43 protein-coding genes and 2 pseudogenes (1 of these 45 cut by a window edge) are annotated in these 51,247 nt (G+C 72.6%); 24 read left to right on the plus strand and 21 right to left on the minus strand.

Features of this window, described 5'->3' with window-relative positions:
• Window positions 1-500 carry the end of a WD40 repeat domain-containing protein gene (locus AB0I73_RS06055; protein ID WP_363034212.1) on the plus strand. 532 nt of this gene lie to the left of the window's left edge, so the window shows 500 of its 1,032 coding nt (coding positions 533-1,032); its start codon lies off the left edge, out of view; it ends in the stop codon at window positions 498-500.
• Window positions 501-569: 69 nt separating this feature from the next.
• On the opposite strand, the gene AB0I73_RS06060 is transcribed toward AB0I73_RS06055, so the two are convergent.
• Entirely contained in the window at window positions 570-1,856 is a 1,287-nt protein-coding gene (locus AB0I73_RS06060) for a transposase (RefSeq protein ID WP_363034214.1), read from the minus strand.
• A 250-nt stretch (window positions 1,857-2,106) separates the two neighbouring features.
• Here AB0I73_RS06060 and AB0I73_RS06065 point away from each other — a divergent pair.
• Window positions 2,107-2,261 (plus strand): annotated as a pseudogene (locus AB0I73_RS06065) (cellulose binding domain-containing protein); the annotation flags it as partial.
• Window positions 2,262-2,745: 484 nt separating this feature from the next.
• Here AB0I73_RS06065 and AB0I73_RS06070 read toward each other — a convergent pair.
• The gene (locus AB0I73_RS06070) at window positions 2,746-3,393 is read right to left on the minus strand and encodes a hypothetical protein (RefSeq protein WP_363034216.1); all 648 of its coding nucleotides are present in this window, start codon (window positions 3,391-3,393) and stop codon (window positions 2,746-2,748) included.
• Between the two features lie 179 nt (window positions 3,394-3,572).
• Here AB0I73_RS06070 and AB0I73_RS06075 point away from each other — a divergent pair, with 179 nt between their 5' ends.
• The gene (locus AB0I73_RS06075; RefSeq protein ID WP_363034218.1) at window positions 3,573-4,199 is read left to right on the plus strand and encodes a TetR/AcrR family transcriptional regulator; all 627 of its coding nucleotides are present in this window, start codon (window positions 3,573-3,575) and stop codon (window positions 4,197-4,199) included.
• Window positions 4,200-4,517: 318 nt separating this feature from the next.
• Here the strand turns inward: AB0I73_RS06075 and serC are convergent, their stop codons facing one another.
• The 7 genes from serC to AB0I73_RS06110 form a co-directional block, all read right to left on the minus strand.
• Window positions 4,518-5,636: a phosphoserine transaminase gene (gene serC, locus AB0I73_RS06080; protein ID WP_363034220.1), complete on the minus strand. Its 1,119-nt coding sequence runs from the start codon at window positions 5,634-5,636 to the stop codon at window positions 4,518-4,520.
• A 172-nt stretch (window positions 5,637-5,808) separates the two neighbouring features.
• Window positions 5,809-7,065 carry a cytochrome P450 gene (locus tag AB0I73_RS06085; RefSeq protein ID WP_363034222.1) on the minus strand — a complete coding sequence of 419 codons (1,257 nt, stop codon included), beginning with the start codon at window positions 7,063-7,065 and terminating at the stop codon, window positions 5,809-5,811.
• Window positions 7,062-8,252: a cytochrome P450 gene (locus AB0I73_RS06090; RefSeq protein WP_363034296.1), complete on the minus strand. Its 1,191-nt coding sequence runs from the start codon at window positions 8,250-8,252 to the stop codon at window positions 7,062-7,064. Before AB0I73_RS06090 ends, AB0I73_RS06085 begins: the two co-directional genes overlap by 4 nt.
• Before the next feature lie 50 nt (window positions 8,253-8,302).
• Window positions 8,303-8,920, minus strand: a complete 618-nt coding sequence (locus tag AB0I73_RS06095; protein ID WP_258308419.1) for an ATP/GTP-binding protein — start codon at window positions 8,918-8,920, stop codon at window positions 8,303-8,305.
• Window positions 8,901-9,248 carry a DUF742 domain-containing protein gene (locus tag AB0I73_RS06100; protein ID WP_363034224.1) on the minus strand — a complete coding sequence of 116 codons (348 nt, stop codon included), beginning with the start codon at window positions 9,246-9,248 and terminating at the stop codon, window positions 8,901-8,903. The genes AB0I73_RS06095 and AB0I73_RS06100 overlap by 20 nt, the downstream gene beginning before the upstream one ends.
• On the minus strand, window positions 9,245-9,652 hold the full coding sequence (locus AB0I73_RS06105) for a roadblock/LC7 domain-containing protein (RefSeq protein WP_109379352.1): 408 nt from the start codon (window positions 9,650-9,652) through the stop codon (window positions 9,245-9,247). Before AB0I73_RS06105 ends, AB0I73_RS06100 begins: the two co-directional genes overlap by 4 nt.
• A complete protein-coding gene (locus AB0I73_RS06110; protein WP_363034226.1) occupies window positions 9,649-11,802 on the minus strand; it encodes an ATP-binding protein in 2,154 nt (717 codons plus the stop codon). Before AB0I73_RS06110 ends, AB0I73_RS06105 begins: the two co-directional genes overlap by 4 nt.
• Window positions 11,803-12,169: 367 nt before the next feature.
• Here AB0I73_RS06110 and AB0I73_RS06115 point away from each other — a divergent pair, with 367 nt between their 5' ends.
• Complete coding sequence (locus AB0I73_RS06115; protein WP_363034228.1) at window positions 12,170-15,052, plus strand: FAD-binding and (Fe-S)-binding domain-containing protein; 2,883 nt, start codon at window positions 12,170-12,172, stop codon at window positions 15,050-15,052.
• Window positions 15,053-15,056: 4 nt separating this feature from the next.
• Here AB0I73_RS06115 and AB0I73_RS06120 read toward each other — a convergent pair whose 3' ends face one another.
• Window positions 15,057-16,670, minus strand: a complete 1,614-nt coding sequence (locus tag AB0I73_RS06120) for a von Willebrand factor type A domain-containing protein (protein WP_363034230.1) — start codon at window positions 16,668-16,670, stop codon at window positions 15,057-15,059.
• Window positions 16,671-17,025: 355 nt separating this feature from the next.
• On the opposite strand from AB0I73_RS06120, the gene AB0I73_RS06125 reads away from it, so the two are divergent.
• On the plus strand, window positions 17,026-17,994 hold the full coding sequence (locus AB0I73_RS06125; RefSeq protein WP_363034232.1) for an EamA family transporter: 969 nt from the start codon (window positions 17,026-17,028) through the stop codon (window positions 17,992-17,994).
• A gap of 94 nt (window positions 17,995-18,088) precedes the next feature.
• On the opposite strand, the gene AB0I73_RS06130 is transcribed toward AB0I73_RS06125, so the two are convergent.
• Together AB0I73_RS06130 and AB0I73_RS06135 are read right to left on the minus strand one after the other, a co-directional pair.
• On the minus strand, window positions 18,089-18,379 hold the full coding sequence (locus AB0I73_RS06130; RefSeq protein ID WP_279335352.1) for a helix-turn-helix transcriptional regulator: 291 nt from the start codon (window positions 18,377-18,379) through the stop codon (window positions 18,089-18,091).
• 11 nt (window positions 18,380-18,390) lie between these two features.
• Window positions 18,391-18,789: a type II toxin-antitoxin system RelE/ParE family toxin gene (locus tag AB0I73_RS06135; RefSeq protein WP_363034234.1), complete on the minus strand. Its 399-nt coding sequence runs from the start codon at window positions 18,787-18,789 to the stop codon at window positions 18,391-18,393.
• Window positions 18,790-18,929: 140 nt separating this feature from the next.
• Between AB0I73_RS06135 and AB0I73_RS06140 the strand changes: the two genes are divergently transcribed.
• The 8 genes and pseudogenes from AB0I73_RS06140 (at window position 18,930) to AB0I73_RS06175 (ending at window position 27,777) form a co-directional block, all read left to right on the plus strand.
• Window positions 18,930-19,727 carry a TIGR03084 family metal-binding protein gene (locus AB0I73_RS06140; protein WP_363034236.1) on the plus strand — a complete coding sequence of 266 codons (798 nt, stop codon included), beginning with the start codon at window positions 18,930-18,932 and terminating at the stop codon, window positions 19,725-19,727.
• The gene (locus tag AB0I73_RS06145; protein ID WP_363034238.1) at window positions 19,724-21,415 is read left to right on the plus strand and encodes an acyclic terpene utilization AtuA family protein; all 1,692 of its coding nucleotides are present in this window, start codon (window positions 19,724-19,726) and stop codon (window positions 21,413-21,415) included. The genes AB0I73_RS06140 and AB0I73_RS06145 overlap by 4 nt, the downstream gene beginning before the upstream one ends.
• Entirely contained in the window at window positions 21,412-23,019 is a 1,608-nt protein-coding gene (locus AB0I73_RS06150) for a carboxyl transferase domain-containing protein (protein WP_363034240.1), read from the plus strand. Before AB0I73_RS06145 ends, AB0I73_RS06150 begins: the two co-directional genes overlap by 4 nt.
• Window positions 23,020-23,025: 6 nt before the next feature.
• The gene (locus AB0I73_RS06155) at window positions 23,026-24,882 is read left to right on the plus strand and encodes a biotin carboxylase N-terminal domain-containing protein (RefSeq protein ID WP_363034242.1); all 1,857 of its coding nucleotides are present in this window, start codon (window positions 23,026-23,028) and stop codon (window positions 24,880-24,882) included.
• A gap of 55 nt (window positions 24,883-24,937) precedes the next feature.
• The gene (locus AB0I73_RS06160) at window positions 24,938-26,122 is read left to right on the plus strand and encodes an acyl-CoA dehydrogenase (RefSeq protein ID WP_363034244.1); all 1,185 of its coding nucleotides are present in this window, start codon (window positions 24,938-24,940) and stop codon (window positions 26,120-26,122) included.
• A gap of 34 nt (window positions 26,123-26,156) precedes the next feature.
• Window positions 26,157-26,321 (plus strand): annotated as a pseudogene (locus AB0I73_RS06165) (4-coumarate--CoA ligase family protein); the annotation flags it as partial.
• Window positions 26,322-26,425: 104 nt separating this feature from the next.
• Window positions 26,426-27,160: an enoyl-CoA hydratase family protein gene (locus AB0I73_RS06170; RefSeq protein ID WP_363034246.1), complete on the plus strand. Its 735-nt coding sequence runs from the start codon at window positions 26,426-26,428 to the stop codon at window positions 27,158-27,160.
• Window positions 27,148-27,777, plus strand: coding sequence for a TetR/AcrR family transcriptional regulator (locus AB0I73_RS06175; protein WP_363034248.1), 630 nt, complete (start codon window positions 27,148-27,150; stop codon window positions 27,775-27,777). The genes AB0I73_RS06170 and AB0I73_RS06175 overlap by 13 nt, the downstream gene beginning before the upstream one ends.
• A 12-nt stretch (window positions 27,778-27,789) precedes the next feature.
• Here the strand turns inward: AB0I73_RS06175 and pdxH are convergent, their stop codons facing one another.
• Window positions 27,790-28,458 (minus strand): pyridoxamine 5'-phosphate oxidase, encoded by a 669-nt coding sequence (pdxH, locus tag AB0I73_RS06180; protein ID WP_363034250.1) that lies wholly within the window; start codon window positions 28,456-28,458, stop codon window positions 27,790-27,792.
• A gap of 332 nt (window positions 28,459-28,790) precedes the next feature.
• Between pdxH and AB0I73_RS06185 the strand changes: the two genes are divergently transcribed.
• Window positions 28,791-29,891, plus strand: coding sequence for a citrate synthase 2 (locus AB0I73_RS06185; RefSeq protein ID WP_363034252.1), 1,101 nt, complete (start codon window positions 28,791-28,793; stop codon window positions 29,889-29,891).
• A 388-nt stretch (window positions 29,892-30,279) separates the two neighbouring features.
• Here the strand turns inward: AB0I73_RS06185 and AB0I73_RS06190 are convergent, their stop codons facing one another.
• Window positions 30,280-31,722, minus strand: a complete 1,443-nt coding sequence (locus AB0I73_RS06190) for an NCS2 family permease (protein WP_363034254.1) — start codon at window positions 31,720-31,722, stop codon at window positions 30,280-30,282.
• A 368-nt stretch (window positions 31,723-32,090) separates the two neighbouring features.
• Here AB0I73_RS06190 and AB0I73_RS06195 point away from each other — a divergent pair, with 368 nt between their 5' ends.
• The gene (locus tag AB0I73_RS06195; RefSeq protein ID WP_363034256.1) at window positions 32,091-32,768 is read left to right on the plus strand and encodes a helix-turn-helix transcriptional regulator; all 678 of its coding nucleotides are present in this window, start codon (window positions 32,091-32,093) and stop codon (window positions 32,766-32,768) included.
• 230 nt (window positions 32,769-32,998) lie between these two features.
• Window positions 32,999-34,459: a PAS domain-containing protein gene (locus tag AB0I73_RS06200; RefSeq protein WP_363034258.1), complete on the plus strand. Its 1,461-nt coding sequence runs from the start codon at window positions 32,999-33,001 to the stop codon at window positions 34,457-34,459.
• A gap of 10 nt (window positions 34,460-34,469) precedes the next feature.
• Here AB0I73_RS06200 and AB0I73_RS06205 read toward each other — a convergent pair whose 3' ends face one another.
• Window positions 34,470-35,225 (minus strand): SIS domain-containing protein, encoded by a 756-nt coding sequence (locus AB0I73_RS06205; RefSeq protein WP_363034260.1) that lies wholly within the window; start codon window positions 35,223-35,225, stop codon window positions 34,470-34,472.
• A 250-nt stretch (window positions 35,226-35,475) separates the two neighbouring features.
• Between AB0I73_RS06205 and AB0I73_RS06210 the strand changes: the two genes are divergently transcribed.
• Both AB0I73_RS06210 and AB0I73_RS06215 read left to right on the plus strand, forming a co-directional pair.
• Window positions 35,476-36,168 (plus strand): metal-dependent transcriptional regulator, encoded by a 693-nt coding sequence (locus AB0I73_RS06210; RefSeq protein ID WP_363034262.1) that lies wholly within the window; start codon window positions 35,476-35,478, stop codon window positions 36,166-36,168.
• Between the two features lie 529 nt (window positions 36,169-36,697).
• Window positions 36,698-37,573 carry an alpha/beta hydrolase gene (locus AB0I73_RS06215; protein WP_363034264.1) on the plus strand — a complete coding sequence of 292 codons (876 nt, stop codon included), beginning with the start codon at window positions 36,698-36,700 and terminating at the stop codon, window positions 37,571-37,573.
• Window positions 37,574-37,604: 31 nt separating this feature from the next.
• Here AB0I73_RS06215 and AB0I73_RS06220 read toward each other — a convergent pair whose 3' ends face one another.
• The 3 genes from AB0I73_RS06220 to AB0I73_RS06230 form a co-directional block, all read right to left on the minus strand.
• The gene (locus AB0I73_RS06220; protein ID WP_363034266.1) at window positions 37,605-39,239 is read right to left on the minus strand and encodes a transporter; all 1,635 of its coding nucleotides are present in this window, start codon (window positions 39,237-39,239) and stop codon (window positions 37,605-37,607) included.
• Complete coding sequence (locus AB0I73_RS06225) at window positions 39,236-40,027, minus strand: ABC transporter ATP-binding protein (RefSeq protein WP_363034268.1); 792 nt, start codon at window positions 40,025-40,027, stop codon at window positions 39,236-39,238. The genes AB0I73_RS06220 and AB0I73_RS06225 overlap by 4 nt, the downstream gene beginning before the upstream one ends.
• Window positions 40,028-40,355: 328 nt before the next feature.
• Window positions 40,356-41,045 carry a bifunctional DNA primase/polymerase gene (locus tag AB0I73_RS06230; protein ID WP_363034298.1) on the minus strand — a complete coding sequence of 230 codons (690 nt, stop codon included), beginning with the start codon at window positions 41,043-41,045 and terminating at the stop codon, window positions 40,356-40,358.
• Window positions 41,046-41,426: 381 nt separating this feature from the next.
• Between AB0I73_RS06230 and AB0I73_RS06235 the strand changes: the two genes are divergently transcribed.
• Both AB0I73_RS06235 and AB0I73_RS06240 read left to right on the plus strand, forming a co-directional pair.
• A complete protein-coding gene (locus AB0I73_RS06235) occupies window positions 41,427-42,812 on the plus strand; it encodes a transcriptional regulator (RefSeq protein ID WP_363034270.1) in 1,386 nt (461 codons plus the stop codon).
• Between the two features lie 301 nt (window positions 42,813-43,113).
• The gene (locus AB0I73_RS06240) at window positions 43,114-44,691 is read left to right on the plus strand and encodes a hypothetical protein (RefSeq protein ID WP_363034272.1); all 1,578 of its coding nucleotides are present in this window, start codon (window positions 43,114-43,116) and stop codon (window positions 44,689-44,691) included.
• A 129-nt stretch (window positions 44,692-44,820) separates the two neighbouring features.
• Here the strand turns inward: AB0I73_RS06240 and AB0I73_RS06245 are convergent, their stop codons facing one another.
• Entirely contained in the window at window positions 44,821-46,122 is a 1,302-nt protein-coding gene (locus AB0I73_RS06245) for an ABC transporter substrate-binding protein (protein WP_363034274.1), read from the minus strand.
• A 117-nt stretch (window positions 46,123-46,239) separates the two neighbouring features.
• Here AB0I73_RS06245 and AB0I73_RS06250 point away from each other — a divergent pair, with 117 nt between their 5' ends.
• On the plus strand, window positions 46,240-46,740 hold the full coding sequence (locus tag AB0I73_RS06250; RefSeq protein WP_202282271.1) for a hypothetical protein: 501 nt from the start codon (window positions 46,240-46,242) through the stop codon (window positions 46,738-46,740).
• A 46-nt stretch (window positions 46,741-46,786) separates the two neighbouring features.
• Window positions 46,787-47,668, plus strand: a complete 882-nt coding sequence (gene purU / locus AB0I73_RS06255; RefSeq protein WP_363034276.1) for a formyltetrahydrofolate deformylase — start codon at window positions 46,787-46,789, stop codon at window positions 47,666-47,668.
• A 35-nt stretch (window positions 47,669-47,703) separates the two neighbouring features.
• On the opposite strand, the gene AB0I73_RS06260 is transcribed toward purU, so the two are convergent.
• On the minus strand, window positions 47,704-48,870 hold the full coding sequence (locus AB0I73_RS06260) for a maleylpyruvate isomerase N-terminal domain-containing protein (RefSeq protein ID WP_363034300.1): 1,167 nt from the start codon (window positions 48,868-48,870) through the stop codon (window positions 47,704-47,706).
• Window positions 48,871-48,974: 104 nt separating this feature from the next.
• Window positions 48,975-49,571 carry a sigma-70 family RNA polymerase sigma factor gene (locus AB0I73_RS06265; RefSeq protein WP_363034278.1) on the minus strand — a complete coding sequence of 199 codons (597 nt, stop codon included), beginning with the start codon at window positions 49,569-49,571 and terminating at the stop codon, window positions 48,975-48,977.
• 466 nt (window positions 49,572-50,037) lie between these two features.
• Between AB0I73_RS06265 and AB0I73_RS06270 the strand changes: the two genes are divergently transcribed.
• Window positions 50,038-50,418: an STAS domain-containing protein gene (locus tag AB0I73_RS06270; protein ID WP_109381350.1), complete on the plus strand. Its 381-nt coding sequence runs from the start codon at window positions 50,038-50,040 to the stop codon at window positions 50,416-50,418.
• A gap of 216 nt (window positions 50,419-50,634) precedes the next feature.
• Window positions 50,635-51,147 carry an EF-hand domain-containing protein gene (locus AB0I73_RS06275; RefSeq protein ID WP_363034280.1) on the plus strand — a complete coding sequence of 171 codons (513 nt, stop codon included), beginning with the start codon at window positions 50,635-50,637 and terminating at the stop codon, window positions 51,145-51,147.
• Window positions 51,148-51,247: the final 100 nt, after the last annotated feature.

Raw genomic sequence — 51,247 nt, forward strand, 5'->3', positions numbered from 1 at the left:
ACCTGTACGAGGGGCCGGCCGAACTCTCCGCCTCGGGCAGCAACGTCTTCGAGCCCGTCGCGCCCGTCGAGCTGTGGGCCACCGACGCCGCGTTCTCCCCGGACGGCCGGCAGCTCGCCGTGCGCGGGTACTTCGGCGGGATCCACTACGCGTGGGACGACGCCCGGGACGGGAAGCTCGAGCGCAAGGGGCGGCTCAGCGTGCCGCTCCAGGGGCAGGGCGAGTCCGTCAGCTACTCCGCCGACGGCTCCCGGCTGATGTACGGGAGCGAGGGCGCGCAGAGCCCGGTCGAGGCCCGGGAAGCGCCCGGCGGTGGCGGCTCCGGGCCGGCGTCCTCGTCGGGCGCCTCGGGTTCTTCGGGTGGGGGCTCGCAGGCGGGGGACGAGGGCTCGGGGGGCGGTGCCGGTTCCGGTGACGGCCTCACGATCGGTGCCGTGGCCGCCGTGGCCGTCGTCTGCGCGGTCCTGTTCGGGCTGGGACGCCGGCGCCGGAGGGACTGAACCGGCGGGCGGTCACGCGGCGCCGTCCGTGGGCGCCCTCCGTACCTCGTATTGACATCCTCCCCCTCCTCAAAGGAGGGGGATTCCAACCCGGGTGGGTCGAGGTTCACGGGCGCTCGAGCGGCCGGTGGCCGCTGTCACCCCTCCGGCACCGGCTGTGCGCCGGGGGCGGGGGATCCCGCCCTGTCCTGCCGCGACGTTGACTGCTGCGTTCTCGTCCGCGTTACAGCCGAACCCGCAGGAGACGCAGACGAACTCGGCTTGGCTCTTGCGCGAGTCCTTCGCGATCCAGCCGCAGGTACTGCACCGCAGCGAAGTGTAGGGGGCGGGGACGTCCTCCACCCGGCCCGGGGCCTTCTCCCCGGTCCGGCGGCGCAGCAGGCCCCAGCCCTGGGCGAGGATCGCCCGGTTCAGCCCGGCCTTCTGCCGCACCCGGGTGCCAGGCTGCTCGACGGTCCCCTTCGCCGAGCGGGTCATGGTGGTGATGTTCAGCTTCTCGAACCGGATCAGGCGGCAGGTGCGGGCGAGCATGGTGGAGGTCTTCTCGCACCAGTCCTTGCGCCGGTCCGCCTCCCTTGCCTTGATCCTGGCCACCTTCGCGTACTCGGCGGCCTTGGCCTCGCTGCCCCTGGGAGCGCGGGCCGCACGGCGCTGGTGCTTGCGGACCCGGGCCCGCTCCCTGACCGTGAGCTGCGGGCAGTTCAGCCTCCGCCCGTCGGACAGAGCAGCGGTGATCGTCACACCCCGGTCGATGCCGATGACCTCCCTCGTGCCGGGCGCATCGATGGGGTCGGGGACGACCGCGAAGGCGATGTGCCACTGCTGGTTGCGGAAGGTGACCCGGAAGGTCTTCGCCACCGGCAGCCCGGCGCGGGTAAGGCGGAAGCGGACCCAGCCGCAGCCCGGCACCTTCACCCGGGCCCACCGTCGGTTGAGTTTCTGCACCACCACCGAGCGGCCCATCACCTGCCTGCCCGTGGTGTTCAGCTTCGGCGAACCGTCCGGCTCGTACTCCGGGACCCGGTCGGTGCCGATCACCCGGAAGCCCTCATGCCGGTGCTTCCTGCGCCAGGTCGGCTCACCGAACCCGGAAGCGAACCGGGCGTTCTTGGCCCTGGCGAAGTCCTGCAGCGCCTGCTGCTGCACGTCCGCGTTCCCGGCCCGCAGCCAGGCACTCTCCCGCCGGGCCTCGGTGAGCTGACGGCACTGCTCGGCAAATCCAGGAGCGGACCTGCGCCCCGGCCGCCAGTGCGCGTGCTGCTCGACGGCCAGGTTCCACACGTACCGGGCGTGCGCACAGTGCAGCAGCATCCGCTCCGTCTGCGCGGCCGTGGGATACATCCGGAACCGTGACATGCCGCCCAACCTAGCCCCGCCGCCTGCCCATCTCTTCACATCCCACCAGGCTCACCCGAACGAGCGACCGACCCCACCACCCCGCTCCCAGCCACGCACCATCACACCCCTCCCATGACCAAGCCCTCCACCGTCCTCTTCCGGGACGCCACATCGCCCCGAAACCGATGCGGCTCCTCCTGCCCCGCTCCGCGGGAACGGGCATTCACCCCGGCCCTGAAGCACCGGGCACCCTGCCCGGCAAGAGAGGTGGAACGCCTCGCACACCCAGTCCGGCCCGACCGTCACCGCGACCAACGCCCCCACAACGGCACGGTCCCGGCAGGCGGTTCGACGAGCTTCGGCTTCGGCGGGGTCCCCGGCGGAGGGGGCGTACCGAGCGTGACCTGCACGGCGACGGCGTAAGCGACGCGCGTTCAGGGGCCCGGCGCAGTGTGGCTGTACGCAGCGTCGGGCCCCGGGCGGCTCGCTGTCCGGCTTGAGGGGTGCGACATTGGCTGGGCAAGGTCTTATGTGATCCGGGGAGGGCACCCAAAGGATCTTGCTCTCGTGGGTCCCCGGTATGCCGGGGGTTTCTGCGTTTTTGGACATCTCCCGCGCCGGGCCGACGATGCCCTCGGTTCCTCCCCGGCTATGCCAGGGGCACCGGAGTTCCAGGTGTCTGTGGCCCGGGAGGCAGGTCATCAGGCCCAGGGAAAGGAAGGGGGGACGTTCGAGGCGGAACCCCAGTGACACGTCCCCGCCCCATCCGATGCGCTGGGCGGCGGAGGCGACGAGGGCGGTGCGTGCCGGTTGTCGCGCTGCGTCTCGCGCGAGAACTGAGGGTCACACACGATGACAGCGGTGTCGGCCTCACCGAGGGGCACGGCCTCAACGGCCCCACCGCCCTTCATTCCACGGCCGGATCTGCCTTGTGGAAGGTCCTCCAGTGCTGACGTCGCTTCTCGTCCCGCACCACGACGCCGAGACGGGCCAGTTCCTCGCGGAGATCCCGAACGTCGTCGTCGGAGGAGCCCTTCTTCTCCAACGACTCCTGGCGGGCTTTGAGAATGGCGTTCGCGCCCTCCGGGAGTCCGGGAGCACCCGGGACCCAGCGGCGGAACTCGTCCTGGTGCGGATCGACGTCCGCCCACGCATAGCCGTGCTCGGTGAAGGCGTCGGCAACGCGACCGGTGTCCAGGTCGCACTCCTGCCGGGTGAGTTCGCCACCGTCCTGACCGAGCAGGACGAGTTGCTTGCCGTCCCGGAACACCGTGGCGACGGCGTCGCGCGGGAACTCCTGTTCCCGTCCCTTCCGGGTGAGCGCAACGCGCTCGTCCGACAGGCGAACCACCAACTGCTCGTACTGGGCGACCAGTCCGAGAACCAGCCCCGCCACCGCACCCGCGGCGGACAGCGCCGGAGCGGGGAGGGACGCGACCAGCTCGGCCGGTCCCTGCAGCGGCGCCCAGGGCAGTGTCACCAGCCAGTCGGCCAGGACGTCGACGAGCCATCCGACGCCCGCTCCCACCAGTACGAAGGCAACGTAAACGCACACGGTGCTCAAAGGTGACTGTCGGAGCACGGTGAGCCGACTCCCCTGCGACTCTCGCCCGGTTCCCTTGCGCATGTTCATGTCCCCCCTGGCCTTTCGCGTCGCGTCATAATAGACCGAGCGCTCGGTCTATTAATATCCGTCCGAGACCGGAGTCGAGAGTCGACCGAAAAGAGGCCCTGATGAGGACAGTCGACCCGGCCAGGCGCCAGGCGCGGCGCCGGCACATCATCAACGCCGCGGCCGAGCTCTTCGCCGCCAAAGGCTTCGAGCGCACCACCACGGCGGAGATCTGCAAGGCCACCGGCATGAGCGCGGGCAACCTGTTCCACTACTTCCCCAACAAGCGCGCGATCTTCCACGCCGTCTTCGAGGACGACGAGGACGACGGCGTCACCAAGGCCGAGCGTCTCGCCGCCGCCCGCACCGCCGACGACCCGTGGACCGCCCTCCTCGACACCGTGGACCTTCTCGCCGCCCCCGCCATGGAGCCGCTGGTCCCCGCCCTCGTCATGGAGGCGATGGTCCAGGCTTACCGCGACCCCGAGCTCGAAGCGCTGCTGAGCCGCGACAACGACGAGGAGCAGTCCACCGTCATCACCCTGCTGCGGAACGCGGCCGCGGCAGGCCAGATCGACCCCGCTCTGGACCCGGAGGGCACCGCGGCATGGGTCATGGCGCTCATCGCCGCCCTCTACACCAGCGCCGCCACCGACCCGTCCTTCAACCCGGCCGCCCAGCTCCCCACCCTGCGCCTGATCCTCCACCGCTTCCTACGGCCCGAGACCGCTCCGAAGCCGGAGCGTTGAACGGACGGCGTCAGAGGGCCCGACGCAACGGCAGGTGAGCAGGCACACATGGTGACCCCCCGCCCGCTCAGCGACGCATGCGCGACACCTCGACGCGCGCGCCCATCAGTCACGGCCGGAGTACGTACGGCCGTACCACGTCGTCGGTCTGCCAGGAAGGCGGACGGGAGCAACGACAAGCAGCATGGCGGCCCCCTGCTCACCGTCTCACGCGAGGGCCCGCAGGCTTTCCTCGACCAGTTCGCGTGGGCAGCGCGTACACGAAGGGCGCCCGGCGGTGGTCCGTCGGGCGCCCTTCGGCGTCGTGCGGGGGAGCGGTCAGAGCTGCTCGATGACGTAGTCGACGCACTTCGTCAGGGCCTCGACGTCCGCCGGGTCGATGGCCGGGAACATGGCGACGCGGAGCTGGTTGCGGCCGAGCTTGCGGTAGGGCTCGGTGTCGACGATGCCGTTGGCGCGCAGCACCTTGGCGACCGCGGCGGCGTCGACCTCGTCGGTGAAGTCGATGGTGCCGATGACCTGGGAGCGCTTGGCCGGGTCGGTGACGAACGGGTTCGCGAACTTCACGTCCTCCGCCCAGCCGTACAGCGTGCGGGCCGAGGTGGCGGTGCGGCGGACCGCCCAGTCCAGGCCGCCCTGGCCGTTGATCCACTTCAGCTGCTCGTTGAGGAGGAAGAGGGTGGACAGGGCCGGGGTGTTGTACGTCTGGTTCTTGCGGGAGTTGTCGATCGCCGTGGGCAGCGAGAAGAACTCCGGGATGTGGCGGCCGGACGCGTGGACGCGCTCGGCGCGCTCGATGGCGGCCGGGGAGAAGACGCCGATCCACAGGCCGCCCTCGGAGGCGAAGGACTTCTGCGGGGCGAAGTAGTAGACGTCCGTCTCGGCGATGTCGACGGGCAGGCCGCCGGCGCCGCTCGTCGCGTCCACGAGGACCAGGGAGCCCTCGTCGGCCCCGGACACCCGCTTGATGGGCATGGCGACACCGGTGGAGGTCTCGTTGTGGGTGAAGGCGTAGACGTCCACGCCCGCCGCGGCGACCGGCTCGGGGTGCGTGCCCGGGTCGGCGGAGACGACGTCCGGCTCGGCCAGCCAGGGGGCGAGCTTGGCCGCCTTGGCGAACTTGGAGCTGAACTCGCCGAAGGTGAGGTGCTGCGACCTGTTCTCGATCAGGCCGTGGGTCGCGATGTCCCAGAACGCGGTGGAGCCGCCGTTGCCGAGGACGACCTCGTAGCCCTCGGGGAGCTGGAACAGGTCACGGATGCCCTCGCGCACTTCGCCGACCAGGTTCTTCACCGGGGCCTGGCGGTGGGAGGTGCCCAGCAGGGACGTGCCGGTCGCGGCCAGCGCGTCCAGCGCTTCCGTCCGCACCTTGGAGGGGCCCGCGCCGAAACGACCGTCGGCGGGCTTGATGTCAGCAGGAATCCGGATCTCAGCCACGAAAGGAGCCTAGCGGCTCCGGGAAACCCGGGTGCAATCTCGTCCGTCGGCTGAGACACGAACCAGCCGGTGGGGGAGGGGAGGGCCGGGGCAGGGCGGTGGGGCGGCGGGACGGGGGGCGATTCCCCGTCCCGCCGCTCCGGAAGTCGCCCCGAAGGCCGGCGCGGAAAGGTCAGCCGCCGAGTGTCACCGGCAGTTCGTACAGGTCGTTCTGGGTGACGACCGGCTTGTTGCGGAGTTCGGTCGCCGGGACCGCCAGGTCCAGCTTCGGGAAGCGCGCGTACAGGGCCGGCAGGGCGACGCCCGCCTCCAGGCGGGAGAGGGCCGCACCGGGGCACACGTGCGGGCCGTGCCCGAAGGAGATGTGCCGGTTGGTGGTCTCACGGGTGATGTCGAAGGCGCCGGCGGTGGGGCCGTGCGCCTGCTCGTCCCGGCCGATCGCGGCGTACGACACGATCAGCGCCTCCCCGGCGGGCAGGACCTTGTCACCGACCGGTACGTCCTCGGTGGCGAACCGGATCAGGACGTGGGAGGTGGGCGTGGAGTACCGCAGGGTCTCCTCGATCACCGCCGACCAGTCCGCCTTGCCGGACAGCACCAGTTCGCGCTGCTCGGGGTGGAGGGAGAGGTTGACCACCGCGTTGACGATGAGCGAGATCGTCGTCTCGTGACCGGCCGCGATCATCAGCTGGAGCGTGGAGACGATCTCCTGGTCGGTGAGCCGGTTGCCGTCCTCGGACGCCTGGATGAGCGCGGACGTCAGGTCGTCGCCGGGGTTCTCCCGCTTGCTCGCGACCGTCTCGGCCATGATCCCGGCCAGTTCGGTCAGCGTCGCGATGACCTCCTGGGGCGGGGTCTGCGTCGAGAAGAACTTCTCGAACAGCTCCTTCAGCCGCGGCAGCCGCTCCTCGGCGAGCCCCATCAGGTCGGCGACCACGTACATCGGCAGCGGGTAGGCGAACAGGGCCTTCAGGTCGACCGTGTCACCCGGCTCCGCGGCCACCTGGTCCAGCAGGCCCTCGGTCAGTTCCGTGATCCGCTCCCGCATCCGCTCCACCCGGCGGGGCGTGAGCGCCTGCGCGACCAGCGTGCGCAGGCGGCGGTGGTCGGCGCCGTCCACGGTGAGCATGGAGCGGGGCGGGTTGGCGAGTCCGATCAGCGGCCAGTCGGGGGCGATCTCGCCGCGCTGCCAGGCGCCCCAGACGTTGATGTCCTTCACCACCCGGGGGTCGGTGAGCAGTTTCTTCGCCTCGGCGTGGTGCGTGACCGCCCACACCGGTACGTCGCCCGGCAGCACCACGCGTGCGAGGGGCCCGGCGGCCCGCAGTGCCGCGCTCTCCGACTTCAGGTCGGAGACGAACGGGTCGAGGTGGATGGGGGTCCGGCCGGTGTTCGTGGTGGTGGGAGAGTCCGTACCAGCAGCCGTCATCTGATTCTGCCTCCAAGGGCGGGAGTCGGGGTGAACGTGACCGGAAGTTCGGACAGCCCGCGCAGCCACGGCGACGGGCGGCGGGTCAGGGACGCGGCCGGCACCGCGAGGTCGATGTCCGGCAGCCGGTCCAGGACGACCTCGATGCCGGTCCGCGCGATCACCTCGGCGATCTCCTGCGCCGGGAACGGGCACCGGTGCTCCCCGTGGCCGAAGGAGAAGTGCGCGCCGTTCCCGCCGGTCAGGGCGGAGCCGTCGGTGCGCACCTGGGGATCGGAGTTGGCGCCCTGGAGGCCGAGGAGCAGCATGTCACCGGCGCGGATGCGGCGACCGCCCAGCTGGGTGTCGCGGGAGGCCCAGCGGCCGGCCACGTTCTGGGTGGGGGTGTCCTCCCACAGCACCTCGTTCATCGCCTCGGCGACGCTGTTGCGGCCGCCGAACAGGGACGCGGCGAACCGGTTGTCCGTCAGCATCAGGTGCAGGGAGTTGCCGATCCAGTCGGCGGTCGGCTGGTGCCCGGCCGCCATCATCACCATCAGGTCCTGGACGATCTCCTCGTCGGTGAACCCGGAGGTGTCGGCGAGCATCCGCGACGCCACGTCCTCGGCGGGCTCGTCCCTGCGGGCGGCCACCAGTTCGGTCATCGACGTGAACAGGTGGGCCTGGCCCGCCAGCGCCCGCTCCCGCCCGTCGATCATGTCGTTGAGGGCGGTGACCAGGGCCGGTCCCTGCTCGTCGGAGAAGCCGTAGAGCCGGGCCAGTACGCGTACCGGCAGCAGCATCGCGAACTCGCCGATGATGTCGGCGGTGCCCTCGGGGCAGATGCCGTCGATCAGCTCGTCGGCGAACTTCTCGGCGTAGCGGCGCAGTTCGAACGGGTCCACCGCCTCCAGCGCGTGGATCATCATCCCGGCCCGCTCGCGGTGCCGCTCGCCGACGGTGTAGAGGATGGAGGGCTGCTTGCGGCCGATCATCGGCAACAGAGGCCAGTCGTCGGGGATGTTCTCCCACTGGCTCCACAGGTCGGAGTCGCGGCTGAACAGCACCGGGTCGCCGGTGATCTGGTGCAGCTCGCGGTAGCCGAGCACCAGCCAGGCCGGTACGTCGCCGTCGAGCAGCACCGGGACCACACTGCCGTGGTCGCGCCGCATCTCCCGGTACACCCCGGCGGGGTCGTCCTGGAGCAGGGGCCCGCTGAGGGCGACGGGGGCGGCGGCCGGGGACGCGGGGGTGGGGCTCACACCAGCTCCTGACGGGGGGCTCGGGCCGGGTCGGCGTAGCGGGCCTGGATGTGCTCCACCAGTGTGATCAGCACCAGCTTGCTGGACTCCCGGGACCGCGCGTCGCAGGTGACCAGCGGGACGTGCGGATCGAGGTCGAGGGCCTCGCGGATCTGCTCCGGGGCGAAGGCGGGGCCGCCGAAGTCGTTGCAGGCCACGATGAACGGCGTGCCGTGCTTCTCCAGCCGGTCGATGGCGTACCAGGATTCGTCGATGCGCCGGGTGTCGACCAGGACGACCGCGCCCAGGGTGCCGGAGAACAGCCGGTCCCACAGGAACCAGAAGCGTTCCTGGCCGGGCGCCCCGAACAGGTACAGCACATTGCGCCGGTCCAGGGTGATGCGGCCGAAGTCGAAGGCGACGGTGGTCGCGGTCTTGCCGCTCACCCCGCTGGTGTCGTCGACGGCCTCCCCGGCCCGGGTCATCGTCTCCTCGGTGTTGAGGGGACGTATCTCGCTCACCGAGCGGACCATCGTCGTCTTGCCGGCGCCGAAGCCGCCCACGACCACGATCTTGAGGCCGTTGTCGGCCGACGCGCCCAGCGGCGTACGCGTCTCAGAGGTTGCGGAGTCCAACGAGCACCTGCTCCAGGATGTCGGGGTCGGGTACGGCGGCCTGGCGGGGGTGGCGGGCGCTGACGCGCCCCGCCGCCTGGAGGTCGGCGAGCAGGATGCGGGTGATGCTCACCGGCAGCTTCAGCTCGGCCGCGATCTCCACGACCGCCGTGGGCCGTTCGGTCAGCCGCAGGATCGCGGCGTGCTCGGACTGCATGCCCGGCACCGGATCGCATTCGGCGACGACCAGGGTCACCAGGTCGAAGGGGGTGTCGGCCCCGGACCGGCTGCGGCCGCCGGTGACGGTGTAGAGGCGGTCGGGGGCGTCGTCCCTGCCCGGCCTGCTCATGAGGTGCGCGGCGGCGCGGTCAGGTGCTCCCCGAGCTGCTCCACCAGCTCGCTCATGTTGTGCCCGATGAGCCCGGCGTCGGCGTCCTCATCGGTGATGACGGCCAGGTGCGCGCCCTGGCCGGCCTCCACGATGAACAGCACGCCGCCGTAGAACTCGGTCATCGCCGACCTGACGCCTCCGCTGCCGTCGCCGAACTCCACGGACGCGCCGTGCGACAGGGACTGGATGCCCGCGGCGATCGCGGCGAGCTGGTCGGCCTGGTCGGCGGAGAGCTCGGGGGTGCGGCACAGTTTCAGGCCGTCCCTGGACAGCACGAGCGCGTGCCGCGCGCCCGGCGTGCGCTCCAGCAGGCCTTCTATCAGCCAGGTGAGCTTCTCGTCGGCGGTCGTCGTGCCGGTCATGAGGTGGTGTCGCCTTCCGGGGTTACGGGGGTGGGGGTCGGGGTGGGTGTGTCGAGGGGGGCGGTGCTTGCGCCGGTGTCCGTGCTCGTACCTGTGCCTGTGCTTGTGCCTGTGCCTGTGTCCGTTTCTGTGCAGGGTGCTGCTTCCGTGCAGGGTTCCGCGTCGTCCGGGGCGGTGGCGCGGACGGCCTGGCGGAAGCTGCTGAAGCGGGCCGTGCGGGCCCTCGTCTCCTCGGCGGTGGGCGCCGCGGGGCGCGGGGTGGTGGCGCGGGTCCCGGCGCTTCGGGTGTGCTCGGCCTCGGCGAGGGTGCGGCCGCGGCGGCGGCGCGGGAGGCCGAGCGGGGGCGCGTCCGGTGCGGATGCGTCCGTGCCTGTGTTCGGGCTCGGGTCCGTGGGCCGGTCCGGGGACCCGTGGGTGGGCACCGGGTCGGGGTCGAGGTCGGCTCCGGCGCGGTGTGCCGCGTACGAGTGGCCGGCCGACGCGGTCGCCGACGTGGCCGCGGGGCCCGTTTCCGGCGGGGCCGTGGCGTCGGCGGGGTGGACGGCCGGTGCCTCGGCCGGGCGGGTGCCGGTGCGCTGGGGGAGGCCCGGCGCGGACGGCCCGGGCGCCGTGTCCGCCGGTGCCTTTGCCTCGGAGCGTGCGGGCCGCGCGGGCCGGGTGTGCGCTCCGGTGCGGGGGCCCGTCGGGGCGGGGGTGCCGGTGGGCGGGGTGTGGGGCGCGTCCGGCGATACGAGGATGTCCTGCGGTACGAGCATCAGCACGCCCGTGCCGCCGCGGGCCGAGGGCCGGTAGGAGACCCGGAGGCCGTAGCGCCGGGCCAGCCGGCCCACCACGGCGAGTCCGAGCCGGGTGCCGGTGAGGCCGCCGAGCCCGCTGGTCTCGCCGGAGACGGCACGCTCGGCACGCCGCAGCTGGGCCTCGCCCATGACGAGCCCGCTGTCCTCGACGGAGACGATGACGCCGGCCGGCACCTCCTCCACGTAGACGTGGACCTCAGCGGTCGGCGGCGAGAAGTTGGCCGCGTTGTCGAGGAGTTCGGCGAGCGCGTGCATCACGCCCTCGGCGGCGTGCCCGGCGACGGCGGTGTCGGCGGCGGAGTGGACGCGGACGCGCCGGTAGCCGCTGATCCTGCCCATGGCACCGCGCAGGATCGACTCCATGCGGATCGGCCGGGCCCAGCGGCGGCCGGAGCGGGCGCCGGTGAGGACGGCGACGGAGTCGGCGAGCCTGCCCGCCTGCGCGGTGCGGTGGTCGAGGTGGAGGAGGTCGGCGAGGACCTCCTCGTCGTGGTGCTTGTCCTCCATCGCGCGCAGGTCCGCGAGCATGCCGGTGGACAGGGCCTGCATCCGGCCGGCCGCGTTGGCCGTCGCGGACAGCGCGGCGGCGCGGGCGCCGTCGGCCTCGCGCAGCCGGACGGCCAGCCGCGCGTTCTCCCCGATGTGCCGGTCCCGGTCCTGTGACAGCCGCGCCCGCTCCTCGCCGAGCCGCTTGAGTTCCGCCTCGAGCCGGTCGCGCTCGTCGGTGTGCTGCCGGACCAGTTCGGCGGTGTGGGCGTCGTGTTCCCCGGCGCGCCGGCGCAGTTCCCCGGCGTGCCCGTCGGCGAGCCGGGAGAGTTCGGCGGCGTGGTCGTCCCTCAGCCGGGTGAGTTCGGTGGCGTGCTCCTCCGCGAGCCGCGCCCGCTCGGCGGTGTGCTCCTGCGTCAACCGGGCCGTGGCGGTGGCGTGTTGATCGCTGAGGCGCTCGCGCTCCGCGGCCACGGACTTCGCGAGGCGGGCCCGCTCCTGGTCCAGGTCGGCCGACAACCGGGCCCGCTCCCGGGTGAGTTCGCCGGTCAGCCGCTCGTGCTGGCGGCGGGCCTCCTCCGCCTGCCGGGCGCGCTCCTGGAGCAGCCGGCCGACGTCCTGGCCGACCTCCTCCAGCCGCCCGCGGAGCGCCCGCGCCGTCAGGGCGGCGTGGGTGGCCCAGGTGACGGCCGCGCACAGCAGCAGGGCGGCGATCACTCCGGCCGCCGTGAGGGCGCCGCGCGCGGAGGCCGGTCCCAGGAGCACCGCGACGACGACCCCGACCGCGGAGAGCGTCGCGGTGAGCAGGGGGACGGGCAGCAGGCTGCGGGGGGTGGGGCGGTCGCCGGGGAGCAGGGGGGAGGTCATCAATCAGGGTCCTCGGTCGAGTCCTCGGTCGGGTCCGCGGGGCATACGCCGTCGTCTGCCCGTGTCGTCTCGTCTGCACGTGTGGTCTGCACGTGTCGTCTGCACATGTGGTCCGCGCGGCCCTCGAGTGGTCCATGGGGTCGCCGGGCCCGGTTCCGGGGTCGCTTCTGGAACGAGGGCCGACAACTGCGCGCAACTCGCGGTCACTATATGCAAGTTAGTGATCTGGTTGGGAGGATTCCGTTCTCGTTCCTGGTATTTGAGCCACTCCTGAGGGAGTCGGGCCCCCGGCGGTCCCGCCCCGTGCACCGCGCGGGGTGCGAGCCGGCACCGGCGCTCCGCTCGCCCCGGGGGCATCCTGGGGGATATGACGGATCTCCGGGAACTGCGGGCCGGGCTGCGCGCGGACGTGCGCGGTGAGGTGGACTTCGGCGTCACCGCGCGGGCGCTGACCACCATGGACGCCTCCAACTACCGCCGGGTGCCGCTGGGCGTGGTGTCGCCGCGGGACGCCGACGACGTGGCGGCGGCCCTCGCCGTCTGCAGGGAGCACGGCGTCCCCGTGGTGCCGCGCGGCGGCGGCACGTCGATCGCGGGCCAGGCGACCGGCACCGGTGTGGTGCTCGACCTCACCCGGCACATGAACCGGCTGCTCTCCCTCGACCCGGGGACCCGCACGGCCGTCGTCCAGCCCGGCCTCGTCCTCGACCGGCTCCAGGAGGCCGCCGCCCCGCACGGACTGCGCTTCGGCCCGGACCCCTCCACGCACAGCCGCTGCACCCTCGGCGGCATGATCGGCAACAACTCCTGCGGCTCCCACTCGGTCGCCTGGGGGACGACGGCGGACAACGTGCGGGAACTGTCGGTCGTCACCCCGCGCGGGGAGCGGCTGCGACCCGGACGGGGGTGGGCCGGGGCCCCGGCGGGTCTGCGGGAGCTGGTGGACGGCGAACTCGCCCGGCTGCGCACCGGCTTCCCCGAGCTGCCCCGCCGCATCTCCGGATACGCCCTGGACGCCCTGCTGCCCGAGAAGGGCGCCGACGTCGCCCGCTCCTTCTGCGGCTCCGAGGGCACGCTGGGCGTGCTGACGGAGGCGGTCGTGGAGCTGGTGCGCGCCCCCCGCGCGCGTGCGCTCGCCGTGCTGGCGTACGCCGACGAGAGCGGCGCCGCCGAGGCCGCGGCCGGGCTGCTGGAGCACGAGCCGCTGACCGTGGAGGGCATGGCGGCGGACCTGGTGCCGTCCTCGGTGGACCTTCCGCGCGGTGGTGCCTGGCTGTTCGTCGAGACGGGCGGGGACACGGAGGAAGAGGCACGCGCGCGTGCGGACGCGATCGTCCGCGCGGCGGACGTCGTGGACTCCCTGGTGGTGACCGACCCGGCCCGGCAGCGCGCCCTGTGGCGCATCCGGGAGGACGCGAGCGGCACGGCGACCCGGATGCCGGACGGGACGGAGGCCTGGCCCGGCTGGGAGGACTGCGCGGTGCCGCCCGCCCGGCTCGGCGCGTACCTGCGGGACTTCCGTGGGCTGCTGGCCGCCCACGGGCTGCGCGGAGCGCCGTACGGGCACTTCGGGGACGGCTGCATCCACGTCCGCATCGACTTCGACCTGCTGACGGAACCGGGCATCGCCCGCTTCCGGACCTTCTCCGGGGAACTCGCCGACCTGGTCGTGGCCCACGGCGGATCGCTGTCCGGCGAACACGGCGACGGGCAGGCGCGCGCGGAGCTGCTGCCGCGCATGTACGGCCCGGAGACGGTGGCCCTCTTCGAGCGCGTCAAGGGCGTCTGGGACCCGGACGACCTGCTCAACCCGGGGATGCTGGTGCGCCCCGAGCCCCTGGACGCGAACCTCCGCTTCGCCGTCCTGCCGCGCGAACCGGTGGACGTCGCCTTCGGCTACCCCGCCGACGGCGGCGACTTCTCCGCGGCGGTCCGCCGCTGCGTGGGCGTCGCCAAGTGCCGTACGGAGTCGGCGTCGGGACCGGCGGTGATGTGCCCGTCGTTCCGGGCGACGGGCCGGGAGGAGCACTCCACGCGCGGGCGCGCCCGGCTGCTGCACGAGATGCTCGCCGGCGAGCTGGTGACCGACGGCTGGCGGTCCACGGAGGTACGGGACGCGCTGGACCTGTGCCTGTCCTGCAAGGGCTGCCGTTCGGACTGCCCGGTCGAGGTCGACATGGCCACCTACAAGGCGGAGTTCCTCCACCACCACTACGCCGGCCGCCGCCGCCCCGCCGCCCACTACGCGATGGGACGGCTGCCGCTGTGGCTGGGCTGGGTGGCGCGTACCAGGTCGGCGGCGCTGGTCAACGCGGGCGCCTCGGTGGGTCTGCTCGCGCGGGCGGCGAAACGGCTGGGCGGGATCGCGGGGGAGCGGGAGATCCCGCGCCTGGCCGGGGAGCCGTTCACCCGCTGGTGGCGGGGACGGCGGACCGCCGTGCCCTCCGCCCCGGGGATTCTGGTGGTCCTCTGGCCGGACACCTTCACCGAGCACCTCTCGCCCTCCGTGGGCCGCGCGGCCGTACGGGTCCTGGAGGCGGCGGGCCTGCGGGTCGCGCTGCCCCCGACGCTGCGCCTGGCCGGAGCCCGGGGCCTGGTGGGGGACGCGCGCTCCCGCTCGGCGCTGCGGCTGCCGGCGGCCCGCCGCGGCCGGGTCTGCTGCGGCCTGACGTACATCTCCACGGGCCAGCTCGACCGCGCCCGCGCGGTGCTGCGCCGCACCCTGGACCTGATGGAACCGGTGCTCGCCACCGGCGCCCCCGTGGTCGTCCTGGAGCCGAGCTGCGCGGCGACCCTGCGCACGGACGCACCGGAGCTCCTGCACGACGACCCCCGCGCGGCGCGACTGGCCTCCCGCGTCCGCACGTTCGCGGAGACCCTGGAGCAGTACGCACCGGACTGGACCCCACCGGCCCTGGACCGCCCCGTCACCGGCCAGACCCACTGCCACCAGCACGCGGTCCTCGGCGACACGGCCGACCGCAGGTTGCGCGCCGCCGCGGGCCTCACCGGCGACCTGAGCGGCGGCTGCTGCGGCCTCGCCGGCAACTTCGGCTTCGAGAAGGGTCACTACGAGGTGTCGGTGGCCTGCGCGGAGGACCAGCTCCTCCCCGCGGTGCGGCAGGCACCGGAGGACGCGCTGGTCCTGGCCGACGGCTACTCCTGCCGCACCCAGCTGGACCAGCTGGCGGGTGTACGGGGCCGCCACCTGGCGGAGGTGCTGGCGGAGGCCCTGGAGAAAGACTCGTGAGGGTTCAGGCGAGGCGGTTCGCGTCGCGGATGGCTTGGGTCAGTTCGCGGACGGCCTTGTCCTCGGTCCGGGAGGACAGGTCGGCGGCGCGTTCGGCGAGTTCGCCGAGACCGGGGGCGCCGGGCAGGGCGCTGTGGCGGTGGCCGGAGGAGCGCAGGGCGTCGGCGAAGTAGGCGGCGGTCGCGGTGAGCGTGAGGCCGCGGTCGGCGGTCCAGACGGAGTCGTCGAGGGCGTCGGTCTCCAGGGCGCCGGTCTCCTCGTGCGGGGCGCGGGTGTCGGGGTCGAGCCAGCGGACCGTGGCCGTGGCGAGGTGGCCGTCGGCGCCGGACCTCGTACGGACCGCGTACAGGGCGGTGACGGTGTGGCCGGGGCCGACCTCGCCGCCGTCGACGCCGTCGTCGCGGAAGTCCTCGTCGGCGACGCGGCGGTTGTCGTAGCCGACGAGGCGGAACTCGGCGACCGTCTGCGGGTCGAAGGCGACCTGGGCCTTGGCGTCGCGGGCGGTCAGCTCGATGTTGCGGGGCAGCTGTTCGCAGAAGACCTCGCGGGCCTCCTCCTCGTCGGACACGTACACCGTGTGCCCGTCGCCCCGGTCGGCGAGGCGTTCCATCAGGGCGTCGCCGTAGTCGCTGCCGACGCCCACGCCGAAGAGGGTGATGCCGTGCTCGCGACGGGACGTCGAGATGCGTTCGAGGATCGCGTCGGCGTTGGTCTCGCCGGTGTTGGCGAGCGCGTCGGAGACGAGGACGACCCGGTTGGTGGAGCCCTCGCGCAGGCCCTCGACGGCGGTCGCGTAGCCGGTCTCGACGCCCGCGCCGAGGTTGGTGGACAGAGCCGGTTCCAGGCTGTCGACGGCGTCGTGGATCCTGCCCCGGTTGCCGTCGAGGCGGGTCATCGGCAGGACGGTCTCGGCCTCGTCGCTGAAGGTGACGATCGCCACGGAGTCCTCGTCGCGCAGTCGGTCCGTCATGGTGCCGAGGGACCGCCGGGCGAGGTCGAGGCGGCCCGGTTCGGCCATGGAGCCGGAGATGTCGACGACGAAGGTGAGGGCCGCGGGCGGGCGCTCGCCGCTCGGCTCGGCGGGGCGGGTGGCGAGGCCGACGCGGACCAGGGACCATTCGTCCTCGTCGGTGCGGGCGCCGTCGACGGTGACCGTGAAGCCGTCGCCGTCGGGGCGGGCGTAGTCCTGGCGGAAGCTGTTGACGAACTCCTCGGGGCGGACCGTCGACGGGTCGGGCAGCCGGCCGTCGGCGAGGGTGCGGCGGGCGTAGCCGTAGGAGGCGGTGTCGACGTCGAGGGCGAAGGTGGACAGGTAGTCCGGCGCGGGGGCGATGTCGCGGGAGTCCTGCTCGCCCTCGCGCTCCTCGCCCTCACGCTGTTCGCCCGGGCCCTGGGGGCCGTCGGGGGCGGGGAGCGGGGCCGAGCCGTTCCCCCTGCGGTCGTACCCGCTGTCGGTCGCCGCGTTCCCGTCGCCGCCCGCGCTGCATCCGGTGAGCAGCAGGCCGCTCGCCGCCGTGAGTGCCAGCAGTGCGCCGCCCAGCCGCCGTGTCCCGTGCCGCTTCGTCGTCCCGTGTCGCTTCGCCGTTCTGCGTTGCTTCGTCGTCGCGTGCCACTTCATCGTCCGTGCCCCCTCGGTCCGTTGAACCCGACTCCTGCGACTGTGACGCCGGGGCGAGGCGGAACGTGCGGCACGGGGCGTCACAGGTGAGTTGCGAAGCGGGCACGGACGACGGCCGTCGAGACCGGTGGGTGACCTTCCGTTGACCCACGGCGTCATGCCGCCGTGTCGTCGTCCGTCCGATCGTCCGTATGACGGACCGGATTGACCCGGGCGGGACGCGGGCCCCATCGTCAGCTATGTGAAAGCCGCATGGTGCTGACTGGGTCCATTACTCTGGACCGGGCAGTTCATCCCCATGCACAATCCCCGAGGGGGGTCACCCGCTCCCCGTACCGAGCCCATGGAAGGCGCCGTGACCACCCCCAGCTCCGCCACCCCGTCCGTCCCGGCCCCGGCCGCCGTACCCGCGGCGGCTCCCGGGCATACGCCCGGCGGGGCGGGTGCTCCGCGCGGGCGGGGCTCGCTGGGACCCGTCGGGCTGGTGCTCGCCGGGGGGATCTCCGTGCAGTTCGGCGGGGCGCTCGCGGTGACCCTGATGCCGCGGGCCGGCGCGCTCGGCGTCGTGACGCTGCGGCTGCTGGTGGCCGCGGTCGTGCTGCTCCTGGTGTGCCGGCCCCGGCTGCGCGGGCACTCGCGCGCCGACTGGACCACGGTGATCGTCTTCGGGCTCGCGATGGCCGGGATGAACGGCCTCTTCTACCAGGCCGCCGCCCGCATCCCCCTCGGTACGGCGGTCACCCTGGAGGTCCTCGGCCCGCTCGCCCTGTCCGTGCTGGCCTCCCGGCGCGCGATCAACTTCCTCTGGGCCGGACTCGCCCTCGCCGGTGTCTTCCTGCTCGGCGGCGGAGGCTTCGACAGCCTCGACCCCGCGGGTGCCGCCTTCGCCCTGGGGGCCGGTGTCATGTGGGCGGCCTACATAGTCTTCAGCGCGCGTACGGGCCGCCGCTTCCCGCAGGCCGACGGACTCGCCCTCGCCATGGGCGTGGCGGCGCTGGTGTTCCTGCCGCTGGGCATCGCCGAGTCCGGCACCAAGCTCCTCGACCCGACGGTCCTCGGCCTGGGCGCGGCGATCGCGGTGCTCTCCTCCGTCCTGCCGTACACCCTGGAACTCCTCGCCCTGCGCCGCCTGCCCGCCTCCACCTTCGCCATCCTGATGAGCCTGGAACCGGCCATCGCCGCCGCCGCGGGCTTCCTCATCCTCAGCCAGGCCCTCACCCTCACCGAGGCCGCCGCCATCGCCCTGGTCATCGCGGCGAGCATGGGGGCGGTACGGACCCAGGTGGGGCGGGGGCGCGCGAAGGCGCCGGGGGACGCTTCCTGATGATCGCCGGGCGTGGCGAGGCGTGCCAGGGCTGGAGTCGCTCTCGTCCCTTGAATCAACCCGGCCCCGTCGCCGGGCTGCGGCTCGTTGCGCCCTACAGCCGTACCGAAAGGTTTCCCACGGTGGCCGTTATGGTCAGCTCGCCACCGATCGCGTGCAGGTACGCCGCCATCGTCGAGGTGTCCAGGCGAGCGGTGCCTCGCTCGATCTGGCTTACCCGGCCCTGCGTGACACCCATCGCCTTGGCGACCTGGATCTGGGTGAAGCCCTGAGCTTTGCGGAGCGTGGCCAGCTCGTGTCCGCGCTCCGCATCGACCATCTCCGCCTTAATGGCATCGATACGCTCGCGCTTCTCGGGTGTGATGTCGGCCGTCAGGTCGTCCATGGAGCCGAGGTTCATTCGCCCTGCCCTTTCTTCTTCTCCTGTTCCAGCGCCTCAAGGTATGCCGTGAACTTGCCGTCGGCCTCTTTGATCGCCCGGGGGTACCAGGCCGCCCACTGACGCCCGGCGGCCTTGTTGCCCGCAACCAGGAAGATGGCCCGCCGCTCGGGGTCGAAGACGAAAAGCATCCGAATGCTCACCGTCCCGCCGTTGCGTGGGCGTAACTCCCGCATGTTCCGGTATCGGCTCTTCTCGATCGCGCCGACCGTTGGCCGCCGCAGCGCCGGGCCCACTTCCTGAAGCCGCTCCAGAGCGGCTATCACGTGGAGGTGACTGTCCGGGTCCTCCTTGGCGAGTGTTTTGATCCAGTCCAGCACATCATCGAAGAAGCGCAGCTCATAAGGTTCGGCCACATCTGGAAATTAGCACGGACTAATATTTGCGGGCAAGTGGGCGCCGTTGTCGCCCGGCCTTGCCCGCTGCCGCCGTGATGACGGAATGGAATCCAGCAAGCATGCTTGATTGTTTTTTGGTGGCCTGTCATGCTCGCTCCATGGCCGACCCGACGCCCGTGATCGACGACCTGTGTGCGGAGAGCGACGAACTCGACCGGCTGGTGGCCGGGCTGGGTGGGAAGGAATGGGCGCTGGACACCCCCGCGCCCGGCTGGACCGTCGCCCATCAGATCGCGCACCTCGCCTGGACCGACCGCTCCTCGCTGCTCGCCGTGACCGATCAGGGCGCCTTCGCCCGCGAGGTCGAGAAGGCGCTGACCGAGCCCGGTGACTTCGTGGACAACGCCGCGCGGGAGGGGGCCGGCCTACCGCCCGCACGGCTGCTCGCGGACTGGCGCGCCGGACGCGAGGCCCTCGAGAACGCCCTGCGGGCAGCACCCGAGGGGGCGCGTTTCCCCTGGTACGGCCCACCCATGTCCGCGGCCTCCATGGCCACCGCCCGGCTCATGGAGACCTGGGCCCACGGCCTGGACGTGGCGGACGCGCTGGGTGTGGTGCGGCCGCCCACCGACCGGCTCCGGCACGTGGTGCGGCTCGGTATCCGCACCCGCGACTTCGCCTTCGGGGTGCACGGGCTGCCCGCACCGTTCGAGCAGTTCCGCGTCGAACTCACCGCCCCCTCGGGCGGGCTGTGGACGTACGGTCCCGAGGACGCCACGGACCGCGTCACCGGCCCCGCGCTCGACTTCTGCCTCCTGGTCACCCAGCGTGCCCACCGCGCCGACCTCGCCCTCACCGCCGACGGTCCCGACGCCGACCGCTGGCTGGACATCGCCCAGGCCTTCGCCGGGCCGCCCGGAGGGGGCCGGGAGCCGAAGGGGGACACCGCGCGGTGACGGCGAGGCCCCTGCGCATCGGCAACGCCTCCGGCTTCTACGGCGACCGCTTCGACGCCCTGCGCGAGATGCTCACCGGCGGTGAGCTCGACGTCCTCACCGGCGACTACCTCGCCGAGCTGACCATGCTCATCCTGGCCCGCGACCGGCTCAAGGACCCCTCCGCCGGGTACGCCCGCACCTTCCTGCGGCAACTGGAGGACTGCCTCGGCCTCGCCCACGAGCGCGGCGTCAGGATCGTCACCAACGCCGGCGGGCTCAACCCGGCCGGTCTCGCGGACGCCGTGCGGGGGCTGGCCGGGCGGCTCGGCGTCCCGGTACGGGTCGCCCACGTGGAGGGCGACGACCTCACCGCCGCCCACCCGGGTGCGCTGGCCGCGCACGCCTACCTCGGGGGCTTCGGCATCGCGACCTGTCTGCGCGAGGGCGCCGACATCGTGGTCACCGGGCGGGTCACCGACGCGGCCCTGGTCACCGGATCCGCCGCCGCCCACTTCGGCTGGGCGCCGACGGAGTACGACCGGCTCGCGGGAGCCGTCGTCGCCGGGCACGTGCTGGAGTGCGGGACCCAGGCCACCGGCGGCAACTACGCCTTCTTCGGCGAGCGGCCGCCCGGCGACTCACTGCGGCCCGGCTTCCCCCTCGCCGAGCTGCACGAGGACGGCTCCGGCGTCATCACCAAACACCCCGGCACCGGCGGCTTCGTCGACGTCGGCACCGTCACCGCGCAGCTGCTCTACGAGACGGGCGGCGCCCGGTACGCAGGGCCCGACGTCACCGCCCGGCTGGACACCGTACGGCTCACCCAGGACGGCCCCGACCGGGTACGCGTCGAAGGAACCGAAGGGGAGGCGCCGCCGCCCACGCTCAAGGTCGGGCGAAACCGGCTCGGCGGCTTCCGCAACGAGGTCGTGTTCGTCCTCACCGGGCTCGACATCGAGGCCAAGGCGGATCTCGTGCGGGAGCAGATGACCGGCGCGCTCGCCAAGGCGCCGCCCGCCGAGGTGCGGTGGGAGCTGGTGCGCACCGACCGGCCCGACGCGGACACGGAGGAGACCGCGAGCGCCCTGCTGCGACTCGTCGTGCGGGACCCCGGACAGGAGGCGGTCGGGCGTGCACTGAGCGGGGCCGCCGTCGAGCTGGCGCTGGCCAGTTACCCCGGATTCCATGTGGTGGCACCACCGGGGAAGGGCGCTCCCTATGGGGTGTTCGAGGATGTGTACGTCCCCCACAGCGGGGTCCACCATGTGGCCGTCCTCCACGACGGACGCCGGATCACTGTGGACCCGCCCTACGACACCGCCGTACTCGCGGACGTGCCGGAGCCGGAGCTGCCGGAACCCCCGGCACCCGGACCGACCCGCCGTGCCCCGCTCGGGCTCCTCGCCGGCGCCCGCAGCGGGGACAAGGGCGGGAACGCCAACGTCGGCGTCTGGGTGCGCGGCGACGACGCCTGGCGGTGGCTCGCGCACGAGCTGACCGTCGAGCGGTTCCGGGAGCTGATCCCCGAGGCCGTCCGCCTGCCCGTCACCCGGCACGTCCTGCCCCGCCTGCGCGCCCTGAACTTCGTCGTCGAGGGCATCCTCGGCGAGGGCGTCGCCGCACGGGCCCGCTTCGATCCGCAGGCCAAGGCGCTCGGCGAATGGCTGCGCTCCCGGCACCTCGACATCCCGGAGGCCCTGCTGTGACGGTCCTCGAATCCGCCCTGGACACGGCCGACCCGGAGTACCGGGCCCACCGCGAGGCCATGCTCGGCAAGCTCGCCGAACTCGACGCCGAGCACGCCAAGGCCCTCGCGGGCGGTGGCGAGAAGTACGTCGAGCGGCACCGGAGACGCGGCAAGCTGCTCGCCCGTGAGCGCATCGAACTGCTCCTCGATCCCGACACGCCGTTCCTGGAGCTGTCCCCGCTGGCGGCCTGGGGGAGCGAGGCCCCCGAATACACGGTCGGCGCCTCCCTGGTCACCGGCATCGGCGTCGTCGAGGGCGTGGAGTGCCTGGTCACCGCCAACGACCCGACCGTGCGGGGCGGTGCCAGCAACCCCTGGTCGCTGAAGAAGGCCCTGCGCGCCAACGACATCGCGCTCGCCAACCGGCTGCCCGTGATCAGCCTGGTGGAGTCCGGCGGTGCCGACCTGCCCTCCCAGAAGGAGATCTTCATTCCCGGGGGCGCCGTCTTCCGGGACCTGACCCGGCTCTCGGCGGCGGGCATCCCGACCGTCGCGGTCGTCTTCGGGAACTCCACCGCCGGTGGCGCGTACGTCCCCGGCATGTCCGACCACGTGATCATGGTCAAGGAGCGGGCGAAGGTGTTCCTCGGCGGTCCGCCGCTGGTGAAGATGGCCACCGGGGAGGAGAGCGACGACGAGTCGCTGGGCGGCGCCGAGATGCACGCGCGCGTGTCGGGCCTCGCCGACCACTTCGCCGTCGACGAGCCGGACGCCCTGCGGCAGGCCCGCCGGGTCGTGGCCCGTCTCAACCACCGCAAGGCGTACCCCGATCCGGGACCGGCGGCGCCTCCCCGGTACGACGAGGACGAGCTGCTCGGCATCGTCCCCGGCGACCTGAAGATTCCCTTCGACCCGTGCGAGGTCATCGCGCGGATCGTCGACGCCTCCGACTTCGACGAGTTCAAACCGCTGTACGGCACCAGCCTCACCACCGGCTGGGCCACCCTGCACGGCTACCCCGTCGGCATCCTCGCCAACGCCCGGGGGGTGCTGTTCAGCGAGGAGTCGCAGAAGGCCGCCCAGTTCATCCAGCTCGCCAACCAGCGCGACATCCCCCTGCTCTTCCTGCACAACACCACCGGCTACATGGTCGGCAAGGAGTACGAGCAGGGCGGGATCATCAAGCACGGCGCCATGATGATCAACGCGGTCGGCAACTCCCGCGTCCCCCACCTGTCCGTCCTCATGGGCGCCTCCTACGGCGCCGGGCACTACGGCATGTGCGGGAGGGCGTACGACCCGCGCTTCCTGTTCGCCTGGCCCAGCGCCAAGTCGGCCGTCATGGGCCCGCAGCAGCTGGCCGGCGTGCTCTCCCTCGTCGCCCGGCAGTCGGCGGCGGCGAAGGGCCGGCCCTACGACGACGAGGCGGACGCGGCGCTGCGCGCCATGGTGGAGCAGCAGATCGAGTCCGAGTCGCTGCCCCTGTTCCTGTCCGGGCGGCTGTACGACGACGGCGTCATCGACCCGCGCGACACCCGCACCGTCCTCGGCCTGTGCCTGTCGGCCGTCCACACCGCGCCCTACGAGGGCGTGCGCGGTGGCTTCGGCGTCTTCCGGATGTGAGGGGCTGTGTTCACCTCGATCAATTCCGTACTGGTGGCGAACCGGGGCGAGATCGCCTGCCGTGTCGTCCGCACCTGCCGTGAGCTCGGGATCCGGACGGTCGCCGTGCACTCGGACGCCGACGAGAACACCCTCCACGCGCGCGTGGCGGACACGGCGGTACGGCTCCCGGGTGCGGCGCCCGCCGACACCTACCTCCGCGGCGACCTGATCGTGAAGGCGGCACTCGCGGCCGGCGCGGACGCCGTGCACCCCGGGTACGGCTTCCTCTCCGAGAACGCCGGCTTCGCACGGGCCGTCCAGGACGCCGGCCTGGTGTGGATCGGACCGCCCCCGGAGGCGATCGAGGCGATGGCGTCCAAGACGCGCGCCAAGGAACTGATGGGCATCGAGCCCCTGCGCGAGGTCACCGAGGCCGACCTGCCGGTACTGGTGAAGGCCGCGGCGGGCGGCGGCGGGCGCGGTATGCGCGTCGTACGGCGCCTCGCGGACCTGGACGCCGAACTGGCCGCCGCCCGCGCGGAGGCGGCGAACGCCTTCGGCGACGGCGAGGTGTTCGTCGAGCCCTACGTGCAGGGCGGACGGCACGTCGAGGTGCAGGTCCTCGCCGACACGCACGGCACGGTGTGGACACTGGGCACCCGGGACTGCTCCCTCCAGCGCCGCCACCAGAAGGTGATCGAGGAGGCCCCGGCACCCGGGCTGCCCGCGCGGCTCACCGACGGACTGCACACCCTCGCCGTACGCGCCGCCCGCGCCGTCGGTTATGTCGGCGCCGGAACCGTCGAGTTCCTCGTCGCGGACGGCAGGGCGCACTTCCTGGAGATGAACACCCGTCTCCAGGTCGAACACCCGGTGACGGAGGCCGTGTTCGGAGTCGATCTCGTCGCCGAGCAGATCCGGGTCGCCGAGGGGCACCCGCTCGAGAAGGACCCGCCACGCGCGCACGGTCACGCCGTCGAGGCCCGCCTCTACGCCGAGGACCCCGCCCACGACTGGGCCCCGCAGACCGGCCGCCTGCACCGCCTCGCCGTCCCGGACGGCATCCGCCTGGACACCGGCTGCACGGACGGCGACGACATCGGCGTCCACTACGACCCCCTGCTCGCCAAGGTCGTCGCCCACGCCCCCACCCGCGCGGAGGCGATCCGCAAGCTGGCCTCCGCCCTGGACCGCGCGGTGATCCACGGCCCCGTCACCAACCGGGACCTGCTCGTCCGCTCCCTGCGGCACGAGGAGTTCGCCGGAGCCCGGATGGACACCGGCTTCTACGACCGCCACCTGCCCGAGCTGACCGCCCCGGCCCCCGACCCGCACGCCCCGCTCGCCGCCGCCCTCGCCGACGCCCACGGCCGCTCCCGCTTCGGCGGCTGGCGCAACCTGCCCTCGCAGCCGCAGGTCAAGCGGTACGCGGTGGCGGGCGAGGAGCACGAGGTCCGCTACCGGCACACACGCGACGGCCTCGCGGCCGACGGGGTGCGGGTCGTACACGCCGACGCGGGGCTCGTCGTTCTCGAGGTGGACGGCGTACGGCGCAGGTTCGAGGTCAGCCGTCACGGCGACCGCGTGTACGTGGGCGCCACCGCCCTCACCGCCCTGCCCCGCTTCCCCGACCCCACCGCCCGGCACGCCCCCGGCTCCCTCCTCGCCCCCATGCCGGGCACGGTCGTCCGCATCGCCGACGGCCTGACCGAGGGAGCCGTGGTGGAGGCCGGACAGCCCCTCCTCTGGCTGGAGGCGATGAAGATGCAACACGAGATCACAGCCCCGGTCACGGGCACGCTGAGCACCCTCGACGCCGAGCCCGGCAAGCAGGTGGAGGCCGGTGCCCTCCTGGCCGTGGTCGAGGGGAACACCGAGTAGGGGCGCGGGGAACCGCGCGCCCCACCACGACGAGCCCGCACCCGAAGGAGCCACCGTGACCACCCTCATCGAATCCGAAGAGCACAAGTCCCTCCGCGCAGCGGTCTCCGCCTTCGCCCGGAGCCACCCCCGCACTCCGGGCACCGACGGCAGACAGTTCTGGCAGGAGGCCGCCGAGCTCGGCTACATCGGCGTCAACCTGCCGGAGGCGTACGGCGGTGGTGGCGGCGGCATCACCGAACTCTCCCTCGTCCTGGAGGAGATGGGCGCCGCCGGCAACCCCCTGCTGATGATGATCGTCTCCCCGGCCATCTGCGGCACCGTCATCTCCCGCTTCGGCACCGAGGCCCAGAAGCGGGAGTGGCTGCCCGGCCTGGCCGACGGCAGCCGCCTGATGGCCTTCGGCATCACCGAACCCGATGCCGGGTCCAACAGCCACCGCATCACCACGACGGCACGCAAGGACGGCACCGACTGGCTCCTCACCGGCCGCAAGGTCTTCGTCTCCGGCGTCGACATCGCCGACGCCACCCTGATCGTCGGCCGCACCGAAACCGTGTCCACCGAGGGGGGCCGCACGGGAAGACTCAAGCCCTGCCTGTTCATCGTCCCCCGCGACACCGAGGGCTTCCGGCGGCGCCCCATCGACATGGAACTCAACGCCGTCGAGAAGCAGTTCGAGCTGGTCCTCGACGACGTACGGCTGCCCGCCGACGCCCTCGTGGGTGGGGGCCCCTCCCACGCTTCCGGCAGTGGGGGAGAGGACGCCGGGCTGCTCCAGCTCTTCGCCGGACTCAACCCCGAACGCGTCATGACCGCCGCCTTCGCGATCGGCATGGGCCGTCACGCGCTCTCCCGCGCCGTCGAGTACGCGCGTGAGCGCACCGTCTGGAACGCACCCATCGGCTCCCACCAGGCCGTCGCGCACCCCCTCGCGCAGGCGCACATCGGCCTCGAACTGGCCCGTCTGATGATGCAGAAGGCCGCCCACCTCTACGACGCCGGTGACGACACGGGTGCGGGCGAGGCCGCCAACATGGCCAAGTACGCGGCCGCCGAGGCCTGCGTGAAGGCCGTCGACCAGGCCGTGCACACCCTCGGCGGGAACGGCCTCACGCGCGAGTACGGGCTCGCCTCGCTGGTGACCGCCGCGCGCGTGTCCCGTATCGCCCCGGTGAGCCGGGAGATGATCCTCAACTACGTCTCCCACCAGACCCTGGGCCTTCCCAAGTCGTACTAGGCCCGCTCGGCTTCCCGGCCGTCCTGGAGGAACCGTGTTCCGCAGCGAGCAGGCAGACGTCCCACCCGTGGAACCCCCCGTCCACGACGCGGCGCTCGCGGGCGCCGCCGAGTTCGGGAGCACCCCGGCGCTCGTCGCCGGCACCGACGGCACCACCCTCACGTACGAGCAGGCGGACCGGTTCCACCGGTGCGTCGCCCCGTGCAAGCGGGTCCGGCACGTCACCTTCCTCGGCGCCGTCCCCCGCGCCGCTTCCGGAAAGATCCTGCGCCGTGAGCCCCGCACGGCGCACAAGGAGCCCTCGTGACCCTGATCGGCCGCACCCACGCGCGGGGCGTCGAAACGCTCTCCCTCGACGCCCCGGAGCGCCGCAACGCCCTGTCCGCCGCCCTCGTCGGGGAACTGGCCGGGGCGCTGACCGACGCCGGCCAGGACACCGGCGTCCGAGCGGTGGTCCTCACCCACACCGGCAACACCTTCAGCGCGGGCGCCGACCTGCGCGACCCTCCTCCCCCCGAGGCCCTGGTGGGCCTGTTGCGGCAGATCGTCGAGCTGCCCAAACCGGTCGTCGCGCGGGTCACCGGGCACGTCCGCGCGGGTGGTTTCGGCCTGCTCGCCGCCTGCGACATCGCCGTCGCCTCCCACGCGGCGACCTTCGCCTTCACCGAGGTCCGCATCGGGGTCGCCCCGGCCGTCATCTCCCTGCCGCTGCTGCCCCGCACCGACCCGCGCGCGCTGGCCCGCTACTACCTCACCGGCGAACGCCTCGACACCGCCGAAGCCACCCGCATCGGCCTGCTCACCGCCGCCGGTGACGACGTGGACGAGACGCTCGCGCCCGTCCTCGACGGCCTGCGCAGATCCGCCCCCGAAGCCCTGGCCGAGACGAAACGGCTGCTCACGGCTAGGGTGCTGGAGACCTTCGACCGGGACGCCGCCCACCTGACGGCGCTCTCGGCCCGCCTCTTCGCCTCCGCCCCCGCGCGCGAGGGGATGACGGCCTTCCTCGAACGACGGGATCCGGAATGGGTGGTGTGAGCGCGGCGGCCGACCGTGCCGAACGCGTCCCCAAGCAGGACCGCAGCCGGGCCACCCGGCAGCGCCTCCTGGAGGCCGCCGTGGCCTGTCTCGCCGAACACGGCTGGGCGGGCTCCACGGTCCTCGTCGTCGCCGAGCGCGCCGGTGTCTCCCGGGGGGCGGCCCAGCACCACTTCCCGACCCGCGAGGACCTGTTCACGGCCGCCGTCGAGTACGTCGCCGAGGAACGCTCCACCGCGCTGCGCGCCCTCTTCCCCGAGGGAGCGGCCGCCGGCGACCGCCGCGCGGTGGTCACCGCCCTGGTCGACCTTTACACCGGGCCCCTGTTCCGTGCCGCCCTCCACCTGTGGGTCGCCGCCTCCGACGAGGAACAGCTGCGCCCGCGCGTGACCGAACTGGAGGCGCGCGTCGGCCGCGAGACCCACCGCATCGCCGTCGACCTCCTGGGCGCCGACGAGACCCGCCCCGGCGTCCGCGAGACCGTCCAGGGCCTCCTCGACATGGCCCGCGGCCTGGGCCTGGCCAACCTCCTCACCGACGACGCGGCCCGCCGCGAACGGGTGGTGGGGCAGTGGGCGGCCCTCCTTGAGGGGGCGCTGGAGGGGGCGCTGGACTGAGGCGGGGAGCCCTCACGGGCTCAGCCGCTCCACCCTCCAGCCCCCGTCCGCCTGTGCCACGTACCGCAGGCGGTCGTGCAGGCGGTTCTCCCGGCCCTGCCAGAACTCCACCGCCTGCGGGGCCACCCGGAAACCGCCCCAGTGCGGCGGCACCGGCACCTGCTCGCCCTCCGGATACCGGGCCGCGAGCTCCGCGTACGCCGTGTCCAGCTCCGTACGGCTCGCGAGCACCGAGGACTGGCCGCTCGCCCACGCACCCAGCTGTGAGCCGTGCGGCCGGGTGCGGAAGTAGGCGGCCGTCTCGTCCCGGCCGGTGCGCAGCGCGACCCCGGTGACGATGACCTGCCGGGCCATCGGATGCCACGGGAACAGCAGCGAGACGTACGGGTTCCCGGCCAGCTCGCGCCCCTTGCGGGATTCGTAGTTCGTGTAGAACACGAACCCCTGCTCGTCGAAGTGCTTCAGCAGCACCGTACGGGAGCTGGGCCGGCCCAGCTCGTCCGCGGTGGAGACGACCATGGCGTTCGGTTCGAACAGCCCGCCGTCCGTCGCGGCCTGCTTGAACCAGCGCGCGAACTGCTCGACGGGAGTCGCGGCCAGGTCGGTCTCGGAAAGCCCCTCGGCCCGGTACTGCTTGCGCATCGAGGCGAGAGCGAGGGGGACGGGGTCTCGGTCGGTCACGCCGTCATCCTGCCGTATGGACGGATCCCGTGGGGGCCCGGTGTCCCACCGTCTTGTATGGCACTGAGTGCCGTGAACCCTCCCCAAAAATGGCACTCAGGGATATTGTGCTGGCACCGGCCCGGTTGGGTGACCGCCCACCGGGCATCACAGGGGTGACCGGTGGCGTCCCGGACCGCGAGTCCTCGCAGGAGGACCGTGGATCCGTCGGACGCGCACCCGCTCCCCTCGACCGGCCCGCACGAGGTCGCCCCACCCCACGACACCCCCCACGACGACACCACCCCCCCACGACAACATCATCCGTCGCCCACACCACGAGGAGCCGCCTGATGTCCGACTTCGTACCCGGGCTTGAAGGAGTCGTCGCGTTCGAGACGGAGATCGCCGAACCGGACAAGGAGGGCGGCGCTCTCCGGTACCGGGGCGTCGACATCGAGGATCTGGTCGGGCACGTCTCCTTCGGGAACGTCTGGGGCCTGCTCGTCGACGGCGCCTTCAACCCCGGCCTGCCGCCCGCCGAGCCGTTCCCGATCCCCGTCCACTCCGGTGACATCCGCGTCGACGTCCAGTCCGCGCTCGCCATGCTGGCCCCCGTCTGGGGCCTGGAACCGCTCCTCGACATCGACGCCGAGCAGGCCCGTGAGGACCTCGCCCGCGCCGCCGTCATGGCCCTCTCCTACGTCGCCCAGTCCGCGCGCGGCCAGGGCCGGCCCATGGTCCCGCAGCGTGAGATCGACAAGGCGCACTCCATCGTCGAACGCTTCATGATCCGCTGGCGCGGCGAACCCGACCCCAAGCACGTCGCCGCCGTGGACGCGTACTGGACCTCGGCCGCCGAGCACGGCATGAACGCCTCCACCTTCACGGCCCGCGTCATCGCCTCCACCGGCGCGGACGTGGCCGCGGCCCTCTCGGGCGCCGTCGGCGCCATGTCGGGACCGCTGCACGGCGGAGCCCCCTCACGGGTCCTCGGCATGATCGAGGAGATCGAGCGCACGGGCGACGCCGAGGCGTATGTGAAGCAGGCACTCGACAGGGGCGAACGCCTCATGGGCTTCGGCCACCGCGTCTACCGCGCCGAGGACCCGCGCGCCCGTGTCCTGCGCCGCACCGCGCGCGACCTGGGAGCCCCGCGCTTCGAGGTCGCCGAGGCCCTGGAGAAGGCCGCCCTGGCCGAACTGCACGCCCGCCGCCCCGACCGCGTCCTGGCCACCAACGTCGAGTTCTGGGCCGCCATCGTCCTCGACTTCGCCGAGGTCCCGGCCCACATGTTCACCTCGATGTTCACCTGCGCCCGCACCGCGGGCTGGTCGGCCCACATCCTGGAACAGAAGCGCACCGGCCGCCTGGTCCGTCCCTCCGCCCACTACATCGGCCCCGGCAGCCGGGGCCTGCACGAGATCGAGGGCTACGCGGACCTCGCCCGCTGAGTGCGGGAGTCCTGAGAACCCGGGTCCCCGAACCCCCGGGGCCCCGAAGCCCGAAAACTTCGAAAATTCCGAAAACTTCGAAAATTCCGAAAACGCAGACGACCCGCGAGTCTGGCCCTCCGGAGGAGGGGCCGGCCGGACGTACCGGCGACTCGCGGGTCGGGCGACTGCGTTGGGTTAGGCCGGTTGCGTGTATCTCGCACACGCCGGTCCGGCGCCGAACCGAGTACGGCGACGGGCCACTAGCCCGCAGCCACCTCTTCCGTCCGGTATTCATACATCTGCCGAACCACCTCCTCTCCGAAGTACCGCCAGCCTAGGAAGCGATTCCCTCCGGAGCAACCACTTTTTTCGGTGGTCCCGGGGCGCCGGTGGCGGGCCGGTGCCGTCAGACGCCGAGCAGCTGCTTCAGCGGGTCGATGGCGAAGTAGACGAGGAAGAGCCCCGCGGTGCTCCACAGCAGCCAGTGCACCTCGCGGCCCTTGCCCAGGCAGGCCTTGATGACCACGTAGGAGATGAAGCCGGCGCCGATGCCGTTGCTGATGGAGTAGGTGAACGGCATGACCACGACGGTCAGGAAGGCGGGGACGGCGAGCTCGAAGCGGTCCCAGTCGATGTGCCTGACCTGCGTCATCATCAGGAAGCCCACCGCGATCAGGGCGGGGGCCGCGGCCTGCATCGGCACGATGGTGAGCAGGGGGGTGAAGAAGAGGGCGAGGGCGAACAGGCCACCGGTGACGAGGTTGGCGAAGCCGGTCCGGGCGCCCTCACCGACGCCGGCGGCGGACTCGATGTAGGTGGTGGCGGACGAGGACGAGGCGGCACCGCCCGCGACGGCCGCCGCGCTGTCGATGAACAGGACCCGGCCCAGACCGGGGACCTGCCCGCGCTCGTCGAGCAGCCCGGCCTCGGCGGTGACGCCGACGACGGTGCCCATCGTGTCGAAGAAGTCGGACAGGATGAGCGTGAAGATCAGCAGGACGATGGTGAGCACGCCGATCTGGCCGAACGCGCCCAGCAGGTCGAACTGCCCCAGGAGCCCGAAGTCGGGCGCGGCGACGGGGTTGCCGGGCAGCTCGGGGGCGGTGAGGCCCCAGCTCTTGACGTCGGCGAACTCGTTGACGATGACGGCGAACACCGTCATCGCCAGGATGCTGATGAGGATGGCGCCCCGCACCTTGCGGGCCATGAGGACGAACGTCAGCAGCACACCCAGGCAGAACACGAGCATGGGCCAGCCGGTGAGGGTGCCGGTGCCGAGCTGGACGGGCACGGTGGTGTTCGCGGCGTCCGGGATGCGGGTCACGAACCCGGAGTCCACGAAGCCGATGAAGGCGATGAACATGCCGATGCCGACGCTGATCGCCTGCTTGAGCGGCTGCGGGATGGCGTGCATGACGGCCTCGCGCAGACCGGTCAGCACCAGGACGCAGATCAGCAGGCCCTCGAGCACGACCAGGCCCATCGCGTCTTCCCAGGCCATCAGGGGAGCGATCTGGAAGGCGACGACGGCGTTGAGACCCAGACCCGCGGCCAGGGCGAGCGGCAGGTTGCCGGCCACACCCATGATCACGGTCATCACGGCGGCCACCAGGGTGGTGGCGGTCGCCAGCTGGGCGGCGCTCAGGGTGTGGCCGAACTTGTCCTCGGTGCTGCCCAGAATGATGGGGTTCAGCACCAGGATGTAGGCCATCGTGAAGAACGTGGCGAACCCGCCGCGTATCTCCCTGGCGTAGGTCGAGCCGCGTTCGCTGATGCGGAAGAACCGGTCGAGCGGGCTGTGGGCTCTGGCGGGCGCCGGGTCGGCCGGGTCGGTCGTGAGGGTTTGCATGGGTGGGTCTCCTGGGCGAGCAGGTGCGGGGAAGCATGACGGCAACCGCCGGGTGCGTGCGGCATCGAAACGTCGAGAACGTCGAGACGTCAAAAAGCCGAAACCGCCAAGAACGTCGAAAACGTCGTAAACGCTGTAAACCTCGAGAGCTTCGAAAGCGTCGAAATCCGGACACACCTGCGGCAGACCGCCAGCGGATTCTACGAACCTGGGCGTTTTCCTCAAGCCCTTTGAGGAAAAGAGGAGTTAATTCCCTAGTCGGCCTCCCGTCGGTTCCTACAGAGTTCGCGGCGACCTTCCCGTCATAACGGGAGGCAGGCGACAGGAGGGCATGGTTTTCACGGTGGGTCACTCCATACTCTCGGTGCGTGAACTCACCGCTCCCCTTCAACGCGCGCGCCGCCCGGACCCTGCGCGGGAAGGTCGGGATGGCCCCCGGCCACGTCGCCTACGGCATGCGCGCCTCCTACGGCATGACCCACATCACCCCTGACCACATCACCGCGTGGGAGCGCGGTGTAGCCCTGCCCACCGCCACCGAACTCACCGCCCTGGCCGGCGCGCTGTGGTGCTCCCCGAGCGACCTCATGGGTGCTCCCCGCACCCTGCGGGAACACCGGATCGCCAGCGGATTCGCCGCCGAGGACGTCGCCCGCGTCACCAGCCTGAGACTTCACGACTACCTCCGCATGGAGGAGACCGGGCAATGGGCCGGCGACCGGCGGCAGTCGGCCAAACTGGGCGCCCTCCTCAAGCTCCCCCCGAGGGACTTCGTGGCCATCACCGGCGGGGAGGCGGAACTCACCCGGCTGCTCGCCGAGGCCGTCTCCACCCGCTGGCAGGCCCACATCCGCGACATCGCCCGCCTTCTCTCGATGGAACGCCGCGACCTGCAGGACCCGCTGCGCACCATGCACACCGAGTACCAGTCCCTCATGGCGGCCACCCTCAGCAGAGGTGGCGGCGCCAATGCCTCCGGCGAGCAGGGGCGGCGCTACCTCGACGACATCGTGGACCACTTCTGGTCCCATTTCCCGGAGGGATGACGCCCCCTGCCGCCCGCGCGTGAGGACGCCGAACCCGGCCGGCCGTGCCGCAGCGCCGCGACGCTGCGGCACGGCCGGCCGCGATGACGCCGGGGCCGTACGACGATTCCTCCGATGATTCCTTCGATGTTGTGGGAACCCGGTGTGCGCTGGGTCACGTTCAAGTTGAATGATTGCAAGTGAGTGAACCGATGTGCCGTACGTGCGGACGCGGCCTGCAGGGGGTCCAGGTGAGTGCTTCCCGGCGTAGTGGGGCCACCGACGAACTGGGGCCCGACGAGCCCGAGCGGGAGAGCTCGGGTGGGTCCGGACGGGAGAGCCCGGGTGGGTCCGGGCGGGAGAGTCCAGCCGGATCCGATCTGCTGGCCGCGTTGTTGGACGGTATGGACGCCGCCCTGTGCGCCCTCGACGCGGACGGGGTGGTGACGCACTGGAACCGGGAGGCGGAGCGCGTCCTCGGGTGGACCGCGGCCGAGGCGGTGGGTCGGCGGGGGTTCGCCGGATGGGCGGTGCGCGGCGCCGACGCCGCGGAGGTGGAGGCGCGGCTGATGTCGGCCATGGGCGCGCCGGGCCGGCAGGTGCACGAGTTCGCGCTGCTGACGAAGGACGGCGGCCGGGTGCTGGTGCGGACGCAGTCCGCGGCCGTGCGCGGGCCGGACGGGAAGCCGGCGGGCGTGTACTGCGCGTTCAGCGAGGTGCACGCGCAGATCGACCTGGAACGGTCGATCGCGCTGAGCGAGGCGCTGCTGGAGGACGCGAGCTGGGGCGTCGTGCTCGTCGACGCCGATCTGCGGCCCGCCGTGGTGAACCCGCACGCGGCCCGCGCGCTCGGCACGGGGCGCGGGTCCGTGCTGGGACGGCCGCTCGGGGAGCTGCTGTCGCAGGGTGTGGAGGAGCTGGAGAGCGCGCTCACCCATGTGCTGGCCGAGGGCACCCCGCCCGCGCCCGCCGACATCTGGGTGAGCGTGCGGGAGCCGGAGGGCGAGCGGCGGCGGTGCTGGCGGTGCGGATTCGTGCGGCTGTCGTCGCCGCTCGCGGAGGAGCCGGTGCCGCTCGGCGTGGGCTGGCTGTTCCAGGACGTGACCGAGTCCCGGCAGGGCGAGCAGGAGGCGTCGCTGCTGCGGTTCCGCGGGCAGCAGCTGCACCGGGCGGCGCGGGCGGCGGCCGAGTGCGAGGACCCGGCGGAGGCGATGACCGTCCACCTGGACTTCGCGCTGGCCGGATTCGCCGACCACGCGCTGATCGACCGGGTGGCCGACCGGGGGGCCGACGGGACGGCGGACGAGGGGGAGAGCGCCGGGCGGGTCCGGCTGGTGCGGATCGCGGCCACCCCTTCCGGGGCGCCGGGACCGAGCCGGCTGGCCGGGCGGGCGGGTCTGCCGGTGCGGTACCGCGAGGGGCACCCGGCGCTGCGGTGCGTGGAGCGGGCCGGCTCGGTGCGGGCCGACGCGGGGGCGGTGCCGGCGGAGGAGGCACGTGTGTGGGCGGTGTCCCGGCAGTGGCCGGCGGACGCGGCACACGCCCTGTGCACGGTGCTGCGCAGCCGCGGCCGGACGCTGGGCGCCGTGACGTTTCTGCGCGGTCCGGGCCGGAGCGCGTTCGAACGCTCCGACACGATGTACGCGGAGGACGTGGCCGCACGCATCGCCATGGCCCTGGACCTGGGGGGAGTGACCGGGCGGCCGGAGTGACGGCGGGTCCTCAGCGCCGGTAGAAGATCCGGTCGGCGTACTGGTCCAGGACGCGGTCGTTCCAGTCGTGGCCGCCGTCGACGTTGCCGGAGCGCAGGAGCGGGGGCTCGATGCCCCGCTCGGCCAGGGTGGCGGCGGCGGTGGCCGCGACCGCCTGGAGCAGGGCCGCGGTGACGACCGTGGAGGCGGGGGCGAAGGGGGCGGGGACGTCGTCCAGGGTGAGCTCCGCGTCGCCGACCGCGATCTTGGAATCCAGGACGAGGTCGCAGTGGTCCTTCAGGTACGTCCCCGACACGTGCCGGGACGTCGTCTCCGCCGCGTACGCCACCGAGGTCACGCCGATGACCCTCATGCCCAGGGCACGGGCGCTCATGGCCATCTCCACCGGGAGCGCGTTGCGCCCGGACAGGGAGACGATCACCAGGGCGTCGCCCGCACGGGCCGGTGACGCGTCGAGCACGGCGCTCGCGAGGCCGTCGACGCGTTCGAGGGCGGAACCGAGGGTGGCCGGCATCACGTCGACGCCGACGACACCCGGGACGGCGAGCAGGTTCATCAGGGCGAGTCCACCCGCGCGGTAGACGATGTCCTGCGCGGCGAGCGAGGAGTGGCCGGCGCCGAAGGCGAAGAGGCGTCCGCCGTCCGCGACCGTGTCCGCGAGCAGGGCGCCCGCGGCCGCCACGGAGTCGGCCTCCTCGTCGCGGACCCGGTGCAGCAGGCCGATCGCGGCGTCGAGGAACCGGTCGGCCGGCGTGCGGTCGCTCATGGGGGGCCATCCCTTCGGGGTGGACTGCTGCGGATCACCGTGCGGTCCGGACCAGCGCCGTGTCAACATGGCGGCAGGGGCCGGGCAGACCCCCGCGGCAGCCTGTACCACCCGGCGAATGCCCGGCGTTTCCGCGGCATGCCCCGGTTGTCGGCGCGATGGGTCAGAATTGAGTCCAGGGCCAGCGCATGCGCCGGTGAGCCGTCCAGCCTCCGGCAGAGCCAATCGCAGATCTCATCGAGGGGCACGTATGTCCGGACTGATCGACACCACGGAGATGTATCTCCGCACCATCCTCGAGCTGGAGGAGGAAGGCGTGGTCCCCATGCGCGCCCGGATCGCCGAGCGGCTCGACCAGAGCGGGCCGACGGTCAGCCAGACGGTGGCCCGGATGGAGCGTGACGGCCTGGTGTCCGTCGCCAGCGACCGGCATCTGGAGCTGACGGAGGAAGGCCGTCGGTTGGCCACCCGGGTGATGCGCAAGCACCGCCTCGCCGAGTGCCTGCTCGTCGACGTGATCGGTCTGGAGTGGGAGCAGGTGCACGCCGAGGCCTGCCGCTGGGAGCACGTGATGAGCGAGGCCGTCGAGCGCCGCGTGCTGGAGCTGCTGCGGCACCCGACCGAGTCGCCCTACGGCAACCCGATCCCGGGCCTGGAGGAGCTGGGCGAGAAGGACGGCGCCGTCCCGTTCCTGGACGAGGGCATGGTGTCCCTGGCCGATCTCGACCCGGGGCTCGAGGGCAAGACGGTCGTGGTGCGCCGCATCGGCGAGCCGATCCAGACGGACGCGCAGCTGATGTACACGCTGCGCCGCGCGGGCGTGCAGCCCGGCTCGGTGGTCAGCGTGACGGAGTCGGCGGGCGGTGTGCTGGTGGGCAGCGGCGGCGAGGCGGCCGAGCTGGAGGCGGACGTCGCCTCCCACGTGTTCGTCGCCAAGCCCTAGGGCCCGGGGCCTGGGGCCTGTCGTCACCTCGCCGCATTGAACCCCCAACTCGTCTCGCCCGGGAGGGAGTTGGGGTTTCGGTGTGATCGCGCCGAATCCGGGATCCGGTGTGCCGAAGTGCAGCGCTCGCCGGGTTCACGTGCGAGGCTGTCGCGTGGGGCATATGACGCGAGGGGCTCTTGGCCGGGCCCGGCACGATGTCGCCCGGCCGGGGAGGGGCGGAGGATGTGCCGTGAGTACGTGAGGGGCCCCGGCGCCGTGCGGCGCCGGGGCCTGTCCTCCCCTGTGCTGACCCGGAGCCCCGAGCTCCCAGGGTCATTCCCCTCGAACCGGTCTCCCCGAGCGGTTCGCCTCCCGCTGAAGATCTCCCCTCGATCACGACGATCAATCCCCGAGGGGTGTCACTCGATCGAGGGGTGTTGGCGGCGGGAACGGGGTTCTCGAAAGCACATTCGATAATCTGTGCGGGGCGACAGCAGTAGGCAGGGCAAGCAGCACGGCAGGCAGCGAGCTTGGGGGTGCCAACACGATGGCGCGACGTATCGACGTGACGGGGGCGGACGGCGTACGGCTCGCCGCCTGGGAGTTCGGTGATCCCCCCAAGACCGGCGGCGACCCGGCGGCGGAGCACGCCGGGAACACGAGCGTGCTGTTGTTGCACGGACTCATGGGGCGGGCTTCGCACTGGGCGCCCACCGCCCGCTGGCTCTCCGGGCGGTACCGGGCCGTCGCCCTCGACCAGCGTGGCCACGGCCGCAGCGACAAGCCCGCGCAGGCCTCGTTCACCCGGGACGCCTATGTCGACGACACCGAGGCCGCCCTGGAGCAGCTGGGCCTCGGCCCGACCGTCCTCATCGGCCACGCGATGGGCGCGCTGACCGCCTGGCAGCTGGCCGCCAAGCGGCCGGACCTGGTGCGCGGGGTGATCATCTGCGACATGCGGGCCTCCGCGCTCGGGGCCGCCTCGCAGCACGAGTGGGCCCAGTGGTTCAGGGCCTGGCCCCTCCCGTTCGCCACGCTCGCCGACGTGCGCAAGTGGTTCGGCGAGGACGACCCCTGGGTGGAGCGGCCGAACCCGGCCCGCGGTGAGTTCTACGCCGAGGTGATGGCCGAGTCCCCGGACGGGTGGCGGCCGGTCTTCGACCCGGACCAGATGCTCCGCTCCCGCGAGACCTGGGTGTACAACGCGCACTGGGAGGAGCTGGCCCAGGTGCGGTGCCCCACCCTGGTGGTCCGCGGCCTCGACGGCGAACTGGGGCGCGCGGAGGCCCAGGAGATGGTCCGCGTCCTGCCCCGCGGCCAGTACGCGGAGGTGGCCGACGCCGGCCACCTGGTCCACTACGACCAGCCGGAGGCCTGGCGGACGGCGATCGAGCCGTTCCTGGCCACCCTCCGCGCCGGCTGAGCCGGCCGCCCGTACCGCTTGTCCGGGGTGCTCAGCCCTTGCTGACCGCGGTGAGGATCTCCGGGAGGCGACGGGCCGTGCGCGGGGCGGCGAGACGGAGGCCGAGCAGGCCGATGGCGGCGCCGTACACCGTGCCCACCGGGAGCAGCAGCCACGTCCGGCCCTCGCCGCCCGCGCTCACGTTCAGCCAGATCGTGAGCGCGATGACCGGTGCGCACAGCACGGCCGCCGCCACCATGCCACCGAAGATCGAGATCCAGGCGAGCCCGGTCTGCCCCGGAGCGACGTTCTTGTAGCCCTCCTGCGGAATGGAGTAGGGGAAGCACGCCGACGTCCACGCACCGGTCGCGAGCATCGCGCCCAGCAGGGCGAAGGACACCCCCAGGGCCTCCGGCAGCCGGGGCCAGTCGCCGAGCATCGCGGTGGTCAGGACGGTCACGAGCGTGGCGTAGGGCAGCGTGATCAGCAGCAGGGCCAGGGCGCGGGCGCGGAGCTCGACGTAGGCGTCCCGGGTGCCGGCGATCGTCATCGCGACCATCCAGAACGCCGAGGTGTCCTGACCGAACTGGTTGTACATCATGATGCCGAGCATCCCGGCGGCGAAGCAGGCGAAGTAGACCGAGCCGGTGCCCTGCCAGGCGTTGAACACCGGCACGATCAGCCCGATGGCCAGCGAGGTCACCCATGCCGCCTTGGTCTTGGGGTCGCGCCAGACGTAGCGGAGGCTGCGCTCCATGACCGTGCCGGTGCGTCCCGCGGGCAGCAGCCGGGCCGGCCCGGTCGAGGCGCGCTCGCGCACGGCCGCCTCGCCGCTCTGCAGGGTGGAACCGTCGGGCGAGGTCATCAACAGGGTCAGCGACCGCGACCACAGCGCGAGCAGCGCCACCAGCGCCCCGACGCTCAGGGCGAACTGGACGACGGCGATCCCGTACGAGCCTTCGCCCACCGAGTGCACCGCGCCGATCGCGGACGCCGGAGGGATCCAGCGCACCACGTCCGCCACAGGTCCGAGCTGTTCGAGACCGGAGACACCGAGCCGCTGCGCACCGAAGTTGACCAGTTGCGCCCCGACCGCGATCAGGAGTCCGCTGAGCACCGCGAGGTCGCGTCCCTTGCGGCTGGTCAGCAGCCGTACGTTGGCGGTGGCGACCGCACGGGCCAGCGCCACGCACACCAGCAGCGCCAGCGGGACGGCGAGGGCACTGACGGCGAACGCCGCCCCGCCGTGCGCGACGGCGATCACCGACCCGACGAGCATGCACAGCGTGAACAGCGGTCCGATGCCGACCAGCGAGGCGATGAGCAGGGCCCGCACCAGCGGCCGGGGACGCAGGGGCAGCATCACCAGCCGGGTCGGGTCGAGCGTCTCGTCACCGCTGGGGAAGAACAGCGGCATCACCGCCCAGCCCAGTGCCAGTACCGCCACCAGCAGCACGACCAGCGACTCGGCGTGGTCGACGCGGCGCAGCACGACGAGGCCGACGAGTTGGAGCGCGGCGAACAGCAGGGCGACGACGGCCGAGGCGATGTACGCGGCCTTGCGCCCACCGGACTGCCGCAGTCCGTTGCGCAGCAGGGACAGTTTCAGCCGGACGAAGACCGGGGTGATCGCGGGGGCGGCTGCGGGGGAGGGGGCGGTCGCGGGAGCGGGGGCGGGGGCGCTCACCGGGATCCGCCGCCCAGCCAGTCGAGCTCGGAGCCGGTGTCGCGGCCGTGCGCACCGACGAGTTCCAGGAACGCCGTCTGGAGCGAGGGCGCGTCCCCGCGCACCTCGGCGAGCGGTCCGTGGGCACGGATCCGGCCCGCGGCCATCACCGCGACCCAGTCGCACAGCGACTCGACGAGTTCCATGACGTGGGAGGAGAACACGACCGTGGCACCGGACGCGGTGTACCGCTCCAGGACGCCCCGGATGATCTGCGCCGAGACCGGGTCGACCCCCTCGAACGGCTCGTCCAGGAACAGCACTTCGGGGTTGTGCAGGAGCGCGGCGGCGAGGCCGATCTTCTTGCGCATGCCGGTCGAGTAGTCGACGACCAGCTTGTGCTGGGCCCCGGCCAGGTCGAGGACGTCGAGCAGCTGGGTGGCGCGCTTGTCGACCTCGGCGCCGGGCAGGCCGCGCAACCGGCCGGAGTAGGCGAGCAGTTCACGCCCCGACAGCCGCTCGAACAGCCGCAGCCCCTCCGGCAGCACCCCGATCCGTGCCTTGACCTCGACCGGGTCGCGCCACACGTCGTGTCCCACGACCTCGACGGTGCCCTGATCGGGCCGCAGCAGCCCGGTCACCATCGACAGCGTGGTGGTCTTCCCCGCTCCGTTCGGCCCGACGAGCCCGATGAACTTGCCAGCGGGCAGCTCCAGATCGATGCCGGCCACCGCGATCTGCTGACCGAACCGCTTCCAGAGCCCCTGTACGCGTACGGCGGATGAACCCACCCCTGCTCCCTCCGTCATACGAGCACCCTAACGGGGGAGGGTGATCCGCACGGGGCCGGAGTGCACGGGCACGCACCGCCCCGACCGACCGCGCCCCACGCCGACCGGGGCACCTCCACGGACCCCGCAGCCCCGGTGCTCCGGGGGGCCCTGTGCCCTGGTGGTCCGATCGGTCCTGGTGGTCTCGGTGGCCCTGCCGGTCCTGCGGGTTCCGCTGTCCTGCCGGGTCCGGTGGCCGGTTCTGCCGGTCCTGGTGGTTCCGTCGATCGCGGAGTCCTGCCGGGCCCGGTGGGCGGAGGTTCTGCCGGTCCCGGCGGTCCTATTGGCCCTGCCGGCCTCGGCGGTCCTATTGGCCCTGCCGGTCACGGCGGTCCTGGCGGTCGCGGCCGCAGGCGTAGGCGAGGGGGGAGATCAGTTCCGTCGCGTCCGGCAGCCAGCGGTTCGCCGGGGTCGGCCCGCTGGCCCACTGCACGGCCCCCCTGGACCCGAACCGCGTGGGCGGCGCCGCCACGTACGCCCCCTCGCCCCGCACGCTCAGCTCGAGCGGGGACAGCGACCAGCCCAGGGAGCGGATCAGACCCGGCACCCTCGTCGAGGCGCCGGGGAGCACGAAGAACTCCATGCGCCCGGCCGGGCTCAGGGCCACCGGACCGAGCGCCAGTCCCATCCGCTCCATCCGGGCCAGCGCCAGGAACCCGGCCGTCTCGGGGACGGAGATCGTGTCGAAGGCGTGGCCGGTGGGCAGCAGGATCGAGGCCGTCGGCCACATCTGCCACATGCGGCGAACGGTGGTCGCACTGCCGGTCGCCTGGGCCGCCCAGTCCGAGCGCGCCGGGTGTGCGCCGGGTGCCGGACACTCCGCGACGCCGCACGAGCAGCGGTGCACCCCGTTCACGGCCTCCAGCCAGGTGCCCGCGAACACGTCCCAGTGCCGCTCCTCGGTATACCGCACTGCGGTCTCCAGCAGGGTTTCTCCGCGCTGCTTCGGGATGTGTCCGGCGCCGGTGCCCGGGATCGTCTCTTCCACGATGAACACAACTACGTCCGTCACCAGGGGTTACGCCCGTGTCCATGCGCGGGGGAGGAGCACTTGCTCCGCGCCCGGGGCGCATGGGTGCATCCGCGGGGGCGCGCAAGAGGATCCACGTTCCCGGGTGGGTAGCCAGGAGTGGGTGACCGGCGGTGGCCGGCCGGCGGCCGCGACCGGGAGCGCGCGGCCGGGCGGGGCAGGCGTCAACTGTCACCCCGGCAATCCGTACATGTCTCGCATCTTCGGCACCTCGGCGGGGCATTGATCTTCAGGGTCGGAACTTTTGCTCCTGGTCGAGAGGAGATGTCAGGAGATGCCGGGTCTCCGGCCGCGGAAGACACGTCAACTCGGTGCGTGGGCAGGCACCGCAGCCACAGGGGGTGTGCCATGGCCGCAAGGCCTCTCGTCGCGCGGCAGCCGAACGAACGACTGCAGGCGCTCATTCAGGAAGCCGGGTGCTCCAACGCCGGGCTGGCCCGCAGGGTCAACCTGTGCGGCGCCGAACACGGCCTCGACCTGCGCTACGACAAGACGTCGGTGGCCCGCTGGCTCCGCGGACAGCAGCCGCGGGGCCGGGCGCCGGCGATCATCGCGGAGGCGCTCGGACGCAAACTGGGCCGCACGGTCACGATCGACGAGATCGGCATGGCCAACGGCAAGAACCTCGCGTCGGGCGTCGGTCTCCAGTTCTCGCCGACGGTGCTGGGGGCCATCGAGCAGGTCTGCGAACTGTGGCGCAGTGATGTGGGCCGGCGGGACTTCCTGTCCGGCTCCTCCGTCGCCGCGTCCGCCCTGGTGGAGCCGAGCCGGGACTGGCTGATCTCCGCCCCCGACCCGCAGGTGGCGCGCTCGGTCGGGCCGCGGGTCGGGCGGTCCGACGTGGGGGCCGTGCGGTCGATGACGCAGGCCCTGGCGGACCTGGACCACCAGTACGGCAGCGGGCACGTGCGTCCGGTCGTCGTGCACTACCTCAACAGCGTCGTCTCGGGGCTGCTCGCGGGGTCGTACCGGGAGGCCGTGGGACGGGAGCTGTTCGCGGCGGTCGCCCGGCTGACCGAACTCGCCGGTTACATGGCGATCGACACCGGGCAACCGGGCCTCGCCCAGCGCTATTACATCCAGGCGCTGCGGCTGGCCCAGGCGGCCGGCGACCGGGGCTACGGCGGGTACGTACTGGCCGCCTCCATGAGTCATCTGGCCGCACAGCTCGGAAACCCGCGGGAGATCGCGCAGTTGGCGCGAGCCGCGCAGGAAGGCGCGCGGGGCCGGGCGACCCCCCGCGCGCAGGCGATGTTCCGCGCGGCGGAGGCACGCGGGCACGCGCTGATGGGCGACGCGCACGCCGCGCAGATCGCGGCCGGGCACGCGATCAGCGCCATGGAAGCGGCCGATCCGGCGTCGGGGGACGATCCCGTGTGGATCGCACACTTCGACGAGGCCTACCTGGCCGACGAGTTGGCGCACTGCCACCGGGATCTGGGACAGGCCGAGGCGGCCGCGCGGTGCGCGCTCGAGTCCCTGGCCGGGCATCCGGAGTCCCGGGCCCGGCGCCGGGCGATCGGCTACGTGCTGCTGGCCACCGCGCAGGTGCAGCAGCGGGAGGTCGAACAGGCCTGCAGTACGGGCCTGAAAGCGGTGGAACTGCTCGACGGGCTCAGGTCGAACCGCGGTGCCGAGTACCTGGAGGACTTCCGGCAGCGACTGGAGCCGTATCAGGAGGAGCCGGTGGTAAGGGAGTTCGGCGCACGTGTCGCCCTCCCGGCCGCGGCGTGAACACGAACAGGGACATGAACGCGAACAGGGGCAGGAGTACTAGGACTAGTACCAGTACGGGGGCGCACGGTGGCGGCGTCGGCGGATGAACGGGACGGGCGTCGGCGGATGAACGGTCGGTCAACGTGGAGTTGACGCGGGGCCGGGGTGAAGGAGGGGGCATGAACAGCGTGAGGTGACCCGGTTCTGTTACCGCGATCACAGGGCAGGAGCCCAGGCCCTGTGCTGCGTGGCACCGGGCTCCGGGGACCCGGTAGCGTGAGTCGACGATTCACAAGGTCCCCCATGTGTAGGAGTCCCGGTGACGCAGAGTGGACAGGGCGAGGAGCCCTCGGCGCGCCCCGCGCGCGAAGGCATCGTGCTGCCCTCCGACGGTGGCGAGCCCCTGCTGCCGGGCATGCCGGGCGGGTCGGCCGGTCCGGTCGCCCCGGGTGGTGCGGGCGGACAGCCGCCCGCCTCGGCGCCGCCCGGCGGCCAGACCTGGGGGACGCCCTGGGGACCGGAGGAGCAGTTGCCGGCCCCGTCGCAGGGTCAGGGCTGGCAGTCCCCGCCCGCGCAGCAGTGGGGCCCGCAGGACCCGGCCCCGTGGGGCGCGCAGGACCCGGCCGCGAGCGGGCACGGCCAGGGGCAGCACGGTTTGGGTCCGCTGCCGCCCGAGGGCGGGCAGGCCCCGGCGTACGGCGCCCACACCCCGTACGACCCGTCCGCCCCGATGCCGCCGCAGAACGGTTCCTTCCACGGTGCTCCCGCCGTCGACGCGTACGGCTCCGCCGCGGCGGGCGCGCTGCCCGACGGGTCGGAGGGGGCCACCCAGTTCCTGCCGCCGGTGCCCGCCGCCCCCGTGGACGAGGGGGCGACGCAGTACATACCCCCGGTGGGCCCGGGGGCGCTACCCCCCGAGATGCCCGCCGCACACCACTCCGAGGCGGCCCGGTACCCGGGCCCGCCCGCGGGCGGGCCCGACGCCGAGGCCACCCAGTTCATGGCCCCGGTGACCGACGGGCCCGGGGGAGCCCCGTACGGCGCCGCACCCGGCGCCCCGGCCGACGACGGGAACCGGCAGCCGCCCGCCGAGTTCGACAACCTCTTCCGCGGCGCGGGCGCCGACGAGGGCGCGGTCGGCTCCACCCAGCAGCTCCCCCGCTTCGAGCATCCGCAGCCCGCCCACACCCCGCCCGGCCGGGGCGGCGGCGGCCGGCGTGCCGCCCGTGAGGGCGACGGCGGCGGCCGGAGCGGACGTACGGGCTCACGGGTGCCGCTCATCGCGGCGGTCGGTGTCGGTCTCGTCGTCCTGGGCATCGGCGCGGGCGCGCTGCTCGGCAGCGGGGACGACGGCGGAGATGCCGACGGCAAGAAGCAGCCCGTCTCCGCCGCCGCCCCCGCGAGCGAGGAACCCGAGGCCGAGGCGTCCCCCACCGTCGACCCGGTCCGTCAGCAGGCCGTGGAGCTGGACAAGCTGCTGGCCGTCAGCGGCGACAGCCGGACCGCCGTGATCAACGCGGTGGCCGACGTGAAGGCCTGCCGCAATCTCGACCAGGCGGCCAAGGACCTGCGGGACGCGGCCGACCAGCGCAACCAGCTGGTCACCGACCTCTCCGGCATCGAGGTGGACAAGCTGCCCGACCACCAGGCGCTGAGCGCCGCGCTCACCAAGGCGTGGCAGGCGTCGGCGTCGGCCGACGACCACTACGCGGCCTGGGCCGACCAGGTGGCGGGCAAGAAGGGCTGCAAGAAGGGCCAGGCCCGCACGACCGGCCAGACCGAGGCGGGCAACCGGGCCAGCGGCACCGCGACGGAGGAGAAGACCAAGGCGGCCTCGCTGTGGAACGCGATCGCCAAGCAGCACGGCCTGACCGAGCGGCAGCCGACCCAGCTGTGACCGGCTTCCGGCGGCAGCGGGGGCGGCGGGGGACAGGGAAGGACCGCGGAGCGGGCCGGGCCGGTGGACGGCCTCCGTCCTCACCCTGCCCCTCCTCGCCCCGCTCCGTCCTCGCCGCGCCCCCGCGCGTCACACCACGTCGGCTTCGTGCAGGGTGTCCGTCACGTCGATGAAGCCCTCGCTGCCGGCCACCAGCCGCCCGTCCTCGACCTTCTGCAGGGTCACGTTGGCGTTGACCAGGCGCGGGAAGCCGACGGCGGCCAGCTTGTCCTGGAACTGCCAGCGCAGGGTGGGGGTGAGGCCGCCCGTCTCGACCTTCAGCCCCTTGTTCAGCGTCCGGGTCACACTGCGCGAGCTCACCTCGTCGTCGCCGAGCGACTCGAGGACCTGCTTCAGCACCGTGTAGGCGATCCAGGTGGTCTGCACCCCGGCGTCGGCGGGGTCGATCCGGTTGTCGCCGAACGCCTCCTTCTTGATCACGTCCTTCATCGGGTTCCAGAGTGCGTCGCTCGACGCCGGGTACCAGCCGGTCACGTACGACCCCTCGTACGGGCTCGACGCGCCGCCGGACGTGTTGATCGTCGTCTGGTCGACGCTGCCCATCACGGTCGCGGTGCGCACGTCGGGGTAGTCGGCGCGGGCCCGCCGGAAGGAGTCCATGAAGGTGCCGGTGCGGTCCCCGAGCGCGGGCACCACACAGCCCGGCGCCTCCGGGTCGGTGGTGCTGGTCTCCAGGGCCTGCTTCGACTGCCCGGCGTACTCGGTGGCCTCCTCCTCCGCCCGCTGGTCCGCGGTCGGCTCGTGACCGCCGGCGGACAGGCCCGAGTTGAGCAGTGGGGGCAGCTGGTCGCCCGCGATGGTGTCCGGCCGGATCAGGGTGACCGGCCCGCAGGAATCGGCGAGGGCGCGGCCGAGACCGGCCAGCAGCGCCGGCTGGCCGCCGTTGACGGGGTAGGACAGCGGGCTGGTGAACTCGTCGGTGGTGATGCCGTAGCCGCCGATGTACGGGATGCCGGCACCCTCGAGGGTGGGCAGGAAGGCGTCGGCGTGCTGGCTGTACGAGCCGACGACCGCGACGGCGTTCTCCTTGACCGCGGTCCGGGCGCACCGCGCGGCGGCCACACTGTCGTTGCGCTCGTTGCACGTGAGGACGTTGAGCTTGCGGCCGTTGATGCCGCCCTCGGAGTTCACCCAGCGGGCGTAGGCGCGGGCGAAAGCGGGCATGCCGGGCTTGTTGGTGGTCTTGGTCTCCTCGGGCGCCCAGGTCATGACGGTGATCGGGTCGTCGTCGGCCCCCGAGGTGCCGGGGACGACTCCGCAGCCGGCGGCGAGCGTCATCGCCGCCAGCGTGCCCGTGGCCAGGACGCCCGCTCTGAACGTCCGGGAGCGGTGGCGGGGGAGGGAACTGCTGCGAATGCGACTGCCGGTCATGCTCATGCACGATTCCCTCACATTGCCAACCCCGGGGTGACCCGGGGCCGACGGGTGGTGACGTGAAAGTGAATTAAGGGGCCGGTGTGACCCCCGGGGAGGGGAAACGTACGATCGATGACCGTGCAAGGTTCGGAGAACTCTTCCCGCCGCGGCCGCCGCTCCTCCACCATGGGCGGCATGCCACTCAACGACATGCCATGGTGGCGCTGGCGCAGCAATGTGCGCTCCGCGCTGCACATGCTCTCCGACCCCGGGTTCCAGCAGGGTGTCTGGCTGGCCGGGGTGGACGGCTACGGTGACGTCACCGACGCGGTCTACCGGCTGGTCGAGGACACCTGGCTGGACAACTGGTCCGCCGAGAAGTACGTCGGCACGATCTTCCGCGACTCCCAGGAGGCGGCGCTCGTCGACACCGCGGTGCTGCGCGTGCTGCGGATCATGCACCAGGTCGGTCCGGACGCACCGGTCACCGCCTACCTCGAGCACGAGGGATGGCCGGACGCGGTACGGGCCGCGCGGGACGCGCACGTGCGGCTGGCGGTGAGCGACGGGGAGGACCCCGACGCCGCGCCGCGGACCCTCGAGGTGCTGAACATCCTCACGCGGTCCGCGTAGCGGGACGGCTCCTCGTCCGCGACCCGCGTATGGGACCCTTTCCCGCATGAGTGAGCAGCCCGCCCGAGCAGAGGCCCCGGCCGACCAGTACGTTCTGACCCTGTCCTGCCCCGACAAGCAGGGCATCGTGCACGCCGTGTCGAGCTACCTGTTCATGACCGGCTGCAACATCGAGGACAGCCAGCAGTTCGGCGACCACGACACCGACCTGTTCTTCATGCGGGTCCACTTCTCCGCCGAGGCGCCGGTGACCGTGGACAAGCTGCGGGCGAGTTTCGCGGCGATCGGTGACTCGTTCCGGATGGACTGGCAGATCAACCGGGCCGACGAGAAGATGCGCGTCCTCCTGATGGTCAGCAGGTTCGGCCACTGCCTGAACGACCTGCTCTTCCGCGCCCGGATCGGCGCGCTGCCGGTGGAGATCGCCGGAGTGGTGTCCAACCACACGGACTTCGCGGAACTGGTGGCTTCGTACGACATTCCCTTCCACCACCTGCCGGTGACGAAGGACACCAAGGCGGAGGCCGAGGCGAAGCTGCTGGAGATCGTGCGCGAGGAGGACGTCGAACTCGTCGTGCTCGCCCGCTACATGCAGGTCCTCTCGGACGACCTGTGCAAGCAGCTCTCCGGGCGGATCATCAACATCCACCACTCCTTCCTGCCGAGCTTCAAGGGCGCGAAGCCGTACCACCAGGCGCACGCCCGGGGAGTGAAACTGATCGGTGCCACCGCGCACTACGTCACCGCCGACCTCGACGAGGGCCCGATCATCGAGCAGGAGGTCGAGCGGGTGCGGCACGACGTCGCCCCGGACCAGCTCGTCGCCGTCGGCCGCGACGTGGAGTGCCAGGCGCTGGCACGCGCGGTGAAGTGGCACGCGGAACGCCGCATCCTGCTGAACGGGCGGCGGACGGTGGTCTTCGCCTGAACCGCCGGCCGCCCGGAAGGCATGGAGGGTCCCGGCTACATCCTGCTCAGTGAGGCCGCCGCCAGGAGGACCTCACTGATGGCCTCCTTGTCGCCGACCTGCCCGGCGGCCGCCTCCCGCGGGGGCACGTGGCCCGCGGCCAGGCGGCAGAACTCCGAGCCGTCGAGGGCGATGTGGGCCACCTCGTGCTCGGCGGAGCCCCGGGCGGCGGGGGAGTCCAGCGGGATCAGCCACTCCCCGCCGCCGGACCCCTCGATCTCCAGCCGCAGGCTCCGCCCCGGCGCACCGGCCGCGACCAGCCGCCGCCCGCCGGGTGCGTCCGGTCCGGAGCGGCGGCGTGCCTCCAGTACGGACGGCAGCATCCGCGCGGCCAGGTCGACCATGCGGTGCAGGTGCCGTCCGGTGGGCGGATCGTACGGGTAGTCCACCGCCTCGGCGATGTCCTCCGCGTGCACCCAGCACTCGAAGGCGCGGTCCAGCATCGCGTCGTGCAGCGGCAGCTCGAAGTCGCCGTACGGCACCGCCGTCCGCCCGGCCCGGCTGCCCGTGAAGGACACGGTCCGCACCAGGTCGTGGGTCTGCGCACGCCAGGGCGCCCGTACGGAGCGGGTGGGCGGGGAGTGGGCGGCACTCCAGTACGCCTCGGTGCGGGCCGACGGGGTGGGCCGCTCGACCGACAGGTCGCCGAGCGGGTCGTCCAGTCCGAGGGCGACCGCGACCAGGCCGTCGACGGTCAGCAGATGCGCGATGACCCCGGCGACCGTGGTGCGGCGGGTGGTCGCCTCGTCGGCCTCGTACCAGCGCAGCCGCACGGGCGCGTGCCACTCGGTGTCGCCGAAGTCCTGGAGCAGCGCGTCCAGCCGGGCCGTCTCGGCGTCGTAGGCGGTGGCCCAGTCGGGTACGGGGATGCGCGGCGGACGCCGCTCGAGGCAGGACTCCAGGACGCGGGTGCGCAGCCCCGGGTCCAGATCGAGGCTCTCGGGGCGTTGCAGCAGCCCGACCGCGTCGCGCAGGCGCAGCGCCTCGTCGGCGCAGGCCCCGCAGTCACCGAGGTGCTCCTCGACGGCCGCCGTCTCCTCCGGCGCGCAGGCGGCCAGCGCCCACGCGCCCAGCAGTGACTTCAGCACCCGGTGCTCCAGCACCAGCGGCTCGGCCGCCCGCGGCGCGACCCCGGTGGCGGGCTCGGGTGCCGGCGCCGGCAGGGACGGCCCGCCGTCCTCACGCGTACCGTCCGCCCCGTTTCCCGCGGCCGTGTGTGTTCCCGCGGCGGCGGTGTCGCCGTCGGACGGCTCGCAGCGGTCGTCGCTCACGCCGCACCCCCGATGCCGGACGGGGCGTCCAGCCGGGCCGTCTCGGTGTCGTGGGCCGTGGCCAGCAGTTGCAGGCCCAGCCGGAGGCGGCGGCGGGCCTCGTCCGCGGTGACGCCGAGGTCGGCGGCGGTCTGGTGGTAGTCGCGGCGCTGGAAGTACGCCTGCTCCAGCGCGGCCCGCAGCGGTACCGGCATGGCGTGCACGATGTAGTCCGCGCGGGCGGCCACCGAGGCGTGGCGCACCTGGCGCTCCAGTTCCTCCGTGTCGCCGGGGGAGCCGTGGGCGCTGTGGGCGAGCGCCGCCGTCCTGGTGGCGCGCAGCCGCTCGACGGCCAGCCGGTGGGTCAGCTCGGCGACCCAGGTGCGCAGCGGGCCCTGCTTGGGGTCGTAGGCGTCCGGGTGCTCCCAGACGTGGGCGAAGACGTCGCGCGTGATGCTGTCGGCGGCGCGCTCGTCGCCGAGGACGCGGTGGGCTAGACCGTGCACGAGGGAGGCGAACCGGTCGTAGAACTCACCGAGCGCCGCGGCCTCCCCGCGGGCGAGCCGCTGCTGCATCGTGCGGTCCCAGTGAGGTGGCACGTCCCTTTTCGTCATGTGGCCCCCTTCACCCCCTGTTCCTCCCCCGGCGCCCCGAGCCGGTCGTGCCCGGGGCCGGCGTGTGCCCGCCGACTCCATGAATGTAGTCGGCACGTCGGAGAGCGCACGCCCCTTTATGGCAATGCGCGCCCCCTGGCGAACCACAGGTGGTAAGGAGCCGCCCACGGGCACGTCGGATGCCCGTCCGGGGCGTGCCTACCCAGCCGCTCGGCGATCGGAACCGACTGGAGTCGACCAGAGCTGACTAGAGCTGACTGGGACTGGCTGCGACTGACTGGAGTCGACCGGAACTGAACGGTGTGGATTCGAACAGACCGTAACCCATCGAATTGGATCGAAGCCGACTGAAACAAGCCTTTACTGTTCGGTAACGGTTTCTCGGGTCGCGTTTCAGGGCACGGCCGGTGGGCAGCCGCGCTGCAAGGAAGCGTAGGTGTTTCTTCCGTTTCGGCGAGCGAAGGGCGTGGTGGTGGCCTTCAAAGTGACCGACGGGCAGCAGGGCGAGTGGGCCGTGCTCCAGGTGTCGGGTGAGCTGGACCTGGTGACGTCGCCGGTGCTGCGTCAGCGGGTGCACGACGCGGTGGCCGACGGCAGACGCAGCCTCGTCCTCGATCTCTCCGAGGTGTGGTTCTGCGACTCCAGCGGTGTCGGGGTACTCATAGCCACCCGCCGGCTGCTGCGTTCCTGCCAGGGCAGCCTGCGGCTGATCCTGCCCGCCCACGGGGCCGCCGACGGCAGTCACGTCAACCGGGTCCTCGGCGCGCTCGGTGTCCGCCGCCTCTTCGACGTGCACCCGGACGTCCCGTCCGCGGTGGACGGGAGTTCCCGCCCGCTGTCGGCCTGAGCCGACCGTGAGCCTCGGGGCGTCACGCGTAACGGACCCCGGGGCGCACGCGCACCACGGACGCCGCGCTTACCACGAAAAGTGTCGTGTGTCACGCGATCGTCCCGGATTTCTCCCGTTCTTGGCGCAAGCGTCGCTTCCGAATTCATGAAGCCGCCTCGCACGACGTACCCTCCGAGCGAGACGACCCTCTGAGTAAGGCGGCCTGAAAGAAACATGGTCAGCAGCGAGTACGAGCGCCGGATCGCGGCCCGGTTCGCCACCTTCGACCAGGACGGCAACGGTTACATCGACCGCGAGGACTTCAGCGGAGCGGCCAAGGCGCTGCTCGCCGAGTTCGGCACGCGGGCCCGCTCCGACAAGGGCCAGGCCCTGTACGGCGGCGCCGAGGCCTTCTGGCAGGGCATGGCGGGCATCGCGGACCACGACGGCGACCAGCGCATCACCCGCGAGGAATTCGTGACCGGCGCGGTGAAGCGGCTGCGGGACAACCCGGACCGGTTCGCCGAGATCGCCCGGCCCTTCCTGCGCGCGACCCTCGCCCTGACCGGCCCGGACGACGACGGCGCGGTCGGCGTGGCGGACGCCGCCCGCGTCCTGAGGGCACTCGGTGTTCCCGAGGAGCTCGCCGGATCCGCTGCCGCCACGCTGGACACGGACGGCGACGGCAGGATCGGCGAGGAGGAGGTCGTACGGGGCTTCGCCCGCTACTTCACCGTCCCCGAGTAGGGCCGGTTTCCACGTCCCCGGGCGGCGCCGCTCCAGCCACAGGTCGAGCCCCGCCGCAGTCGCCGGCTTCAGGGCGTCGTGGGTCTGCGCACCGGCCAGC

Origin of the sequence: Streptomyces sp. NPDC050388 (assembly GCF_040655635.1) — a bacterium.
Classification (GTDB): domain Bacteria; phylum Actinomycetota; class Actinomycetes; order Streptomycetales; family Streptomycetaceae; genus Streptomyces.

What these genes read in the sequence shown, in the direction of transcription:
- AB0I73_RS06120 (WP_363034230.1), bottom strand. Translation starts at nt 16,670, where the DNA reads ATGAAGTGGCACGCGACGACGAAGCAACGCAGAACGGCGAAGCGACAC.
- AB0I73_RS06130 (WP_279335352.1), bottom strand. Translation starts at nt 18,379, where the DNA reads ATGGACGACCTGACGGCCGACATCACACCCGAGAAGCGCGAGCGTATC.
- AB0I73_RS06205 (WP_363034260.1), bottom strand. Translation starts at nt 35,225, where the DNA reads ATGAGCGACCGCACGCCGGCCGACCGGTTCCTCGACGCCGCGATCGGC.
- AB0I73_RS06225 (WP_363034268.1), bottom strand. Translation starts at nt 40,027, where the DNA reads ATGACGGAGGGAGCAGGGGTGGGTTCATCCGCCGTACGCGTACAGGGG.
- AB0I73_RS06085 (WP_363034222.1), bottom strand. Translation starts at nt 7,065, where the DNA reads ATGACGGCTGCTGGTACGGACTCTCCCACCACCACGAACACCGGCCGG.
- AB0I73_RS06060 (WP_363034214.1), bottom strand. Translation starts at nt 1,856, where the DNA reads ATGTCACGGTTCCGGATGTATCCCACGGCCGCGCAGACGGAGCGGATG.
- AB0I73_RS06190 (WP_363034254.1), bottom strand. Translation starts at nt 31,722, where the DNA reads ATGCAAACCCTCACGACCGACCCGGCCGACCCGGCGCCCGCCAGAGCC.
- AB0I73_RS06110 (WP_363034226.1), bottom strand. Translation starts at nt 11,802, where the DNA reads ATGACCTCCCCCCTGCTCCCCGGCGACCGCCCCACCCCCCGCAGCCTG.
- AB0I73_RS06075 (WP_363034218.1), top strand. Translation starts at nt 3,573, where the DNA reads ATGAGGACAGTCGACCCGGCCAGGCGCCAGGCGCGGCGCCGGCACATC.
- purU (WP_363034276.1), top strand. Translation starts at nt 46,787, where the DNA reads ATGAGTGAGCAGCCCGCCCGAGCAGAGGCCCCGGCCGACCAGTACGTT.
- AB0I73_RS06245 (WP_363034274.1), bottom strand. Translation starts at nt 46,122, where the DNA reads ATGACCGGCAGTCGCATTCGCAGCAGTTCCCTCCCCCGCCACCGCTCC.
- AB0I73_RS06100 (WP_363034224.1), bottom strand. Translation starts at nt 9,248, where the DNA reads ATGAGCAGGCCGGGCAGGGACGACGCCCCCGACCGCCTCTACACCGTC.
- AB0I73_RS06235 (WP_363034270.1), top strand. Translation starts at nt 41,427, where the DNA reads ATGGCCGCAAGGCCTCTCGTCGCGCGGCAGCCGAACGAACGACTGCAG.
- AB0I73_RS06175 (WP_363034248.1), top strand. Translation starts at nt 27,148, where the DNA reads ATGGGTGGTGTGAGCGCGGCGGCCGACCGTGCCGAACGCGTCCCCAAG.
- AB0I73_RS06210 (WP_363034262.1), top strand. Translation starts at nt 35,476, where the DNA reads ATGTCCGGACTGATCGACACCACGGAGATGTATCTCCGCACCATCCTC.
- AB0I73_RS06265 (WP_363034278.1), bottom strand. Translation starts at nt 49,571, where the DNA reads ATGACGAAAAGGGACGTGCCACCTCACTGGGACCGCACGATGCAGCAG.
- AB0I73_RS06105 (WP_109379352.1), bottom strand. Translation starts at nt 9,652, where the DNA reads ATGACCGGCACGACGACCGCCGACGAGAAGCTCACCTGGCTGATAGAA.
- AB0I73_RS06140 (WP_363034236.1), top strand. Translation starts at nt 18,930, where the DNA reads ATGGCCGACCCGACGCCCGTGATCGACGACCTGTGTGCGGAGAGCGAC.
- AB0I73_RS06275 (WP_363034280.1), top strand. Translation starts at nt 50,635, where the DNA reads ATGGTCAGCAGCGAGTACGAGCGCCGGATCGCGGCCCGGTTCGCCACC.
- AB0I73_RS06215 (WP_363034264.1), top strand. Translation starts at nt 36,698, where the DNA reads ATGGCGCGACGTATCGACGTGACGGGGGCGGACGGCGTACGGCTCGCC.
- AB0I73_RS06185 (WP_363034252.1), top strand. Translation starts at nt 28,791, where the DNA reads ATGTCCGACTTCGTACCCGGGCTTGAAGGAGTCGTCGCGTTCGAGACG.
- AB0I73_RS06250 (WP_202282271.1), top strand. Translation starts at nt 46,240, where the DNA reads ATGACCGTGCAAGGTTCGGAGAACTCTTCCCGCCGCGGCCGCCGCTCC.
- AB0I73_RS06115 (WP_363034228.1), top strand. Translation starts at nt 12,170, where the DNA reads ATGACGGATCTCCGGGAACTGCGGGCCGGGCTGCGCGCGGACGTGCGC.